Annotated in this window: 67 protein-coding genes (1 of these 67 only partly in view); 22 read left to right on the top strand and 45 right to left on the bottom strand. The window is 37.8% G+C overall.

Annotation, left to right across the window (positions count from 1 at the left end; translation table 11 throughout):
- The 19 genes from LC419_RS00005 to tpx (LC419_RS00095) form a co-directional block, all read right to left on the bottom strand.
- Positions 1-187 (bottom strand): hypothetical protein (locus tag LC419_RS00005; protein ID WP_223605406.1); only part of this gene is annotated, 187 nt, incomplete at its 3' end.
- A gap of 183 nt (positions 188-370) precedes the next feature.
- Complete coding sequence (locus LC419_RS00010; protein WP_223605407.1) at positions 371-829, bottom strand: hypothetical protein; 459 nt, start codon at positions 827-829, stop codon at positions 371-373.
- A 113-nt stretch (positions 830-942) separates the two neighbouring features.
- The gene (locus LC419_RS00015; protein WP_223605408.1) at positions 943-1,386 is read right to left on the bottom strand and encodes an SRPBCC domain-containing protein; all 444 of its coding nucleotides are present in this window, start codon (positions 1,384-1,386) and stop codon (positions 943-945) included.
- A gap of 35 nt (positions 1,387-1,421) precedes the next feature.
- Positions 1,422-1,850: an SRPBCC domain-containing protein gene (locus LC419_RS00020; RefSeq protein ID WP_223605409.1), complete on the bottom strand. Its 429-nt coding sequence runs from the start codon at positions 1,848-1,850 to the stop codon at positions 1,422-1,424.
- A 207-nt stretch (positions 1,851-2,057) separates the two neighbouring features.
- Positions 2,058-2,891 (bottom strand): SDR family oxidoreductase, encoded by an 834-nt coding sequence (locus LC419_RS00025; RefSeq protein ID WP_223605410.1) that lies wholly within the window; start codon positions 2,889-2,891, stop codon positions 2,058-2,060.
- Between the two features lie 109 nt (positions 2,892-3,000).
- The gene (locus LC419_RS00030; RefSeq protein WP_223605411.1) at positions 3,001-3,867 is read right to left on the bottom strand and encodes a VOC family protein; all 867 of its coding nucleotides are present in this window, start codon (positions 3,865-3,867) and stop codon (positions 3,001-3,003) included.
- A gap of 83 nt (positions 3,868-3,950) precedes the next feature.
- Complete coding sequence (locus tag LC419_RS00035; RefSeq protein ID WP_223605412.1) at positions 3,951-4,199, bottom strand: DNA-directed RNA polymerase subunit alpha C-terminal domain-containing protein; 249 nt, start codon at positions 4,197-4,199, stop codon at positions 3,951-3,953.
- 35 nt (positions 4,200-4,234) lie between these two features.
- The gene (locus LC419_RS00040; protein ID WP_223605413.1) at positions 4,235-4,648 is read right to left on the bottom strand and encodes an SRPBCC family protein; all 414 of its coding nucleotides are present in this window, start codon (positions 4,646-4,648) and stop codon (positions 4,235-4,237) included.
- Positions 4,649-4,723: 75 nt separating this feature from the next.
- The gene (locus LC419_RS00045) at positions 4,724-5,155 is read right to left on the bottom strand and encodes a VOC family protein (RefSeq protein ID WP_223605414.1); all 432 of its coding nucleotides are present in this window, start codon (positions 5,153-5,155) and stop codon (positions 4,724-4,726) included.
- A gap of 69 nt (positions 5,156-5,224) precedes the next feature.
- Positions 5,225-6,001, bottom strand: coding sequence for an alpha/beta fold hydrolase (locus tag LC419_RS00050; protein ID WP_223605415.1), 777 nt, complete (start codon positions 5,999-6,001; stop codon positions 5,225-5,227).
- A 3-nt stretch (positions 6,002-6,004) separates the two neighbouring features.
- Positions 6,005-6,529, bottom strand: coding sequence for a DinB family protein (locus LC419_RS00055; RefSeq protein WP_223605416.1), 525 nt, complete (start codon positions 6,527-6,529; stop codon positions 6,005-6,007).
- A gap of 20 nt (positions 6,530-6,549) precedes the next feature.
- Positions 6,550-6,990, bottom strand: a complete 441-nt coding sequence (locus LC419_RS00060) for an SRPBCC domain-containing protein (RefSeq protein ID WP_223605417.1) — start codon at positions 6,988-6,990, stop codon at positions 6,550-6,552.
- A gap of 26 nt (positions 6,991-7,016) precedes the next feature.
- Positions 7,017-7,478, bottom strand: coding sequence for a DinB family protein (locus tag LC419_RS00065; RefSeq protein ID WP_223605418.1), 462 nt, complete (start codon positions 7,476-7,478; stop codon positions 7,017-7,019).
- Between the two features lie 46 nt (positions 7,479-7,524).
- The gene (locus tag LC419_RS00070) at positions 7,525-7,938 is read right to left on the bottom strand and encodes a VOC family protein (protein ID WP_223605419.1); all 414 of its coding nucleotides are present in this window, start codon (positions 7,936-7,938) and stop codon (positions 7,525-7,527) included.
- 78 nt (positions 7,939-8,016) lie between these two features.
- Positions 8,017-8,607, bottom strand: coding sequence for a Crp/Fnr family transcriptional regulator (locus LC419_RS00075; RefSeq protein WP_223605420.1), 591 nt, complete (start codon positions 8,605-8,607; stop codon positions 8,017-8,019).
- Between the two features lie 193 nt (positions 8,608-8,800).
- Positions 8,801-10,012 (bottom strand): DUF763 domain-containing protein, encoded by a 1,212-nt coding sequence (locus tag LC419_RS00080; RefSeq protein WP_223605421.1) that lies wholly within the window; start codon positions 10,010-10,012, stop codon positions 8,801-8,803.
- A gap of 167 nt (positions 10,013-10,179) precedes the next feature.
- Complete coding sequence (locus LC419_RS00085; protein WP_223605422.1) at positions 10,180-10,584, bottom strand: glyoxalase superfamily protein; 405 nt, start codon at positions 10,582-10,584, stop codon at positions 10,180-10,182.
- A 34-nt stretch (positions 10,585-10,618) separates the two neighbouring features.
- Positions 10,619-10,966, bottom strand: coding sequence for a VOC family protein (locus tag LC419_RS00090; protein WP_223605423.1), 348 nt, complete (start codon positions 10,964-10,966; stop codon positions 10,619-10,621).
- 90 nt (positions 10,967-11,056) lie between these two features.
- Positions 11,057-11,554 (bottom strand): thiol peroxidase, encoded by a 498-nt coding sequence (gene tpx / locus LC419_RS00095; RefSeq protein ID WP_223605424.1) that lies wholly within the window; start codon positions 11,552-11,554, stop codon positions 11,057-11,059.
- 330 nt (positions 11,555-11,884) lie between these two features.
- Between tpx (LC419_RS00095) and LC419_RS00100 the strand changes: the two genes are divergently transcribed.
- The 3 genes from LC419_RS00100 to LC419_RS00110 all read left to right on the top strand — a co-directional run bounded on the left by LC419_RS00100 (position 11,885) and on the right by LC419_RS00110 (position 15,776).
- A complete protein-coding gene (locus LC419_RS00100) occupies positions 11,885-12,337 on the top strand; it encodes a T9SS type A sorting domain-containing protein (RefSeq protein ID WP_223605425.1) in 453 nt (150 codons plus the stop codon).
- A gap of 13 nt (positions 12,338-12,350) precedes the next feature.
- Positions 12,351-13,451: a hypothetical protein gene (locus LC419_RS00105; protein ID WP_223605426.1), complete on the top strand. Its 1,101-nt coding sequence runs from the start codon at positions 12,351-12,353 to the stop codon at positions 13,449-13,451.
- A gap of 105 nt (positions 13,452-13,556) precedes the next feature.
- Positions 13,557-15,776, top strand: a complete 2,220-nt coding sequence (locus tag LC419_RS00110; RefSeq protein ID WP_223605427.1) for an NADP-dependent isocitrate dehydrogenase — start codon at positions 13,557-13,559, stop codon at positions 15,774-15,776.
- Between the two features lie 265 nt (positions 15,777-16,041).
- Here the strand turns inward: LC419_RS00110 and LC419_RS00115 are convergent, their stop codons facing one another.
- Positions 16,042-16,374: a helix-turn-helix domain-containing protein gene (locus LC419_RS00115; protein WP_047451583.1), complete on the bottom strand. Its 333-nt coding sequence runs from the start codon at positions 16,372-16,374 to the stop codon at positions 16,042-16,044.
- Between the two features lie 101 nt (positions 16,375-16,475).
- Between LC419_RS00115 and LC419_RS00120 the strand changes: the two genes are divergently transcribed.
- The 7 genes from LC419_RS00120 (at position 16,476) to LC419_RS00150 (ending at position 22,315) form a co-directional block, all read left to right on the top strand.
- Positions 16,476-17,222 carry an SDR family oxidoreductase gene (locus LC419_RS00120; RefSeq protein WP_223605428.1) on the top strand — a complete coding sequence of 249 codons (747 nt, stop codon included), beginning with the start codon at positions 16,476-16,478 and terminating at the stop codon, positions 17,220-17,222.
- A gap of 174 nt (positions 17,223-17,396) precedes the next feature.
- Positions 17,397-18,377: a heme-binding domain-containing protein gene (locus tag LC419_RS00125; protein ID WP_223605429.1), complete on the top strand. Its 981-nt coding sequence runs from the start codon at positions 17,397-17,399 to the stop codon at positions 18,375-18,377.
- Positions 18,377-18,817 (top strand): cytochrome P460 family protein, encoded by a 441-nt coding sequence (locus tag LC419_RS00130; RefSeq protein WP_223605430.1) that lies wholly within the window; start codon positions 18,377-18,379, stop codon positions 18,815-18,817. The genes LC419_RS00125 and LC419_RS00130 overlap by 1 nt, the downstream gene beginning before the upstream one ends.
- A 219-nt stretch (positions 18,818-19,036) precedes the next feature.
- On the top strand, positions 19,037-20,053 hold the full coding sequence (locus tag LC419_RS00135) for a sensor histidine kinase (RefSeq protein WP_223605431.1): 1,017 nt from the start codon (positions 19,037-19,039) through the stop codon (positions 20,051-20,053).
- On the top strand, positions 20,034-20,795 hold the full coding sequence (locus LC419_RS00140) for a LytTR family DNA-binding domain-containing protein (RefSeq protein WP_223605432.1): 762 nt from the start codon (positions 20,034-20,036) through the stop codon (positions 20,793-20,795). The genes LC419_RS00135 and LC419_RS00140 overlap by 20 nt, the downstream gene beginning before the upstream one ends.
- Positions 20,796-20,913: 118 nt before the next feature.
- Positions 20,914-21,690: a thioredoxin family protein gene (locus LC419_RS00145; RefSeq protein WP_223605433.1), complete on the top strand. Its 777-nt coding sequence runs from the start codon at positions 20,914-20,916 to the stop codon at positions 21,688-21,690.
- Between the two features lie 232 nt (positions 21,691-21,922).
- A complete protein-coding gene (locus LC419_RS00150; RefSeq protein WP_223605434.1) occupies positions 21,923-22,315 on the top strand; it encodes a DoxX family protein in 393 nt (130 codons plus the stop codon).
- A 311-nt stretch (positions 22,316-22,626) separates the two neighbouring features.
- Here LC419_RS00150 and LC419_RS00155 read toward each other — a convergent pair whose 3' ends face one another.
- The 4 genes from LC419_RS00155 to LC419_RS00170 all read right to left on the bottom strand — a co-directional run bounded on the left by LC419_RS00155 (position 22,627) and on the right by LC419_RS00170 (position 26,223).
- The gene (locus tag LC419_RS00155; RefSeq protein ID WP_223605435.1) at positions 22,627-23,619 is read right to left on the bottom strand and encodes an MBL fold metallo-hydrolase; all 993 of its coding nucleotides are present in this window, start codon (positions 23,617-23,619) and stop codon (positions 22,627-22,629) included.
- 68 nt (positions 23,620-23,687) lie between these two features.
- A complete protein-coding gene (locus tag LC419_RS00160) occupies positions 23,688-24,689 on the bottom strand; it encodes an aldo/keto reductase (RefSeq protein ID WP_223605436.1) in 1,002 nt (333 codons plus the stop codon).
- Between the two features lie 88 nt (positions 24,690-24,777).
- Positions 24,778-25,683: an AraC family transcriptional regulator gene (locus LC419_RS00165; RefSeq protein WP_223605437.1), complete on the bottom strand. Its 906-nt coding sequence runs from the start codon at positions 25,681-25,683 to the stop codon at positions 24,778-24,780.
- 120 nt (positions 25,684-25,803) lie between these two features.
- Positions 25,804-26,223, bottom strand: a complete 420-nt coding sequence (locus tag LC419_RS00170; RefSeq protein WP_223605438.1) for a hypothetical protein — start codon at positions 26,221-26,223, stop codon at positions 25,804-25,806.
- Between the two features lie 404 nt (positions 26,224-26,627).
- Here LC419_RS00170 and LC419_RS00175 point away from each other — a divergent pair, with 404 nt between their 5' ends.
- Positions 26,628-26,915, top strand: a complete 288-nt coding sequence (locus LC419_RS00175; protein WP_223605439.1) for a GNAT family N-acetyltransferase — start codon at positions 26,628-26,630, stop codon at positions 26,913-26,915.
- 1 nt (position 26,916) lies between these two features.
- On the opposite strand, the gene LC419_RS00180 is transcribed toward LC419_RS00175, so the two are convergent.
- Positions 26,917-28,032, bottom strand: a complete 1,116-nt coding sequence (locus tag LC419_RS00180) for an MBL fold metallo-hydrolase (protein ID WP_223605440.1) — start codon at positions 28,030-28,032, stop codon at positions 26,917-26,919.
- A gap of 122 nt (positions 28,033-28,154) precedes the next feature.
- Here LC419_RS00180 and LC419_RS00185 point away from each other — a divergent pair, with 122 nt between their 5' ends.
- Positions 28,155-29,708: a S41 family peptidase gene (locus LC419_RS00185; protein ID WP_223605441.1), complete on the top strand. Its 1,554-nt coding sequence runs from the start codon at positions 28,155-28,157 to the stop codon at positions 29,706-29,708.
- 45 nt (positions 29,709-29,753) lie between these two features.
- On the opposite strand, the gene LC419_RS00190 is transcribed toward LC419_RS00185, so the two are convergent.
- From LC419_RS00190 to LC419_RS00210, 5 genes are all read right to left on the bottom strand, one after another.
- The gene (locus tag LC419_RS00190) at positions 29,754-30,344 is read right to left on the bottom strand and encodes a hypothetical protein (RefSeq protein ID WP_223605442.1); all 591 of its coding nucleotides are present in this window, start codon (positions 30,342-30,344) and stop codon (positions 29,754-29,756) included.
- A 16-nt stretch (positions 30,345-30,360) separates the two neighbouring features.
- Positions 30,361-30,861, bottom strand: a complete 501-nt coding sequence (locus LC419_RS00195; protein ID WP_223605443.1) for an RNA polymerase sigma factor — start codon at positions 30,859-30,861, stop codon at positions 30,361-30,363.
- Between the two features lie 501 nt (positions 30,862-31,362).
- Positions 31,363-32,178, bottom strand: coding sequence for a hypothetical protein (locus tag LC419_RS00200; protein ID WP_223605444.1), 816 nt, complete (start codon positions 32,176-32,178; stop codon positions 31,363-31,365).
- A gap of 11 nt (positions 32,179-32,189) precedes the next feature.
- Complete coding sequence (locus tag LC419_RS00205; protein ID WP_223605445.1) at positions 32,190-32,699, bottom strand: RNA polymerase sigma factor; 510 nt, start codon at positions 32,697-32,699, stop codon at positions 32,190-32,192.
- A gap of 148 nt (positions 32,700-32,847) precedes the next feature.
- Entirely contained in the window at positions 32,848-34,476 is a 1,629-nt protein-coding gene (locus LC419_RS00210; RefSeq protein WP_223605446.1) for an NADP-dependent glyceraldehyde-3-phosphate dehydrogenase, read from the bottom strand.
- A 176-nt stretch (positions 34,477-34,652) separates the two neighbouring features.
- Between LC419_RS00210 and tpx (LC419_RS00215) the strand changes: the two genes are divergently transcribed.
- The gene (gene tpx, locus LC419_RS00215; protein WP_223605447.1) at positions 34,653-35,225 is read left to right on the top strand and encodes a thiol peroxidase; all 573 of its coding nucleotides are present in this window, start codon (positions 34,653-34,655) and stop codon (positions 35,223-35,225) included.
- 59 nt (positions 35,226-35,284) lie between these two features.
- On the opposite strand, the gene LC419_RS00220 is transcribed toward tpx (LC419_RS00215), so the two are convergent.
- The 10 genes from LC419_RS00220 to LC419_RS00260 form a co-directional block, all read right to left on the bottom strand.
- Positions 35,285-36,001 (bottom strand): hypothetical protein, encoded by a 717-nt coding sequence (locus LC419_RS00220; RefSeq protein WP_223605448.1) that lies wholly within the window; start codon positions 35,999-36,001, stop codon positions 35,285-35,287.
- A 360-nt stretch (positions 36,002-36,361) separates the two neighbouring features.
- The gene (locus tag LC419_RS00225; protein WP_223605449.1) at positions 36,362-36,820 is read right to left on the bottom strand and encodes a hypothetical protein; all 459 of its coding nucleotides are present in this window, start codon (positions 36,818-36,820) and stop codon (positions 36,362-36,364) included.
- 8 nt (positions 36,821-36,828) lie between these two features.
- Entirely contained in the window at positions 36,829-37,746 is a 918-nt protein-coding gene (locus LC419_RS00230; protein WP_223605450.1) for a tetratricopeptide repeat protein, read from the bottom strand.
- A gap of 118 nt (positions 37,747-37,864) precedes the next feature.
- Positions 37,865-37,990: a hypothetical protein gene (locus LC419_RS24095; RefSeq protein WP_262901680.1), complete on the bottom strand. Its 126-nt coding sequence runs from the start codon at positions 37,988-37,990 to the stop codon at positions 37,865-37,867.
- Entirely contained in the window at positions 37,991-38,386 is a 396-nt protein-coding gene (locus tag LC419_RS00235; protein WP_223605451.1) for a hypothetical protein, read from the bottom strand.
- A 31-nt stretch (positions 38,387-38,417) separates the two neighbouring features.
- Positions 38,418-40,403: a urocanate hydratase gene (locus LC419_RS00240; RefSeq protein ID WP_223605452.1), complete on the bottom strand. Its 1,986-nt coding sequence runs from the start codon at positions 40,401-40,403 to the stop codon at positions 38,418-38,420.
- Between the two features lie 190 nt (positions 40,404-40,593).
- The gene (locus tag LC419_RS00245) at positions 40,594-41,031 is read right to left on the bottom strand and encodes an endonuclease domain-containing protein (RefSeq protein WP_223605453.1); all 438 of its coding nucleotides are present in this window, start codon (positions 41,029-41,031) and stop codon (positions 40,594-40,596) included.
- 157 nt (positions 41,032-41,188) lie between these two features.
- A complete protein-coding gene (locus tag LC419_RS00250; RefSeq protein ID WP_223605454.1) occupies positions 41,189-41,479 on the bottom strand; it encodes a hypothetical protein in 291 nt (96 codons plus the stop codon).
- Between the two features lie 86 nt (positions 41,480-41,565).
- Positions 41,566-43,929: an outer membrane beta-barrel protein gene (locus LC419_RS00255; protein ID WP_223605455.1), complete on the bottom strand. Its 2,364-nt coding sequence runs from the start codon at positions 43,927-43,929 to the stop codon at positions 41,566-41,568.
- Positions 43,930-44,023: 94 nt separating this feature from the next.
- Positions 44,024-44,356, bottom strand: coding sequence for a DUF6249 domain-containing protein (locus LC419_RS00260; protein ID WP_223605456.1), 333 nt, complete (start codon positions 44,354-44,356; stop codon positions 44,024-44,026).
- Between the two features lie 107 nt (positions 44,357-44,463).
- Here LC419_RS00260 and LC419_RS00265 point away from each other — a divergent pair, with 107 nt between their 5' ends.
- Positions 44,464-45,009, top strand: coding sequence for an RNA polymerase sigma factor (locus tag LC419_RS00265; protein WP_223605457.1), 546 nt, complete (start codon positions 44,464-44,466; stop codon positions 45,007-45,009).
- Positions 44,996-45,391, top strand: coding sequence for a hypothetical protein (locus tag LC419_RS00270; RefSeq protein ID WP_223605458.1), 396 nt, complete (start codon positions 44,996-44,998; stop codon positions 45,389-45,391). The genes LC419_RS00265 and LC419_RS00270 overlap by 14 nt, the downstream gene beginning before the upstream one ends.
- Before the next feature lie 40 nt (positions 45,392-45,431).
- Here the strand turns inward: LC419_RS00270 and LC419_RS00275 are convergent, their stop codons facing one another.
- The 3 genes from LC419_RS00275 to LC419_RS00285 all read right to left on the bottom strand — a co-directional run bounded on the left by LC419_RS00275 (position 45,432) and on the right by LC419_RS00285 (position 47,661).
- Positions 45,432-46,409 carry a D-glycerate dehydrogenase gene (locus LC419_RS00275; RefSeq protein ID WP_223605459.1) on the bottom strand — a complete coding sequence of 326 codons (978 nt, stop codon included), beginning with the start codon at positions 46,407-46,409 and terminating at the stop codon, positions 45,432-45,434.
- 86 nt (positions 46,410-46,495) lie between these two features.
- Entirely contained in the window at positions 46,496-46,750 is a 255-nt protein-coding gene (locus LC419_RS00280) for a prevent-host-death protein (RefSeq protein WP_223605460.1), read from the bottom strand.
- A 260-nt stretch (positions 46,751-47,010) separates the two neighbouring features.
- Positions 47,011-47,661: a protein-L-isoaspartate(D-aspartate) O-methyltransferase gene (locus LC419_RS00285; RefSeq protein WP_223606725.1), complete on the bottom strand. Its 651-nt coding sequence runs from the start codon at positions 47,659-47,661 to the stop codon at positions 47,011-47,013.
- Between the two features lie 139 nt (positions 47,662-47,800).
- Between LC419_RS00285 and LC419_RS00290 the strand changes: the two genes are divergently transcribed.
- The 7 genes from LC419_RS00290 (at position 47,801) to LC419_RS00320 (ending at position 54,645) form a co-directional block, all read left to right on the top strand.
- A complete protein-coding gene (locus LC419_RS00290) occupies positions 47,801-48,763 on the top strand; it encodes a Gfo/Idh/MocA family protein (protein WP_223605461.1) in 963 nt (320 codons plus the stop codon).
- A gap of 227 nt (positions 48,764-48,990) precedes the next feature.
- Positions 48,991-50,721, top strand: a complete 1,731-nt coding sequence (locus LC419_RS00295) for a cellulase family glycosylhydrolase (protein ID WP_223605462.1) — start codon at positions 48,991-48,993, stop codon at positions 50,719-50,721.
- A 64-nt stretch (positions 50,722-50,785) separates the two neighbouring features.
- Positions 50,786-51,664 carry a CGA/CIA family class A beta-lactamase gene (gene bla-A / locus LC419_RS00300; protein ID WP_223605463.1) on the top strand — a complete coding sequence of 293 codons (879 nt, stop codon included), beginning with the start codon at positions 50,786-50,788 and terminating at the stop codon, positions 51,662-51,664.
- Positions 51,665-51,734: 70 nt separating this feature from the next.
- The gene (locus tag LC419_RS00305; protein WP_223605464.1) at positions 51,735-52,145 is read left to right on the top strand and encodes a hypothetical protein; all 411 of its coding nucleotides are present in this window, start codon (positions 51,735-51,737) and stop codon (positions 52,143-52,145) included.
- A gap of 11 nt (positions 52,146-52,156) precedes the next feature.
- The gene (locus tag LC419_RS00310) at positions 52,157-53,047 is read left to right on the top strand and encodes a 3-hydroxybutyryl-CoA dehydrogenase (RefSeq protein ID WP_223606726.1); all 891 of its coding nucleotides are present in this window, start codon (positions 52,157-52,159) and stop codon (positions 53,045-53,047) included.
- A 4-nt stretch (positions 53,048-53,051) separates the two neighbouring features.
- Positions 53,052-54,368 carry a hypothetical protein gene (locus LC419_RS00315; RefSeq protein WP_223605465.1) on the top strand — a complete coding sequence of 439 codons (1,317 nt, stop codon included), beginning with the start codon at positions 53,052-53,054 and terminating at the stop codon, positions 54,366-54,368.
- A gap of 37 nt (positions 54,369-54,405) precedes the next feature.
- Positions 54,406-54,645: a hypothetical protein gene (locus LC419_RS00320; protein WP_007845674.1), complete on the top strand. Its 240-nt coding sequence runs from the start codon at positions 54,406-54,408 to the stop codon at positions 54,643-54,645.
- Positions 54,646-54,695: 50 nt separating this feature from the next.
- On the opposite strand, the gene LC419_RS00325 is transcribed toward LC419_RS00320, so the two are convergent.
- On the bottom strand, positions 54,696-55,106 hold the full coding sequence (locus tag LC419_RS00325; protein WP_223605466.1) for an META domain-containing protein: 411 nt from the start codon (positions 55,104-55,106) through the stop codon (positions 54,696-54,698).
- A gap of 378 nt (positions 55,107-55,484) precedes the next feature.
- On the bottom strand, positions 55,485-56,448 hold the end of the coding sequence (gene pheT / locus LC419_RS00330; RefSeq protein WP_223605467.1) for a phenylalanine--tRNA ligase subunit beta. The gene runs 1,439 nt beyond the window's last position; 964 of the gene's 2,403 nt are visible here — the last part of the coding sequence; its start codon lies off the right edge, out of view; the stop codon is at positions 55,485-55,487.

Here is a 56,448-nt window from a genome sequence, read left to right on the forward strand (position 1 = left end):
TTGCAAAATAATCTTCTACTTTGTATTTAAAATTCCCTTTATCATAGGAAATCAGCTTGTCAAGGGTCTCTTTGGTAGAGGGAAGCGTAGGGTCGCCCGGCAGTTTAGCCGTTGAAGTTTGTGCATTTATCATCATTGCTGACAGTACGATCTGAGCCGCACCAAAAAATTTTGCATTTAGATTCATAACTTATGTTTTTAAGATTAAACGGTATAAAGTAAGATTTTAAAAATAGTAAATATCTTTGCTTAATATGACGCACTTAATCTCAATATGTTACACAAATCACAATTAATTCATTAAAAAAATATATTTATAGAAAATAATTAAGCATTAAAATGGTATTCATGTTTTTTTTCCTAGTAATCATTAACTTAAATAAATTCCAAAATAGTATGTCCAGGCTATTAAAATAAGCTGCATCGGAATTCGCTCCTTATAAAGATAATTCATACCGGGACCAGTATAGTCTGCTTTGAAAATATTAATGTTTTTCTTTGAAGAATTGATGTTGGCCATAAAAACCAGAACATAAAAAATAATCAGCAGTATTGCAGTCAGTTCACGTACAGATGGGATCATCAATCCTATTCCGGCTGCAATTTCAAGAATTCCTGTGAAATAGACCCAGAACATTTTACCGGGAACCAATTCAGGAATCATCATCGCCATTCCTTTCTGAAATTTAAAGTGGGAAAACCCTGTGAATATAATGAATACAGCCATTCCCAGATTTCCTGAGAATAAAAAATCAGGCTTTCCCTGAAGGGCGAATGTAGCCACCAGAGCGAGAAGAAATGTTCCGAAAAGAATGCTTAATAATTTCATAGGGTTGTTTATTATAACGGATTAGAAAGATACTGCATCTTCTCTTGATATCAATAAAAACCTTATAGATTTCATATATCTATAAGGTTAGTTTTTATTAAAGCAAGTACGGATTATTTATTTTCGGCAAGGTTTTTCACCACTTCCAGGCCTTTTGTAAACCCCATATCCAGATGCTCTTTCCATTCTTTATCTACCTGTACCTCAGCGTGAAGCTTGGTTTTACCTTCCAGATCAATGAGGATATATTTTTCAAAAGCACCGCTCCATTCCATTACTTCTTTGCTGTGTATATCTTCATTCCCTTCTTTGTCTACCATTCCCAGATGTTTAAAAATGATCTGATTGGGTTTATCCAGACTGTCAATAGTGGATACCATCCCTGCGCCTTCAGCATTCACAAAATAAGTTTTTCCTCCAACGGTCCAGTCGGATTTCATGACAGATCCAGGACCAAAAAACTGAGTCCATTCGGTATAGGTTTCAGGAGTCCACAGAACGTCCCATACTTTCTGTGATGGGGCGTTGATAACGATTTCATAAGATAAGGTTTCCATATTTTAAGTTTTTGTAATTTTTATATTGTGTGGTTTTACAGCTGGTTTTCTGAAAGATTTTTCACAATTCCCAAAGCGACCGGGAATTTCTCTTCAAAAAACGTTTTAAACTCTTCAGGAGTCTGAATTTCAATTTTCAAGATGGTGCCCGTTTCAGTTTCTTCCAAAATATAAGCTTCTGTAGCTTCGCCCCAATCCTGAGGTGTTTCTACACCATCATAAATTTCTCCAAGATGCAGGAGCTTCAATTCTTTATGGGAGATATTTTTTTCAACACGGCTGTACATTCCGTTATTATTGGGATCGAAAAACTTCATGATGCTTCCCTCTTCAAATGTTCCCTGATAAAAAGAACCTTCCGTAAAAGCTGTTGTCCACTGTCTGTAGGTAATATCACTCCAGAGTACATCCCATACTCTTTCAGTAGGTGCATCAATCTGGATTTCAAAAAATATTTTTTGCATTGTTTTTTATTTAGGTGTTAGATGTTAATAACGGGGATAGAGCCAGGAATCAAGATGCTAGATATCAGACATCAGATTTCAGATACCAGATGCCAGATGCCAGATGCCAGATGCCAGATGCCAGATGCCAGATGCCAAAAATACTATTACTGATCGTTATAACCTCCAGTTTCTAGCTTCTAATCTCTAGCCTCTAACTTCTGATTCTCACCCTCCAACGAAATCTCCCCCATTGACATGAATCACTTCTCCTGTAATGTAATCCGCGTCTCTGGAGGCGAGAAAAACATATGCCGGAGCGACTTCTGAAGGCTGTCCCGCACGTTTCAGGGGTGTATCTTTTCCAAATGTTGAAAGATCATTGAAAGCTTCTTTTACCAATGGCGTCCATATAGGTCCCGGAGCAACTCCGTTGACTAGTATTTTCTTTTCAGCAAGATTGGTTGACAGCGAGCGTATAAAGGATAAAATAGCTCCTTTGGTTGCCGCATAATCAATCAGATGATCACTTCCCCGATAGGCTGTAACCGATGTCGTACAGATTATCCGGCCTCCTTCTCCCATCAAAGGCAGAAAATTTCTTGTGAAAGAAATCATCGAGATGATATTGGTAGTAAAAGTTACGTTAATCTGCTCATCAGTGATCTTTTCAAGGCTGTTCTTTGAAGTATGGATTCCGGCATTATTGACCAGAATATCCAGATTCTTCCAGTCTTTTTTTATTTTTTCAAAACATCTTGTTCTGAACGTTTTTTTGGTGAGATCCCCTTTAATCAGAATACATTTTTGGCCTTCTTTCTCTACCAGTCTTTTTGTTTCCTTAGCATCCTTGTCGCTTTCTTTATAAATGACTGCGATATCTGCTCCTTCTCTTGCAAAATGAACGGCTACTGCCTGCCCTATTCCGCTGTCTCCACCTGAGATGACCGCCTTTTTCCCTTTAAGTTTCCGGCTGCCCTGATAATCGCTACGGATGATCTCGGGAAAGAGTCCGTCTTTAGGAACTTTTGATTTGGATTGTGACTTGTTCTGTGTTTTCATAAGCAAATCTTTATCTAAACTCCATCAAACAGCAAGCCGAAAACTAAAATCTAAAATAGTAAAACCGCTGAAAAACGAATTTTCGTTTCATCATTCAACCCTTTTATCATTAAGAATTATAAGCTTCTTCCAGGTCTTTTACAACGATTTTCTGCATTTTCATCATCGCCTGAACTACTTTTTGAGCTTTTGACTGATCGGAATCGTTCATGAGTTCAATGAGTCTTTTCGGAACAATCTGCCAGCTCAATCCATATCTGTCTTTCAGCCACCCGCACATACTTTCTCTTCCACCTTCTGAAATAAGCGTATTCCAAAGGTGATCGGTCTCCTTCTGATCATCGGTCATGATAACGATAGAAATTCCTTCATTAAAATCAAATTGATGATCATAAGAATTATCCATGCAGAAAAAGCTGTAGCCGTCGATCGTAAATTGGGCATGCTGTATGTTTTCGGCAGGTTCTGTGATAGGATGCCCTTCTCCTCCGTCACCATATTTCAAGATGTTTCCAATGCTTGAATTCGGAAAAGTTTTGGTATAAAACTCCATGGCTTCTAAGGCTTTTCCATTGTTCTGATGGATAAACATCATGGTTGGAACTATTTTCTGTGATTCCCGTTTATCTCCCAAAAACAGCTGCCATGTTACGCCGTATTTATCCTGTACCCAGCCATATTTTTTGCTCCAGGAATAGGAATCCAGAGCCATAAGAGCCATTCCTCCTTCCATAAGCTGATCCCAGTATTTCTGAACCTCATCTTCCGTTTCGCAGATGATCATAAAGGAAACTGAAGGATTCTTTGTAAAATGAGGACCGCCGTTCAGAAGCATCAGTTTTTGTCCGAACAGATCAATATTCATGACCACGGGAGTATCTGCAGTGATCTTTCCGTCAAACACCTGACAATAGAATTCTGCCGCCTCTTTCGATTCCTCATCAAACCAGAGGCATGGGAAAATATCGTTATTCATCGTATTAAATTTAAGAGTTGAAATATATAGTTTTATCAGCCATTACCAGCTGAAAGAGCCCACAATAACGGAAGTTTCCGGTATTACGGGTATGAGTTTTTGAAAGAAACCTGATGCTCTTTCATATGGTTTTTAAGTTTCTCCATGACATTCTTGCCGAAACCATGAAGCTGCATGATCTCTTCTTCAGAATAGTCCGACAGCTTTTCAAGAGAGTCTATTTTCTCTCTTTCCAAAGACCTTCTCGCCGGTATTGCAATAACGCCGTTCAGGAAATTATTACTTTTAGCAAAATGATTAACAGCGCAAACAGAGCTTAAACATTTTGCCATTATCAAGAGATTGATCATGACTTAAAATGCGTATTTTAATGATTTTCAACATACTTGTGAAAATTATTGAGAATAGCATACCAGCCATCTCGCTGCATTTCCACAGAATTTTGTTTTTCAGGATCGAAAATCTGAATAACCTTTGTGGTATTTTCGTCTATCTTGTCAAACAGGACTTCTACTTTTCTTCCGTCCTCCAGATGGTATTTAATAACCGCATTCGGAATCACCTCATCATAAATTCCTTCAAAATCGAAACCGAAGCTTTTATCTTTCGCCTCCATTCTTGCTTTAATTTTTCCTCCCACTCTTAAATCATTTTCTGCACTTGGACATTCCCAGGTTTCATGGGCAAAATTCCATTTCGTGATGTGTTTCGGTTCGTTAAAATAATTCCAAACCTTTTCTACAGGGGCCAAAATCGTGATATCTATCTTAATAGGATCCATAAATCTACTTTTTAATGTTGAAATAAAAAGGCAGTCCGGGTGAACTGCCCTCCATAAATTGAGTTAAATATAAGACTATTTTGCAGATTGTTCATTATAGTTCACCATCCAATGAACACCATATTTGTCCTGAAAACTTCCGAAATAATCTCCCCAAAACTGGTCTTCAATGGGCATTTCTACATTTCCGCCTTCAGAAAGTCCTTTGAAAAGTCTGTCTGCTTCGTCTTTTGATTCCGGAAAAATTGAAACGTAATTATTATTTCCTACGTTAAGGGTCTGTCCGAAGCTTGGAACAATATCCGAAGCCATCAGAAGATCTTGCCCGATCGGAAGCGCTATGTGCATGACCCTGTTTTTTTCTTCTTCTGATAAATTTTCAGTTCCGGGAGCGTTTCCCATTTTGTGGATTTCGCCAAAGAATTCTCCTCCGAAAACAGATTTGTAAAAATTGAAAGCTTCTTCTGCTTTCCCGTCAAAATTTAGGTATGGATTTAATTTAGCCATGATTTCTTGTTTTTAAATGTTATTATTAATTAATGATTTGTTTTAAACGCTATAAAGCACGAGGTAAGATTAATGGGTTAAAAACTTCACCACCTCGCCTACGGTGAAGTTTATTAAATGATCATCCGTATTTCCTTCGAAATTGGCCATCATGTAGGAACCATGCGTTGCGGGCAGGATCATCAGTTGAGAATCCGGGATCAGTCGCCACATTTCCACCACATGTTCCGGTTTCATAACATCTTGGTCCCCGCTGATGAATAATGCGGGAGCATCTATGGATGTTAAAATGCTCTCATCCCAGTCTTCAAAAGTCTGCATCCTTTTGCTGTCTTTGTCGAACAGGTTTTCCAATTTTGAAAAATCCGGATTCAGATTTAGAAAATTAATTTTAAGAGGTTCCGGCATTGACTCCAGTGTGGCTTCTGCCATACTTTCGAAAAAGCCGTCCATCATTCCGTTTCTTTTATAAAATGCAGAAGCGACAATCAGCTTTTCAACGATTTCAGAGTAAAGATGAGCAACCTGCATCACTGTATTCCCGCCGTTGCTGAAGCCCCAGAAAAAAGCTTTTTCTACATGGATCTCCCTTAAAAGAGCAGCGATATCATGAGCATCTTGTTCAAAGGTTTCAGGAATATCGCGGTGATCAGTCATTCCATGGTTTTGAAGATCTATTCCTATCAACTGGAACTGATTTTCAAGCCTGGAGATCACTTCTTTAAAATCAAACAGAATTGAGGAGCCTCCACCATGAATCAGCACCAGAGGTTTTCCGGAACCGTAGATCTCATAGTACATACGGATCCCGTTGACCTGTTTGTAGCCTTTTTCTTTGGGTTCCATTGATTAGTATTTTATATTCTCATCCACATCATAGGTCATTCCCGGATAGCCAAGGATCTTTCTCATCAGGCCGATCTGTCCGCATAAATAGTCTTCCCGGCCGATGCACATTCCTGCGAAATTGAGTTTGGTTTCACGGATAAAAGGGATATTCATTCCCATCTCAAAAATTTCATCCAGTTCTTCATCTGTCACTTCTAAAAGCTTTTGGAATATCTTTGGCGAAATATCATGGAAATTTTTCTCAAGTTCGTCTAAAGTCGGGTATTTATTACTCTCATCTAGAGCTTTCCCCTGAAAAAAAAGATCACTATACGGATCTTCATCCCTGAGGCCTAAAACCCATCCCAGGCTGTAGCGCATGTTCACAAAGTTTCCTGCCATCCAGACAATATGGTTGGTTTTTCCTTCAATTCTTTTTAATCCGTCTTCTTCCGAAATACCGTCCAAAACATTGAGAAAGCTTTGGGTATGCATTCGGTAGGCCGGAATAATGATTTCCATTTTTTTTGATTTTGGTGTGTCCATTTTCTTGATTTTTAGTTGTTTTAAAAATGATATCTTTCTGCATAAGGAACATGAAGTCCCTCTTCTACAAATTTTCTCAAAATCCTTAAGTAGGTTGCCCAGCAGAATGAGCTTTGACGGAAATGTTCATGGGTATCTTTCCACCCGGTATGGTAAAAACTGATTCTGGTGCCGTTTCCCGTTTCTGTTAAAACAAACCCAACGCTGGTTCCTATCCAGTCCTGGTCACCTTCTGTTATTAAAAATTCAATTTCATTAGGAGGACTGAACTTTGAGACTTTTCCCTGTAAGATGTCTGTTTCAGAAAACTCGAAAGTATATTCCGCATCGGGTTCAGGATTGCCCTGGCAATAATGAGTCCACCATTCATTGAGAAATTCGGGAACGGAAACCATCCGGAATACATTTTCCAGTGTTGCGTCTACTTCCAGATTGTGAAAGATTGAAAAGGAATTTTCCATCATTATTTGTTTTGGAATTTGACGTATTATTTTATCGCTCCTGGTTTTCCCAGGATTCTTCTCAGATAGCCCAATTGTCCGCCGTGATAGAGTTCATGAAGACAGAAAATCGCAATATCATTGATTGTTTCAGGAGCAAAACTTTCCATGCTGATGAGTTTTGCTTCCAGCCTATCCTGAGATTGCTGCAGATAAGATTTCAGCTCCTCAAAGGTGACCAGCTCGTCTTTTCTTTCAAGCGGAATTGCACCTCTCTCATAGCATGAAAATTTTTCACCATCCCAGACTGATTCTTCTCCAAGAACATTTAAGAAGGCATTTCTGATGTAAATTAAATGTCCGAGGATCCAGTTCATACAATTGGCTTCACCATTCGGAAAAATCATGGATTCTTCCTGGGTAATGCCGTCGATATTCATTGAAATTACTTTGTAGTTGCTGAATACCTGCACTTTTACGATTTCAATGTCGTTTGATTGGGTTTCCATAGCTGTACGCTTTATTTTCTGCGGATTTTCCAGATTGTTGGAATTTTTAAAATTCAGTAGGCATTTGAGACATATCAGCAAATGTGATATTCCAGCCGTGTCCGTCCAGGTCCCAGAAAGAGTTCTGATACATCCATCCGTAATCCTGAGGTTCCTCATGTTGTGAAGCTCCATTCTGCAAAGCGGTATTCACCACCTGATCAACTTCTTCACGACTGCTAAGAGCAATGGCGACAAGAACCTGAGTGGTATCTCCTTTCGGAACGGGTCTTTCGGAAAAAGTCATGAAATATTCTTCGGTCAGGAACATGACGTAGATGCTGTCTTCCTTTATCACAACGCACGTCGCTTTGTCATCTGAAAATTGTTCATTGATTTCAAATCCGAGTTGGATCCAGAATGCTTTTGTTTTCTGAACATCTTTTACCGGAAGGTTAACATAAATTTGATTGGCTTTCATAATTGTAATTATTTGGTGTTAAACTATAAACCAAAATTACCAAGCCTTCATGAAAATCAACTTGCCATAGGACAAGATTTAATTTTTCTTTGGATGAGAGACGATTTCCTTACGGATCCGGCTTAAAGAAGTGTCTGTAACGCCCAGATAGGACGCAATCTGCTTAAGCGGAGCAAACTGCACCACCTGTGATTTCTGTTCTAAAAGATTAAGGTAACGTCTGGTGGCAGACAGGGTAAACATTTCTACAGAACGCTGTTTATACGCGAAAAGTTCTTTCGACATCCACGATCTTCCCCATTCTCTGAGGTTAGGTATTTTGTGAAAAAGTTCCTGAAAAGTGTCATAATCAAAACGCCAGCATTCGCAGTCTGTGATACACACAATATTTTCCTGGGAAGGAATTCTCTGGAAAAGCGACAGCACTTCAATAATGATCTCGTTATCGGCAAAAAAATGAGTAGTTACTTCATTTCCGTTAAAATCGTTAACGTAGGAACGCGCCAGGCCTTTTTCAAGAATATAGTATTCATTGGCTGTTTTTCCTTCTTCCAGAATCATATCTCCTTTTTGAAATGAGACTTTTTCGTGGGCCTGAAAAATTTCTTCAAGCTCTTCCTGAAAAAAGAACGGGAAATCATAACAGATTTCTAAGGCTTTGCTGGTCATTGAATTGGTGCTTTTTTAAGGCTTTAAAAATATCATTTTTAATTGAATCCGGAATAAAAAAAATTAAACAGATTAATGAAGTACATAGAAAAAGCTTCATTTAACTGTATTATTACTAATTGTTTTTATTCTTTCTAAATAATTAAACAGATTTCTAATCACCTTCAAATCTTCGAAAAGTTTGTGCTTTACATCAGAATAAAGAAAGCTGGATCGGTTTAGGTTTTTTAGGAGGTTCTGCATCTCCAAAAACCGTTTTCCCTCCGAAACGCCAGGAATTCTGTCTTTCTTCTTCTATCACCTGCTGAATGTCGAAATCGGGAGTAAAGTCTTTTTCTGTGGCAACTACAATTTGATGCAGCTTATTTAAAGTATTCAGCTTGTCGGAGCTTCCAAGTTTGGATTTTTCAATGCCTTTTCTGAGAATGCTGATGCTCTCATCATAGGTTTTAGTCGGAACCGGAAAAGGATGTCCGTCTTTTCCGCCATGAGCAAAGGAAAATCTCGCAGGATCTGCAAATCTTGAAGGCGCTCCATGGATCACTTCACTTACCAATGCGAATGACTGCATTGTTCTCGGTCCTACGCCTTCCAACATGAGAAGATCTTCGAAATTCTGTGGCTGCTGTTCACGGGTTAAGTACAAAAGAGCTCCGAGACGTTTTAAATCAACATCTGAAGCCTGAACATCATGATGCGCGGGAAGGATCAGCCTTGAAAAATCTTTCATGACATCTATGGAATCGGTATGGGAAATATCCAGAATTCCCTTTCTGTTTTCCGAAGCGTCAGCATCGGTAAGATTGAGTATTTTTCCTCTTGAAACACCGTTGATTCCTGTATGAGGCTCTTCTATAAATGATTTGATGTTTCCGGAATGCCAGTGATACCGTCTTGCTGTACCATCCGACTCGTGCATTCCCTGTTGTACCACACTCCAGCTGCCATTATCAGCCAGTATAAAATTGTGCAGATAGAGTTGATACCCATCCTGAATGGCTGTATTGTCCACTTTTGCGGAAAGTTTGCTGGCTCTGACCAGTTCATGACCGTTCAGTCCGGTTTTATCAGCAATCTGAAGGAGTTCTGAAGGTGTTTCTCTTGAAAATTTTCCTTTCCCACCGCAGATATAAAGCCCGAGCGACTGTGAGTTGGGATTAATGGAACGCTTCAAAGCCCCCATAACCGAGGTGGTGATCCCTGAAGAATGCCAGTCCATTCCCATCACCGCTCCAAAACTCTGAAACCAGAAAGGGTCTGCAAGCCTTCGGAGGACCTCATCTTTTCCGTAGTCCATCAGAATCACTTCAATAATGGAAAGTCCGAGTGCGGACATACGCTCATACAGCCATGGCGGTACTTTTCCATAGTGCAGGGGCAGATCGGCGGTTCCTGAACGTTTCATTATACAAAGGTAATTATCGTATTATTAATTTTTGATGATTGGGATCATTTGTTTTGGTTGCAGATAGGTTTTGGCTAAACCCTCAATGCCGATTTTTTCTATAAAAATGGACTAAAGTCCGTTCCTATTGAATTGAATGCTTCAAAGTTCTTTTTTAATTGCAACCATTAATGAATAGAACAGAATTCAAGGTCTTTGTGTTTCTCTTCATCAAATTCTTCATTAAATATAATTTTGTTTCCGAAAGGATCATGGACTGTAAATGAAACTGCTCCATAAAAAGCTTTTTCCAATCCGGGGTAGTTATATTTATATTTTTTACCGATCAGTTCTTTATGGTATTCTGAAACACCTTCGCACCAGATAAACACCTTGCTTCCGGGTGTTCCGTCATCGTGATGTTCGCTTAAATGAAGGATAATATTTCCTTTTTTCACTTCCATATAAACGGGGGTATTTTCCTCGAAATGATGTTCCCACTCGATCTCAAAACCGAGCCAGTCTACGTAAAATTCTATTGTTTTTTTGTAATCAAAAATTCTGAGAATGGGAATCATTTTTTCTGCTTTCATGGCTTATGGCTTATGGCTTATGGCAAAATAATTATTACTGATGGGAAAGTAGATTAATTAAATTTCCGAACGGGTCTTTTACATAAAACCTCCGGACACCCCAATCTTCATCGGTGATTCCGTAAGTAATTTCAAAGCCTGCCTGCTTTATTTTGTCGTACAATTCATCTACGTTGTCTACTTCAATGGAAAGTAACGGAACTTCCGTATCATTTCCGCCCTGAGTGGCAAAGCTTATTTGAACCCTGGCTTCTTCATCGTTTCCAAAGGTTTTGATCCAGCCATGATCCATCAGAATTTCAAGGCCCAGAATTTCATTATAAAACAGATCTGCTTTGGAGAGATCTTCACTCTTTATATTGGCGACAATTCTTTTTATCATTGTTCAACGGATTTAGAAATTATGAATGCCAAAAAAAGCCCTGCTAAATAAAATTTCAACAAGGCTTTTATAAAATTTTATTTTCAGATTTTATTTTAAAGCAGAAAGAGCTGCCTCATAGTTAGGCTCATCTGCAATTTCAGAAACCTGCTCTGTGTATACTACTTTATTATCAGCATCTGTTACGATGACAGCGCGGCTTAAAAGTCCTTTCAATGGAGAATCTGCGATAGTCAGCTGATTATCATCCCCGAAGCTGCTTCTGAAATCTGAAAGCGTTTCTACATTGTCTAATCCTTCTGCCGCACAAAATCTTCCCAGTGCAAAAGGTAGATCCTTAGAAACGTTGATCACCACTGTATTATCAAGGCTTGACGCTTCTTCATTAAATTTTCTTGCAGAAGAAGCACAAGTCGGTGTATCAATACTTGGAAAGATGTTGAATACTTTTTTCTTGCCTTCAAAGCTTTCTAGTGTTTTTACATTTAAACCTGAATCCACCAAAGCAAAATCTTTAATGGTTGTTCCTACTGATGGTAATGTACCTATTGTGTTTACTGCGTTTCCTTTTAATGTAATATTTGACATAAATTAATTTTTAGTTTTTCAAATTTACTCAAAATAGAAAATTTCTGAGGATAAATAAAGGTTAAATAATTCTTAAAGTAAGTTGGAAGTTTGAATCAAGAGCCTGAACTATGATTTCAGATGGTAGAGGGATGCGAGATTCGAACCAGCAAATATCAACCAGCAACTCCCTTTTACTCTCAGAACTCGAACCCCGTAACCCGCCACCACCTCAATCTTAATTCCCTGACCGCGAACAGAGGTTACAGCGAAAATAAAAAGACTTATCCGTCTGAAGTGATTTTTAAGCTAAATTTTTATTTATATTCGCAATCCAAAAAAATAATAGCCATGCGAAAAAAAATTACTTTCCTGCTCTTCGGAGTGCCGGTCTTTGGTTTCGCCCAGTCTGTGATCGGAAACATCAATTCCGGGGCAGTTTCTGATACTGGTTTCATACATTCTGTAGGGGAAATTTATGTAATTCCTTCAGATCCTGACCAGGCTAATTCAGGGACACTGGGAATGTTCTACCAATCCGTATTACAGGTTTTAGGCGTTAAAGAACTTGAAAAAGATAACGTTAAGATTTACCCCAATCCAACTGCTGATTTTGTTCACATCACTCTTAAATCCAATTCAAAAATTGAGGAAGCTGAAGTGTATGACGCCGCAGGAAGACTTGTTTTGAAAGCGAAACTGGACAGCGGAAAGCTTGATCTCCGCAGCCTTCATTCCGGGATGTATATGATCTCTTTTAAAAATCCGGATCTAAAACCTATTAAAATCATCAAAAAACCTTAAAAACTCATCAAACATGAAAAAACTTTACGCTACTATAGGATTATGTATTGCTGCACTGGTAAGTGCACAGGTTCCACAGGCTTTCAGCTACCAGACGATTGCTTTCAATGCTTCGGGAGCTCCCATTGCCAACGGAAATATTTCTTTAAAAGTAAGTATTCTGGAAAATACAGCTACAGGAAATGTTTTATATACTGAAACGCATACCAAAACAACCAATGCAAAAGGATTGGTTAATCTTAATATCGGTCAGGGAACACCTTCTACAGGGACATTTGCCGGAATCAACTGGGGAGCGAGTACTAAATTCGTGAAAGTAGAAATGGATCCTCAGGGAGGTTCAAACTATACCAATGTAGGGGTTAATCAGCTGATGAGTGTTCCTTATGCACAGGTGAGCAAAACGGTTGTTACAGGTGCTGGACAAGGCATTACACTTGTTTCTCCAAACGGAACCAATTATACTTTAAATGTCAATGATTCCGGAACGTTGAATCTGCCGGTAAGTTCGGGTTCAAGCACCCAATTGCCAGCCAATTTATATGTTTATGGAACTTATAATAACTTTAATGCAGCTTCTGCAGATCTTTTGAGAACCAATGTCACTAAAATAGGCTACAAATATCTGCCTGCCAATTCACAGATCAAATTCATTGCCGCTCAAAACGCGAGCGCTCAAAATTACGGATCTGACAGTCAGGGCAATCTGGTCATCAATGGAACTGCCTTTAATATTTCTTCCAACGGGTTCTATAAGATTGAAGTAACCAATAATCCCGGAAATCCTATAAAAACGTTCAATTTCAGTCCGGATGTTTCACTCAATACTTATGGATCTACACAGTCTCCGTTCACTTATACTCCCGCAACAAATAAATTCTCATTCAATATAACAGGAGCTACTTCTACAAACTTTACAGGATTTAAAATTAATCTTTCGCCGGGAGGAGCTACTAACAGCGAAGTATTGGGAGATAACCTGAATGATGGAAACTTTGACATCGGCGGATCATGGATTATGCTTCCCAACCTTACCAACACACCAAAAAGTTTCAAAATCGAATTCAATGTCAATTTTGATGCTACCGGAAGTTATACAATCACACCCATATAAATTTAAAGAGGCTCAGGCCTCTTTTTTTATGCAAAATACCGTTATAAAACAATCATATTTAGTAAATTTGTGATTCTTAAAAGTCAAATAATAAATAACAGTATAATGTCAGACAAATCAAAAATCTATTACACATTAACGGATGAGGCTCCGATGCTGGCTACACACTCATTTTTACCGATTGTGAAAGCTTTTACAAAATCAGCAAATATTGAAATCGCAGTTCCGGATATTTCTTTAGCCGGAAGAATCTTGGCGAACTTTCCTGAATTTTTGAAAGATGACCAGAGGATCGGTGATGCATTGGCTGAACTAGGTCAATTGGCGACTCAACCTGATGCCAACATTATCAAGTTACCGAATATTTCAGCTTCTGCTCCACAGTTGGATGAAGCTATCGCTGAATTACAGTCTAAAGGTTTCGCAGTTCCTAATTATCCTGCTGAGCCTAAAAATGACGAAGAAAAAGCAATCAAAGCTAAATATGCCAAAGTTTTAGGAAGTGCTGTAAACCCTGTGTTAAGAGAAGGAAATTCTGACAGACGTGCTCCAAAAGCGGTTAAAAACTATGCAAAAGCCAACCCTCACAGAATGGGTAACTGGGCTTCTGACAGCAATACAGACGTTGCTCACATGGAAAAAGGAGATTTCTACGGAACTGAAACTTCAACTACGGTAGAAAACGCTGCCAAATTTAAAATTATATTCAAAGGAAATGACGGTGCTGAAACGCTGTTAAAAGATTTCGCAGGTCTTCAAGCCGGAGAAGTAATTGATTCTTCTGTCATGAATTTAAACTCACTGAAAGCATTTGTTCAGCAGGCTATAGATGAGGCTAAAAACAGAAACGTACTTCTTTCTGCTCACCTTAAAGCTACGATGATGAAAATCTCCGACCCTATTATTTTCGGGGCTATCGTAGAAACGTTCTTTAAAGAGGTATTCGCAAAATACGCTGAGACGTTCAAGTCTTTAGATGTGAATCCAAATAACGGTCTTGCCGATCTTTTTGAAAAAATCAAAGGAAACGCTCAGGAAGCTGATATCAAAGCTGATATTGAAGCTGCTTTAGCTAACGGACCAAGAGTCGCTATGGTAAATTCTGACAAAGGAATTACCAATTTCCACGTTCCTTCTGACATCATCGTTGATGCATCTATGGCTGCATTGGTAAGAGGTGGCGGTAAAATGTGGAACAAAGAAGGAAACGAAGAAGATACGGTTTGTATCATTCCAGACCGTTCTTATGCAGGTTTCTATCAGTCGGTAATTGATGATATGAAAGCTCATGGAAAACTGGATCCTACCACAATGGGTTCTGTTCCAAACGTAGGTTTAATGGCTCAAAAAGCTGAAGAATATGGTTCTCACGACAAAACGTTCCAAGCATCTGCTGACGGAACGATTGAAGTTCAGAACGAAGCTGGAAACATCCTTCTTTCTCAAAAAGTAGAAACAGGTGATATTTTCAGAATGTGTCAGACTAAAGATGCTCCTATCCAGGACTGGGTGAAACTGGCTGTAAACAGATCAAGACTTTCTGATACGCCTGCGATCTTCTGGTTAGATAAAGGAAGAGCACACGACAGAGAGATCATCAAAAAAGTAGAAAAATATCTTAAGGATCACGATACAACAGGTCTTGACATCAGAATTCTTGATGTAAAAGATGCAATGACTGAAACCCTGAAGAGAGCAAGAGAAGGAAAAGATACGATCTCTGTTTCAGGAAATGTATTGAGAGACTATTTAACTGACCTTTTCCCTATCCTTGAACTGGGTACTTCTGCAAAAATGCTTTCTATCGTTCCATTGATGAACGGAGGTGGTTTATTCGAAACAGGTGCCGGAGGTTCTGCTCCAAAACACGTTGAGCAGTTCTTAGAAGAAGGGTATTTAAGATGGGATTCTCTGGGTGAATTCTTAGCACTTCAGGCTTCTTTAGAGCACTTGGCTCAGACGCAGGGAAATACTAAATCTCAGGTTCTGGCAGATACTTTGGATGAAGCTAATGCAAAATTCTTAGCTACTGATAAATCTCCTGCAAGAAAAGTAGGTCAGATCGACAACAGAGGTTCTCACTTCTATTTAGCGATGTACTGGGCAGAAGCTTTGGCTAACCAGACTGCAGATGCTGAATTAGCCGCTCATTTCGCTCCGGTTGCAGCAGCACTACAGGAAAGTGAAGAAGTAATCAACGCAGAATTAATAAGTGCTCAAGGTAAGCCGCAAAACATTGACGGTTATTACAAAACGGATACATACAAAACGTATGCAGCCATGAGACCAAGCACTGTTTTAAATGAAATCATTGACGGAATTTAATTTCCAGTTTTGATATAAATGAAAGCTCCTTTTTTAGGGGCTTTTTTTGTTTTAAGGTGAGGTTGAGGATAATAAGGATAAGACTAAGGTTATTATACCGTTGAATTAGGTTTTGGCTAAAGCCTATTGACTTTTTTATTAATGAAAACGGGCTAAAGCCATTCCCTATTGAATCTTCACAACAATATATGTAGCGGCGCCCCTAATCCCTAATCCCTAATCCCTAATCCCTAATCCCTAATCCCTATCATCTGCCACCTCACACCTACCCCTCTACAATAACCCTCCTGTGCGCCCTTCCCCAATTGATCATTTCAGCAATGATATTTCCAAAAGTCCGGCAGTATTCTGTTGGTTCATATTCAATTAAAACAGGTGTTTCAGGATAAACATTCCTTTTCAGCAGTTTATTAAGCTCCATGTCTTTAAGTTCTTTTGAAAGCATTCTAGTAGTGATTCCCGGAATGCTTCTTTCAATTTCACGGAAACGTCTGTTCCCGTTACAGATTGAATTGATTACAGGAATTCGCCACTTCCCTCCAATAAAATAAAGGGTATCCTGCAGGGCACGTAATTCTTCGGTCTGATCTCTTTCCATTTTGCAAAGTTAAATGATATCATTCATGATACTGGTATACTCTGTGATACTGATTACAAAAGTATACCAAATTCAAATAACTTTGTCAAAAATTTTAAGAAATGAAAAAATTCAATAACAAATTGGCATTAATCACCGGTGGAAATAGCGGAATCGGATATGCAACAGCAGAGGAACTCATTGCAGAAGGCGCTCAAGTCATCATTACAGGTAGAAGAAAAGAAGCTGTTGAAAAGGCCGCTCAGGAGCTCGGTGCGATTCCTTTTACAGCGGATCAGTCGAATCTTACTGATATTAACCTGTTAAAAGAAGAAGTTGAAATGAAATTTGGAACCATTGATATTCTGTTTATCAATGCCGGCATTACAGGAAGTCTCACTTCCATTGAAAAAATGAGTACCGAAAACTTTGACGAGGTAATGAACATTAATTTCCGGGGTGCTTATTTTACATTGAGCAAATTAATCCCGCTTCTTAATGAAGGCTCATCAGTTGTCGTTTTATCATCAATTGTCGCAGGAACCTATAAGCCAAACAGTTCAGTCTACCAGGCAAGCAAAGCCGCCTTAAACTCTATTGCTAAAACCGCCGCCGCAGAATTGGCTCCAAGAAAAATCAGAGTCAATATGATAAGCCCCGGTCCGACAAAAACTGAAATAATGAATAAAGCCGGCCTTGATGAAGATACTTTAAAAGGTATCAATGAATATCTGATCAGCGAAATTCCTTTAAAGAAAATGGGCACTGCTGAAGACGTGGCCAAACTTGTAACCTATCTTTCCGACCCTGTCGTTTCAAGCTTTATCACAGGCACTGAAATTATTATGGACGGAGGAATGGTCTTGTAACTAAAGAATGAACCAAAGGCCGGAAATGAATGAAGACTCAAACCAATTCCGGCGTCCTTGATTTTTAACCTAAAAAAAATCCATTCTCACCTTTCAATTTGTCCGGTTCACCTCATTTCAAATTTCAGAACCTTACCGAAGCTTCTACTTTTGACCCATAAAAAATGATATAATATGGACTCAGTAAAGAAAAAAAGAACAGTAAAGCCCATAGCCATTATATTTTTGGCAGTTATGGCCATCTTTGCCGTTTTACAGCTTTTCAACAAGCCTCTGGAAGGAAAACCTGTTGCAAAAAAAATCGAGGCTCCCCGTGAGGTTCTTGCGATTCTGGAAAACTCTTGTTTTAATTGTCACTCCAATGAACAGAAACTGAGTTGGTATGACAAAATAGCCCCTGTATCTTGGGCCGTCAATAAGGACATAAATAGAGCTAAAGAAGTATTAAACTTTTCGGAATGGAATTATTCCGCCGGGGAACATCAGGGAAAATTATATGCTATTTTAAATATGATGCAAAGCGGGAAAATGCCGCTTCATGAGTATACACTGCTTCATCCGTCAGCTAAAATCACGGAAAAAGATATTGAAACCATTAGAAAGTACACTCTTTCATTATCAGGTCTCACTTCCACAAAACAGGAAAAAGATCCGCACCAGAGTATTGGAACCCATCATAACTCCACTCCAGCGAAATTCCCAGTTTCTCCCAATGGAGTACAATATACAGATGCGTTTAAAAACTGGAAGGTCATCAGTATGAGTACGCTTTTCGATCATTCTATCAGGGTTATTTATGGAAATGATATTGCAGTAAAAGCCATTGAAACAGAAAATTTTCATCCTTGGCCGGATGGGAGCATCATTGTAAAATCTGTTTGGAAACAGGAAAATTTCGCAGACGGAGAAGTGAGAGCCGGCGAATTTGTTAATGCTCAGTTTATGGTCAAAGATGCTCATAAATACACCGATACGGAAGGTTGGGGATTTGCTAAATTTTCAGGAACTGACCTTCATCCAACGGGAAAAACAGCCTCATTCGCGAAAGAATCCTGTATCGCCTGTCACCGCCAGCTAGCCGAAAAAACGGGCTACTTATTTGATGTTCCCATGAAAGTGAATACCGAAAGATTAATTAAAAACCTTGAGAAATAATGAAAAAAATACTATTCATCACCCTGTCTATCTGTGCATTATTTACTGCCTGTAAAATCGATGAGCCGGATAAAGATTTAAAACGAATTGTTTTCGATCCCGGAGATTTGAAGTTCATTGCCACTTCATTAAATACAAAAAAGGAAACCTCATCCGCACTATACGGAAACCCGGAAGCTTTAGCCTCTTTATCAGATGAAAATAATCAATTAAAAAATGGTTCTGTGATCAAATTAGTCACCTGGAAGTACCATGATAATCCGCAATACATCGGAGGAACTATTACCGGTGAACTACTGAGTGTGGAAACCGTTCAGGCCGATAATAGCGGAAACATATCCTACAAAATGCAAAGCACTTCCGGAACTGGAAACATTCAGCCTGACAAAGAAGAACGAATACGGTATATCATGACTTACAAACCGGTTACAAGACCTTAAAAAATACTCTGAAGCTGAATATCCGGCTTCGGAGTGTTTTTATGTGAATGGGTAATTTTTTAATTGTCAATTTTGCTAAAGCAAGTCAATCGTTAATTTCCACAGCAAAAATTCAAAAGCGAAGCGAATTGACTATTCACGATTCACCATAACTATTCACCCCACTCTTCTTTTTACAAATAAAAAAACCTAATTTCACTTCTCAAAATCCCTGTTCTCATGCAACAGCAAAAAGTAAAAATTTCATCGGCCATCATCTGGATAAGCTCCCTCTTTCTGGGTATTTTATCTTCCGTTCCTCAGTTAGCTTCCCATGAATTCAACTGGAAAGAAGCCGCTGTAAATTCGGCAATAACGGCGGCATTTTCCGTGATCATGTGGTACCTCAATATTTATCTTTTAAACCGTAGTGCAGGAAAACGCAGACAGGATATTTCGTATTCCAGATTATTAACGGTCTTAGCATTCGGAATGGTCATTATGTTTGGACTGGCCTGGATCCAGCAGCTTATTTTATCGCATATCAATTTCGGTCCGGTGATGCTGATGGTAGAAGTAAGGGGAATTCTGATTAATTTAGTCTGTTATATGTTTCTGACTTTGCTTCAGAATAATTATGCAGGACAACAGATACAGCTGGAGCTTGAAAAAGTAAAAAGCGATAATCTGGGTGCCCAATATGAATTATTAAAACAACAGGTCAATCCCCATTTTCTGTTCAACAGCCTGAATACCTTAAAATCAATGGCAGAAACCAACGATTCGGAAACGGTGGACTTTGTTATCAAACTTTCTGACTTTTACAGATTCACGTTGGAAAGCAGAAAATTAGACCTTATTTCAGTCCGGGAAGAAATGAACATCATTGAAGCATATCTTTTTCTCCAGAAAGCGCGTTTTGGTGAAGGAATTACATTTACCAACGAACTTAAGCAGGAAGATCTTAAAACACTCATTCCTCCTTTTACGATGCAACTTCTGGTAGAAAACTGCATCAAGCACAATATTGTATCACAAAGCAAGCCGCTGCACATCAGGATCTACAGTTCGGAGGACAGAATCATTATTGAGAATCCGATCCAGCGAAAAATCGCGACAGAAGACTCCCTTGGCGTTGGCCTGGATAACATTAAAATGCGTTTCAGACATCTGCTGGAACAGGATATCGAAATTCATTCAGACGAAAAAATTTTTCAAATAAAACTACCCTTGATCCATGAATATCATCATCATTGAAGACGAATTTAGAGCGGCAAAGTCCCTTCAGAATCTTATTTTAGATTTAAAACCGGAATCTAAAATTCTTGGCGTTTATGACAGTATTGAAGCCAGTGTTGAAGCTTTATCAAAAGACATCAGGCCGGATCTTATTTTTATGGATATCCAGCTCTCAGACGGTCTTTCATTTGAGATCTTAAAAGCAGTGGATATAACCTGCCCTATCATTTTCTGTACTGCTTTCGATCAATATATGCTGGATGCATTCAAAAGCAAGGGAGTGGATTATGTGCTGAAACCTTTTTCCCGTGATGATATTTCGGAAGCTCTGAAAAAAGTTGACGAACTCAGGAAATTCTTCCAAAAGAATGAACTTCCCGATATTGAATCGCTGCTGCAGAAGATTAGCCAGCCTTCAGGGAAAACAAGTTTTCTTGTTTTTAAAAATCAAAAGTACACCACCATTGCCACCGAAAGTGTTGCCTATTTTTATATCCATAATGAAATAACGCATCTTGTCACTTTTGAAAAGGAGCAGTTTCAGCTTTCTCAACCCCTTGGACAGGTTGCAGAGCAGGTTTCCGGGAAAAAATTTTTCAGAATCAATCGACAGTATCTTGTCAATTTCAAAGCGATAAAGGAAATGGAGCATTACTTTCAGCGTAAAATTTTGGTTAAACTGATCATTGAAACGCCTGAAAAACTGCTTATCAATAAAGAGAAAACCCACAGTTTCTTCAGCTGGCTGGAGAACCGGTAACCTCTCAAATCTTAGACCTGAATATTTTCCGGGTTCGCCTTTCAATTTGTCCGGCTGACCCTTTTTTATATTCTTTCGCGCTTACTGAGCAACTACTTTTGAATCAAAATTAAAAGAAATGATTCTTAAAAACCTCTTAACCGTAAGCGCTTTTACGGTCTTCATGTTCGCAGCTTCTGCATTCATACAGAAAGACGAAATTAAAACAACCTCTAAAGACACAGCACCTGACAACAATGGCTTTGCAGTTTTGGAACTTTTTACTTCAGAAGGCTGTTCAAGCTGTCCTCCCGCAGATGACCTGATGGGACAGATCCAGAAAGAATACAAAGACCAACCGGTTTACATCCTTTCTTATCATGTAGACTACTGGAACCGTCTCGGGTGGAAAGACAGGTTCAGCAGTGCTGAAAATTCACAACGGCAACAAGCGTACAGCCGGCTTCTCAAATCACAAACTTACACACCACAATTGGTTGTGAATGGAAAAAATGAGTTTGTAGGTTCTGACCGAAACGCCATAGAAAACGCGATTCAAAAGGTTATTCCTGATTCTAAAAATACTTCTATAAACCTTTCCGCAGCTGTCTCACAAAAAGCAATCACCGTTAGTTTTAAAACAACTCAAGCTGATTCTCAAAGTAAATTAATGATTAATCTGGTTGAAAAGAAATCATCCACTCAGGTGAATGGCGGAGAAAATGAAGGGCATCGGCTGCTGCACTGGCAGATTGTGCATAAGCAAGAACATATCTCACTGAAAGATCATCCGGAAGGAACTTTGAATTTTACACTTCCAGAAAACTTCTCTCCGGATAACTGGGAAATCATTGGATTTATTCAGAATCCTAAAAACGGAATTATTTCTGGAGCATCCAAGGCTATCATTCAGTAAAATAGGTTAAAAATCATCATCCAACGAGTATAAACAATTGTTGGAGAATCACAAAGGCGCTAAGCTTTATCTAATTGAAAAATATTTTAAGGCGCTAGAAAATTAAAAATTTTCAGCAGGGAATAGATAATGAAAACGTCTTACAGCATACAGTTTCTCCTAAATTTGGCGCCTTTTCGATAACTAAGAAAAAATCATTCAAACAACAACAAAACTTAAAATAATAAAAACAATGAAAACAAAAACAACAAAAATCATCTACTGGTCAGGCATTATTTTCATGTCATTATGGTTCGGTGCCAGCGGTTTCTTTGAACTGACCAAAAATCCAGTGGTATGGGACATTACCCAACAACTTGGCTATCCGCCCCATTTCATCTACATTCTTGGTGTTTTTAAATTATCCGGAATCCTAGTACTTCTTATTCCCAATCGTTTATTAAGGCTTAAAGAATGGGTATTTGCAGGAATGTTTTTTGATATCATCTTTGCCTTCTTTTCAAAAATTGCCGTACTTGGTTTTGCAGCAACAACAGATGCTATTATCGCTTTTACGGTACTTTCTGTAACGTACATCATGTTCAGAAAACTGTATACACATGAACTGATATTTGGAGAAGCTTAGCAGGAATTTCACCTCTAAACGGATCAATTGATAAGTTAGAAATTCAGAATTGCACACTTCTTCTGTTTTTTAGTAAGGAAGAAAAAGCTAAAATTTGTCAAGCATTCAACTTATCAATGATCATTTAAGAGTTATAGAAAAAAATTTATGTTCCCCCAATCAGATGACTGTATGCCTTATTCATTTTCTACTTTACGTTGCTTTGGTTGGGGAATTTTTCAATCAATAAATCCTCCCGGAAATGAGAGGATTTTATTTTTAAATGATATCGTAGAAAACTTAAGTTAAGCTTATTGATACTCCTTGTTCCGTTAATTCATGAAACTCTCCGGAATCCATTCATAGGCTGTATCTTTTTTCCTTGTAAAGCCGAGTCCCGGCCATGGAAGATGATAGGCAAATGCTTTGGTCTTTGTTTCCGCCAGCTGCTGAAGAAGTTTCTTACGGGAGTCCGTAGCGATATCCAAATCGGTATCTCCTGAAAATCCCCATTCGGGATGTGGGAAAAGAATGACATCAGAATGGATCAGATCTGCCATATAGATCAGTCTTTCATTTCCTGAAGAAATCGTCATGATGGTAAGTCCCGGCGTATGTCCCGGAGCAAGCTGAAAATTGAAATGATCATATAATGGCTTTTTAAAGTCATAAAACTTCAGTTTTGGACGAATCGTTTTCAGGATATTCTGAAGAGGAGGAATCACTTGGTTAAGAAATTCCGGTTCGTTTTTTAAAAAGCTGTTTTTAAAATCTTTAAGGGAAGCCTGAAGCCAAAAATCATGCTCGATCTTTGAAATATATAAATCTGCATTCGGGAAAACCAGATTATTCTGCTTGTCCACCACTCCACCGATGTGATCCGGGTGAGCATGGGAAATAAAAACATCGGTAATATCTTTAGGTGAAAATCCTGCTTTCTGAAGACTTTTCAAAAGGAAACCTGTTCTTTCATCCGCAAAAATCCCCATTCCGGCATCCAGTAAAATCAGTCGGTTCTTTGTTTTAACGAGCAGCAGGTTCATCGCCATGTCGACATAATCATCGGGACGGAAATGATCTCTGAGAAGTTTTTTTAATTGAGGAACATCTGCCCGAGGAGAAAATGTATCAACGTTTTTTTCGTGAATGTATCCGTCGGTAAGAATATACAGATCCAGTTCTCCAAGTTTAATCTTTTTAAATGCTGAAAGATCATCCTCCGAATGGGGTAAAACCTGCTGTGTTCCGGCAAAAACATCAGAAAAAGGGACAAAACTTAATGCTCCTGCGAGGAGTCCGTTTCTTAAAAGTTCTCTTCTGTTCATAATTGAATAGGTGATTATTAATATTCCGGATTGCTGAAAAGTCATCAGGAATCCGGAAATATTATATTTTAGTTATTGACTAATTTCATAGAACCTTCTGTATACCTTTCACCAACGTTAGGATATTTTTTAAGAAGTGAATCAATCGTTTCCAGATCAGACTTTGAAAGATCGATATTCACCGCAGCAATATTTTCTTCCAGATATTTGATGCGTTTAGTTCCCGGAATCGGAATGATATCTTCTCCCTGATTCAGCACCCATGCTAAGGCAAGCTGGGTTCCTTTTACTCCTTTAGATTCGGCAAATTCATTGATTTCTCTTGCCAGATTTCTGTTGTTCTCAAGATATTCTTCCTGATAACGCGGAAGGGTCTTTCTGAAATCTTCATCACCGAAATTCTGTACTTCATTGATATTTGCGAAAAGGCCTCTAGCCAGTGGAGAATAAGGAACCAACGTAATTCCAAGCTCTCTGATCGTCGGAAGTATATCATTTTCTACATCTTTCGTCAGGATGGAATATTCTGACTGTAAAGCTGTAATCGGATGAATTTTATTCGCTTTTCTGATGGATTCCGCAGAAGCTTCTGATAATCCCAGGTATTTTACTTTTCCTTCTTTAACCAGTTCTGCCATCGCTTCAACTGTTTCTTCTACCGGAATATTCGGGTCTACCCTGTGCGCATAATACAGGTCAATGGTATCGATTTTCAGTCTCTGAAGGCTTAAATCAACAGCCTGTCTGATCCATTCGGGTGAGCCGTCAAAATACGTTCCGGGAGCTCCGCTGTGACTTGGTTTTCCGTCTTTAAATCTGAATCCGAATTTGGTCGCGATAAAGACCTTGTCTCTGTTGGGAACCAGAACTTTTGAAATTAACTTTTCATTTTCTCCGGCGGCGTACATGTCTGCCGTATCCCAGAAATTTACACCTAAGTCCAGTGCCTTGTGAAGCGTACTGATACTTTCCTGTTCATCTGCCGGGCCATAGGCAAAGCTCATTCCCATACATCCTAAACCTACTGCAGATAACTGCTCTCCTGTGTTTCCTAATTTTCTGAATTTCATAATGGGTTGTGATTTTAAATTGATAAGACAAAATTAGAATAAGAATAAGCCCTACACTCTATAGAATTCAAACCAAGAATTATAAAATTCAAACAACTTCCGTTCTGATGGCGTTGGGAGCCATTCCGGTCTGTTTTTTAAAGAAATTGGTAAAGTAAGCCGGTTCTTCAAATCCTAATCCGTAGGCAATCTCAGAAATGTTCCAATCAGTATGTTTCAGCAGTGCCGTGGCTTCCTGAACAATCCTTGAAGCGATCTGTTGGCTCGTAGTCTTTCCTGTCATTTCTTTCACAGAACGGTTTAACGAATTTACGTGAATGGAAAGGCTCTGCGCATAATCATTGGGGGTCTTCAGTTTCAGAAATGCTTCAGGGCTGTCAATGGGAAACTGCCTTTCCAACAGTTCCATAAATAATGAAGCAACACGCTGGGATGCGTTCTGATAGGGCTCAAAGTTATCAGCAGGATGCATTTTCATGGTTTCATGAATCATAAGATGAAGACAGGCACGAAGCATATCATACTTATGCATGTATTCGGATTCGATCTCTTTCATCATTTTGATAAAAAGATCCGAAATGGTTTTCTGCTGCTCTTCATCCACAAAAAACATGGGAGTTCCGCCAATTTTAAACAGCTGAGAATCCTGGAGATTTCCCAGACGTGTTCCGTTTTGTAAAAACTGGTCTGTAAAGAGGCAAAACCATCCTGTCTGATCCTCGTCATCCGCTTCCCACGAGTATGGAACTACAGGATTTGAGAACAAAAGTGCCGGACGGTCTACATAGATCCATTTGTCTGCATAATGAAGCTTTCCTTTTCCGATAATGAGTGATATTTTGTAATAATCCCTTCTGCTGTAAGGGGTTATCAGTGAACAACTTTCGCGTGTAAACACGTTAAAATGCCCTATCCCGGGAGTTCTGACAGCTTCCAGTCTTTCCACAGATGCATTCCGTAAATAAAATCCCTGTATTGTTTCTTTAGATTCCATACCACTAAGTTATAAAATTCAAACAAATAAAAAACAGGATTGATACAGATGATCGATATAATAAAAAATGGCCGGCAAAACGCCAGCCATCCAAGATTGTATGTATAGTTAATCCCTGATCTAGTGATGATGTCCGTTTTTCTTCTCCATTTTGTACACTTTGTTCTTTTTGGCCTTGCTTTTCTTGTAGTTATTTTTGTTTCGGTTGTAAACGGCTACAGGATTCTGACCTTTGTAATAATTCTTTTTGAACTTGGTATATTTTTCCCTTCCTAGTATTCTTTCAATTTCATAATACCGGTCTTCTCTCCATCTGTCCGGCTGGCTTACATAGGCCCTGTTCCAGGAATCATAATCGCGGTATCTGTCATTTAAGGCATTCAGCTGATTGGTCTGAGTCACAGAAAGCAGAAGATCTGCTGCCACATTCTGCCAGTTGATATCTGTAATACTTCTTCTGTAATCGATATAATAATCTGACTGTGCATAGCTGAGGCTGAAAGTTCCTGCAAGCATTAATGCTATCATTATTTTTTTCATCTTTAGTCCTATTTTTGGTTAAGTGCTTTAACATAGTCAATTAAAATGCCAAGTTCACAATGTATCTTCCCAATCTTTGTTAAAAACCACAAAAACAGGTTCAATTATTACTTAAAATACATAGTAAAAGACTCAATCATAAGCGATAAGAGGTCTACAAACAGATAAAAATTCCATACATCATAATACTCAAAAAACTCTATAACTCTCGAACCCTCTGACTCTTTCATTCTCCTAAAATTTCGTTAAGTTTCCCGAAAACTCATGTTTTATATTATTTTAATTTGTAATTTTAAGAGTGAGAAGTATGCATACGTAAGGTTTGTAATGTCGAGGGACTGTTAGATTGCTTTATCCATTCAATAAAGCAAGTCATTTTTTAACTAATCAAATTTTTAATGATTATGGAAAATATAAAGTTTGAGATATCTCCTTATCAGGATGAACTGCAACTATTACTGGACGGAGAAAAGGCCGGATATATGTCAATAAAAATTGATGGAAGGCTGCTGATCGTTTATTACACAAAAATCATTGAAGAACGTGAAGGCCATGGATACGCCAAAATGCTTCTGGACGAACTGGTTCGTTACTCTGAAGAAAAAGATCTTCTGGTAGATCCGGAATGTGATTTTGTGCGCCAGCAGTTTGAAAATCATCCTACCCGGTACAAAGATATCTGGCATGCCTGAATCAGTCTTCCCACCAGTTGCTGAACTGATAGTGAGTATGATTCATATCCACTACTTCCCCGATCATTGGGGTAAGGATATTGAGTCCTTTTTCTTTTCCTAAACCTGTCACTTTCTGGAGCGGCTCATTCCATGGATGAAGAGCCAGCGCAAATTTTGATGAGTGGACAGGAATACTATGTTTGGCTTTAAGATCAATGGCTGCCTGGATCACGTCTTCAGGCAGCGCGTGGATATACCGCCATGCTTCATCATACTGTCCGTTTTCAAGAACAGCATAATCAAAAGGTCCGAATTGTTCACCAATCATTTTGAAATGAGAATCGTAGCCGCTGTCACCACCTAAAAATATTTTTTTCGTAGGAGTTTCAAGAACATAGGAAGTCCACAGGGTATTGTTCTGTTTTATTTTTCGCCCGGAAAAATGTCTCGCCGGTGTAAAAGTAATTTTCAGATTATTTTTTAAAAGAACTGCTGTACCCCACTCTTCTTCGATCAGGTTTTCTTCTGCATAGCCCCATCTTTCAAGGTGTGCACCAGCTCCCAGTGGTACAATAGCCTTTTCGGTTCTGTCTCTTATCGATTTCACAGTCGGATAATCCAAATGGTCGAAATGATCATGTGTGATGATCAGATAATCCAGATCAGGAATATCTTCCGGTTTAAACAAATCAGAACCTTTAAATGCTTTGTTAAAATATTTGAATGGTGAACCGTACAGGCTCAGCACAGGATCTACCAGAAAAGACACACCATCAGTCTGCAGATAATAGGATGAATGGCCCAGCCAGATGAAGACATCCTGATCTTTCCGGATTCTTTTCAAATCTGTATGAATGGCGGGAATATTTTTGAGAGGCTTGAGCAACGGATCTTTTTTGCCCAAAATAAAATCGTAAGTAACCTTTATGGGACTGTACCCTTCAGTAATGGAAGGCGTATGACTGATGTTACGGAACTGTCTGTTTTTGTAGAGTTTTGACTGTCTTATACGTTCCAGTCTTTTTCCTTTGGGAGCTGCTCCGAAATCGGGCCTATTCATCACCAAAAGATAAATGGTCACTAAAAGAATGACTGTAAAAATCAGGTATAGCATCTGCATCGAAATAAGCGTCAAAGGTATTGACTTTTGGTCTCACTTGGAAAACTCAACGGTTTTTTAACTTAATTTATAAAGCTTTCTGAATAATTTATTATTTATTTAAATTAAAATAATCTCAAACTTTTTAACTTAGCAGATTGAAAAAAATTCAAAATACGTTGAAAAATTATTCGATCATACTGCTGGCTGCAGCACTCTCTTCATGTACGTCTATCAGAAGGCACAACGAACAGAGGGCGACCTGCGTGGGCCCTGATGAGCTTAAGGAGGATGTAGATTACGCCTACCTAAAACTTCAACAGATGCACCCCCAGCTTTACTGGTACATTTCCAAGCCGGAACTTGACCGTAAATTTGACAGTCTTAAAGGGACCATCGACGAGCCTTTGACTCCGCTTCAGTTTTATTTTAAACTGCAGCCTGTGATCGCTGATATCCGTGAAGGACACCTTGCCCTGAGAATTCCGAGGAAAAAATTCACCAAAAGACAAATTAAATCTCTGGAACATAAAAAAGGAATGTTCAGCCGTTTTGAATATTATATAAAAGATGATCATTTGTTTATTATTCAAAATAAAGATTCAATTGAAAATATAAAACCCGGAACTGAGATTCTGACCATCAATAAAGTTCCTGCCTCCAATTATGTAAAAAAATACCGTGAACTGATCAGCAGTGACGGCTACAATACTACGTTTCAGTCTTACTTTCTGAAGGATGTATTTTTTAATTTTTATACTGCAGAAAACGGATTCAAGGACACTGCAACGATAGAAACGCTTTATAACGGCGAAAAACTGACTTATACGCTTCACCGTGAATCCAAATCTAAAAACGATCTGGACAAAGACAAGGAGCAGGAAAAAAGAACGCCTGAAAAAAAAGTTAATGATTATGTAGCGTCCAGTGATTCTTACAACCGGAATTTTAAATTCCTGGATAAAGACAGCACGACTGCCTATATTAAAGTAAAGAGTTTTTCAAGAGATTATTCCGATAAGTTTTACAAGGAAACATTTGCGAAAATAAAAAATGCAGGGTCAAAATACCTTATTATAGATGTCCGCAATAACTATGGCGGGTCTCTGCATGAGATTAATAATCTGTATTCTTATCTGGCTCCGGAACCGTATGTCCTAATAAAACCATCACAGCTTACCTCAAGGATTACTCCTTTAAAAACAAATTATTTCAGAAAAAGTACACCTTTTCAATATGCTTTTAAGAGTCTGGCGTACCCGACTTATGTTTTTGCACAGACCTTCAGTACTTATAAAAAGGACGGAAAGGTATATTACAAAATGAAAGCTGACAAGCCAACAAAACCCAATAAAGATGCATTCCAGGGGAAGGTTTTTGTCCTGATCAACGGAGGAAGTTTTTCAGCTTCTTCTATCATTACGGCAAAGCTGAAATACGATAAACGCGCGGTCCTCGTGGGTGAAGAAACCGGCGGTGCCAATGACGGAACTGTGGCGGGTTTCTATTCTTACCAGAAACTCCCGCATTCAAAGATCAATCTTCCTATCGGTTTACTGCTGGTACAGCCTAATATTGATTTTCTGAATACCAAAAAAGGCGTCGTTCCGGATATTACAATTACCGAAAGCATGCAGGATATTATTGATAAAAAAGATCCGCAGCTGGATTGGGTAAAAAATGAAATTGCAAAGGAAAAAGAGCTTCAATAGCTTTATGAATAGTTTCGGCGGGCTGAAAGCCTGCCGAAACTATTTTTATCTTTTTAATTCTTTCATAAGATCTTCGATATGTACGATATATCGTCCGTAATACCGGTTGAACCAGAACTGTCCCATCAAATAGAGCACAAAAAGCCCTACCGTCACTGAGCTGATCAGGATTACGGCAATTTTTATTTCGCTCATGGGTTCAGGCCACGGAATAAATTCTATCACGATAATCATTTCGCAGACGATAAACGGCACAAAGCTCAGATAGTACGACAGATAATATTGCTTATTGAGATTGACCTGCATGACCAGATCTTTTAACGAATCATAGGTTTTAAGCATTGGATTACTGATATCGCTGTAAAGTCTGAAAAATTTACTGAAAAAGAAAATGGTCACCATCAGCATTGACGCTATAAGAACCGTAATGTAAAACTGTAATTTAAAGGGTTGGCAGAATGCACACACGATAAATGAGAACGTAAAGATCGCAATGATGGACCAGAATTCCATGCGCATATTTTTTCGCATTTTTTCCAGCGGAAGATTGATCTTATTTCTCTGCTCAATACTTATTTCAGGTGTTTCTTCTGAAACATCTTCATTCCATGCATTTTTTAATTCATCTATATTCATTGGTACTGATTTAAAGTTATGGTTGATTTGAGTTTAAGATATCTTTCAGTTTATTTTTGGCCCGGTTCATCCTTACTCTGGCATTACCTTCGGAGATTCCCATCTGTTCTGCAATTTCCTTTCCTGAAAAGTCTTCCAGATAATAAAAGATAAAAGCTTTATCAATGGAATTCAGCTCACGGATCGCTTCATACATCTGAACCAGTTTTTCTTCCTTTCCGTAATCGTATTCATCCTGAATCACTTTATAGCCTGCAAAATCCTCATTAGAGATAAAACTTCTTCTTTTCTCGGATTTCAGAAAAATAATAGCGGTGTTGAGGGCAATTCTGTACAGCCAGGTAGAAAATTCGCTTTGTCCCTTGAAGCTCGGATACGCTTTCCATAGCTGACAGGTGATTTCCTGGAAAAGATCATCACGGTCATCTTTTTCAGACATATACATTTTAGAAATCTTGAAAATGATTCCTTTATGCTTTTCTATTTTGTCTAAAAATTCCTGCTCTAATGAGTTCATATTTTCGGGCTCTATAGAGTTAGTTTTAATTGTAAAAAAATGTTACAGATATTTTTGAAAAGATAAAAAAAACCCAACAGAAAATTTCCTGCAGGGCCCATTGTGTGTTTTTTTGTTTTACTCCAATCCGTGTTTCAGAAAAACACAGTCTTTGTACGAAATAATTTTAATCTATAAACCGACTCATGAACGGCTTATATTTTAAATTGAACAGTCAGTTAAAAATTTGAACAGTAACAGTCCGAATTTGGACACTAACATTTTATGTTTCTAATAGTTAGTAGAAAAAAAGTGAAAATGTTACACTATTTGGGGAAAAATTTTCATCAAAAATTCACAATATATTTTTAAAACTTCCAGTAAGCTTTGTGAACTCCTTGATACTGCCCATTTATGATAATTATGATTTTTATTGATGCTGCAAAAAAAATCCCGGCAGAAAAAATTCTTCGGGATTGTTTCTTTATTTTTAAATGTATGATCATTCTTTTTCCTGAAAAATCAATTCAGTCTGTCCAGGGCATTCTGGAGGGTATGAATATCAATAAAGTGGAGCTTTACGCCAATAATAATAAAAATCAGAAGAACCAGTGTCAGGAATATGATGATAAAAATATACACCGAAACAAACCATATCACTGTATTCAAAATATTTCCCTGAAGTCCGAACTTATTCATGAAAAATCTTTGAGAACGCTCAAACCATGAATTTTTTCTTGCTTTCTTCGGCTCTATTTCAAGGCCGTTCAGTTCATCTACCAAACGTACAACGTCTTGTATATACCGTCCGTACATATAATAAATCCAATATTTGATCACAAACCACACCAGCATCAGGGTAATCAGGAAACTGATCCCGAAAATGGCTAGATTATATTTCGCCTCAAAATGAAAGTTGATCTTGATAAGAGATAGCAGAAAAGCCAGTGGAATGTAGGAAATGTAATAGGAAATGTAGATTTCTTTCGATATTAAAAGTTGTGTTTTAAGGTTAAACAGATCATAATTTGTATTGATACTGCTATTACAAAGCATTTTGTAAAGCTTTAGAAAACGGGAATAAAAATAAATGATGGAAGCAAGCGTAAGGGCGACGACGAATGCCGATATAATAACAATATTCGAATCTCCGGAAGCAAATGGAAATCCCATCAAAAGCATAGGCAAGGTGACGACCATCAGCCAGAATTCTGTTTGCATATTGATTTTGAGCATCCGCATCGGCGAATGAATTTCACGCTGCTTCTCCAGAGAGATCTCAGGCAAATCCTGCCTGGTGTCTTTATCCCAAAGTTCTTTAAAATTTTCTAACTCCATTTGTTTTTACTTTAAATCTTGTCGCTTTCTTGTTTTTCGATGATTTGCTTCAGTTTTGTTTTTGCCCGATTCATTTTTACACGGGCATTCACTTCAGTGATCCCCAGCTGGCGGGCGATCTCTTTACCCGGAAAATCTTCCAAAAAGAAAAAAATAAGCGCTTTGTCTATAGGACTGAGTTGATGAATAGCCTCATACATCAGCTTCATATTTCTATCATCTGCATCATTATAGGATTCATGTGGAACAACAAGATCTTCTATCCCCTGATTTTGTATAAAACTACGTTTTTTTTCACTACGCAAAAATACAATCGCTGTGTTAAGCGCAGTCCGGTAGAGCCATGTAGAGAAGTCACTTCTCCTCTGGAAATCGCCGTATGATTTCCAGGCCTGATAAATGATCTCCTGATAAAGATCATTCTGATCATCCCGATCGTCCATATACATTTTAGAGATCTTGAAAATGACACCTTTGTGCTTTTCTATTTTCTCTAAAAATTCTTTTTCCATTAAAGACATGCTCAAACTCTACTCGTACAGCAGTATTTTTGATAAAAATACTACAATTTTAACATAAAAACTAAAAAGTCCACGTCTCAAAGTACAAAATCCTCAAAAAATAAAGAAATTTAATGAGGATTATTATTTTATGTTAAGTAGAATATACCTAGAAAAGATAGTCGGTGCTTAAAAAATTAGAGTCATGATCTCTAACGATCGTATTTAATAATTTCTTGTTGGAATCTGTCAGTTTCGCAGCCACCAGAGACCGGATGGAAAATGAACGGAGCGCATCAAAGACAGAAAGTGTTCCTTCCGCACTGTCTTTCCTTCCTGTAAACGGAAAAACGTCCGGCCCGCGTTGTGCCTGACAATTGATATTCACACGGCTCACCAGATTCACAAAAGGGTCTATCAGCCTGGAAACTTCCTGAGGATCTTCGCTGAAAATACTTACCTGCATTCCATGGGATGCATTGACCTGATAATCGATGGGTTCTTCGATGTCTTCAAAAGGAACTACCGGAATCACCGGACCGAACTGCTCTTCATGATAGAGTTTCATATCACTGTTTACCGGATAAACCACTGCAGGAAAGACAAAAGACTCTTCCGTAAACCCTCCGTTTTCATTTAAAACTTTTGCACCTTTAGCTAAAGCATCTTCAATACATTCTTTGAGATACAGTGGTTTATTCACTTCGGGAAGCGGCGTCACTTTCACATCTTTTTCCCACGGAAGTCCCGGTTTTAAAGCAGAAACAGCTACACTTAACTTCCGGGTGAATTCTTCGGCAATTTCTTTCTGAACAAAGATCAGTTTTAATGCTGTACATCGCTGCCCGTTGAATGACAGTGCTCCCAGGATACATTCGCTCACCGCTACATTCAGATCGGCATTTTTAGTTACAATCGCTGCATTTTTGGCATCAAGGCTCAGGATAGCTCGTAAACGATTCACTTTAGGATGCAGTTTCTTCAGTCCGTTAGCTACTTTACTGGATCCGATAAATGCCAGAACATTTATTTTTCCGCTTTCCATAATGGGAGTAATAATCTCAGAGCCTTTTCCGTAAAGCGTGTTTACAGTTCCTTTCGGGAAAGCCTCTTTAAAAGCTTTCAGTAATGGATAATGGGCAAGAACACCGTGCTTTGGAAGCTTGAACAAAATCGTATTTCCCATGATCAATGCGGGAATCAGTGTGGTAAAGATCTCATTTAAAGGATAATTAAACGGTCCCATACTTAAAACAACGCCCAGCGGAGCTCTTCTGATCTGTGCAATAGTTCCTTCTGCTTCCTGAAAACGGGATGATTCTCTGTCAAGATCTTTCAGCGCATCAATGGTCTGGTTGATATAATCTACAGTCCTGTCGAATTCTTTGGTAGAATCTGCCAGAGTTTTCCCGATCTCCCACATTAACAATTTAATGACCAGATCACGCTGCTCTATCATCAGATAAACAAATTTCTGCATACACTGAATACGTCCTTCTACAGACATGGTAGGCCATTCTCCGAGACCGTTATCATAGGCTTTAACAGATGCTTCAAGCACTTCCATTGCTTCTTTCGGACTGATATTCGGAATACTTCCCAGCAATTTTCTCTCGAGACCGTTTTCCGTAGGAATACAGACTGGCGAATAGATATTCTGAGTCTCCCCTTCCCATTCCACCAGCTCTCCATTGAGGAGATACACTTTCTGATGAATTTCCTCTACTTTAAATTCTTCCGGAATTTCGATTTCGCTTTTAAAAATATCCTTAAATAACGGCTTATTGACTGAATCCATAAATTTTTATTTTTTGATAATTGAGTGTCATTCTAAAATTATACAGAATAAAGGTAGCCGTTAAAATTGGTTTTAAAAATAACCACTTGATAGATTTGTTCTATTTGGCGGGTGTTTGAATTAAAATTAATGTCGGGTACTGAAAAAATGAATAATTTTACTAAAAATAAAATTTCATGTTTTCAAAATTAGCTTTCAGCACCTTATTGTTTTTCTCAGCATTTATTTTCGCTCAAAATAGCAAAACAGCGAATACTGTTCTGATGGGAGGAAAACCGGTACATACGTATGCGAAACTTCCGGCCTTGAATAAAGCAGCCCCAAAGTTTACGCTTACAGACGTTACGATGAAGGATCAGACACTTGATTCTTACAAGGGAAAATTTATGATTCTTAATATTTTCCCCAGTGTAGATACCGGAGTTTGCTCGGCTTCCGTACATCATTTCAATGAAGATGCAGCGAGTATTCCCAATACCGTTGTTCTTTGTATTTCTAAAGATCTGCCTTTTGCCCAAAAAAGATTTTGTGGTGCAGAAGGAATTAAGAATGTGGTGATGCTTTCAGATTTCCGTTCAGATTTCGGAAAAACGTATGGCGTAGAGATTACAGATTCTATGATGAAAGGTCTTTTAAGCAGAGCCGTAGTGGTGATCGATCCTTCAGGGAAAATCATTTATGAAGAGCAGGTTGCTGATATTTCACAGGAACCAAATTATGAAGCAGCGATTGCAGCTGTGAAAAAATAATTTCTCGCTTTTGGAATAATTTAAAACAGGCTTCGGCGATCTTCGATCGCCGAAGCCTGTTATTTTTTCAGTTTTCCTTCCTTTTTTGTGGTGATGACAATGACACCGTTTTCGGCTTTTATCCCATCGAAAACAGTCGTGTCTTTTTCAATATTAATTGTTTTTATCATTTCAGGATCAATGGTATTGAGCTCTTCCAAACTGCTTACCTTCCCATTGATTATGTATAAAGGTTTTTTGTTAATCTTAGGAGTTGATGAGGCTTCGCCAATCCGTATTCTGCGATGAACCGAATTATCTATTAGTTCGGTAGAAACGACCTTACCAATTGTACTACCAGATTGTATTACAATTTCATTCAGTTGATTATTGACTAAAAGATTTCCCGGTATTACTGTCGTTGAGCCAAGCAACATTTTTTGTTTTTGGGGGAAGATCACAACGTCTTTGATTTCGTCTGCTTTTAAAGTATCGTGTATTTCATTTTGCTGGGCATGTACCGAAACAAAACCTCCTGTTGTCAGCATAAAACCGACTGCAAACTTCGTAAATAATGAATTGATAAAAGAATAGTTCAGATCTCTGTTAAGCTGTGATGAATTAAAATTCCCACAAATGTCTTCTGAAGAATGGGAAAAAACCTCTATAATTTCCTGATCAGAAGCCACGGTGAAATCCCGGACAGTTTTGGAACAAACGGAACAGAACCTTCCTTTCTCTTCGGGTGTCATAGCTTCCCAGTTTTCATGACATGGTTTGGGTATGGTGATTTTCATAGTCTCTTTTATATAGAGATGTGGGAATGATGGGAAAGGTTGGAAAGGTTATGTTGAAATAATCATAAAGTTGGATGATCGCTAAGACGCAAATTCTATGACAAAAACATGTTTTAAGGCGCAAAGATTTTATCTCCGATACAATTGATCACACCGTCATTGCGAGGAGCGCAGCGACGAAGCAATCTCACTCTCATCTTGCCGAAATATTCGATTTTCTTGCACATTAAATAATCATGTAGCTTAAAAACCTTGCGCCTTTGCAATGGTCCAACAAAAAGAAATATAGAAGAATCTGTCTCACAACCAATTTGTGAGACGGATTTTTCTATATGTAAAAAGTTTAAAGCAAATTATTATCTAATCCCCATCGCCACCAATAGAACTAAACTCCTGCGTAGAATAATGTAAGAAAAATAACACCAGTAAGTCATCAACAGATTCATCAACCTCAACGTGATAAGTAGGATGTTTAATTTTCTTTTTATCTTCGGGTATTACTTCTATTAAGAGTTTTCTTTTTTCAAATAACTGATTTGTTTTACTCAATTTGAAATTATAAATCCTAACATCGGCTCCGGACTTAATGATTCTTTCTTTTCCCAAATCTGTAAAATAAATGACGCCTTTGGAATTAAAAAGTTCTGCATCGTTCTTTAGAAAACCTACATTTTTGATATCATAGCTTCTGGAATTGCAAATGATATAATAACCAGAAGAAAAGAACTTATTGAGTTTTACAATCCTGCCCATCTCTTTTTGATCTTCTGAAACTAAGACAAGTTGTTTGTTATTAATTTGCGTTGTATATCTTTTCAATGTAAATTCTATTTAAGCATCGGGAATATCTTTTTTCTGAAAATGAAAACGATCATCGCAGAGAAAAGCAATGAAAATACAGACAGACCCATTTTGAGCATCTCTTCCGTGGATTCATCAACTGGACTGTATCGGGCTTCTTTATTGCTTGTCATTGATGATAAAGACATCATCCTTTGTTGTATGATAGAATCTTTAAAACCATAATCCTTTGCCTCTTCATAATCTCTTAAAGCTTCATCTTTAAATTTCATTAAAAAAGCGACATTTCCCAGATCAAACAGTAGCTGAGCAACAATTTTGTCTTCAGGCTTTACAAAAGATATCCGTTCATTTAACTGATAAAAAAGAGATTTGCGAAGTTTATACAATTCTTCTTTGGTTAAATCCGTTTCAGGGTATTTTTTGCTTCCGAAATCAGTTTGAATCAAGGATTGTGAGGTATACGCTTCACCACCTTTAATTTTTGCTTTCAGAATATTGGCATGAATCCACTCGGAACTGAAATGAGATTCGGGTTTAATTTCAATAGACTTTTCAATCCATTTTAAGGCCTCCACATTATTACCCATCAGTTCGTATGCCGTTCCCATATTGGAAGCTGTAGAGTATCTTCCAGGATCATTAGATTCAATTCTTTTGTATAGTTCTACGGCTTCCTGATATCTTTTAAGAATGATCAGAATATAGCCTTTATCCGACAAATAATCCAGATCTTTTGTTCTTTGGTACTCTTTTTCCAATCCTGCTAAAGTTTTTTCCAAGGTTTCAGGGTTGTTAAAACTGTGACCTCTGGGGGAAAAACCCTGAAAATCCGTATAAATATTAGTTCCGTCTTTGAGGTCTCTGGTCTCTCCGTTTAAGCAGGCCAAGGCCGGAATTGAAAATAAAGAGCAGAACATGACACTTAAAAAAAACTTTCTCATAGGCAGTTATCTGAAATTTTATTGAAAATATTTGTAATTCGTTATCGTGCTAAAAATAAAAAAACTTTGCTATATAAAATACAGCAAAGTTGTTTATTATAATCTAATTTATGTTTAATTAAAACAAATTCTCATCCACAAAATTCGGCAGCGTCACCTTCAAATTCGGTTCTGCTTCCATCGCTCTTTTAATAGCGAAAACAGCGCCTTCATTTCTGGCCCAGCTTCGTACAGTATTTTTCACTTATTTTAAATTAGTAGTTTTCGTTTTCAAACTACTTTGTAACATTAGCTTAAAAATATCTATTAAAAGAAAAATGAGAATTAAATTTTCCAAGAAATTTATATAATCAAACTGTACAATCCCCCAGTCCATTAAAGAATCTTTTCCTAAAGAAGATTTTTTCAGATAAAAATATTTTGGAAAACCAGAAGTTTCAATAAGCCAATCATTTGATTTTGAAGATTCACAATACGACAACCCCAATAACGTAATGACAAAAGCTGATACAATCACTTTCCAATCAAACAAAACTTTCCAATTTTGCTTTTTAAATCTTAAAATGATAAGATTTAATGCAACAAAAGTTGTAAATAAAAGTAGAAAGTACATACTTGTAAATTGATTGTGAATATCCATTTTCAAATTAATTCATTCTCAAATTCTCAAATTAAAAAAGACTCTCATCCACAAAATTCGGCAACGTCACCTTCAAATTAGGCTCAGCTTCCATCGCTCTTTTAATCGCGAAAACAGCACCTTCATTTCTTGCCCAGCTTCTTCTGGAAATTCCGTTGTTGACGTCCCAGAAAAGCATAGATTTCAGTCTTCTGTCTGCCTCTGCACTTCCGTCCAGCAGCATTCCGAAACCTCCGTTGATCACTTCGCCCCAGCCTACTCCGCCACCGTTATGGATAGATACCCACGTAGCACCACGGAAACTGTCGCCGATTACGTTGTGAATCGCCATATCTGCGGTAAACCTTGAACCATCATAGATATTGGAAGTCTCTCTGTAAGGCGAATCTGTCCCGGAAACATCGTGATGATCTCTTCCCAAAACAACAGGCCCAATTTCCCCGTTTTTAATGGCATTATTGAAAGCTTCAGCGATCTTCATTCTTCCTTCTGCATCTGCATAAAGTATTCTCGCCTGAGAACCTACAACCAGTTTATTTTCCTGAGCGCCTTTGATCCACTGGATATTGTCTTTCATCTGCTGCTGAATCTCTTCCGGAGAATTTTTCACCATCTCTTCCAGTACAGCACATGCAATATTGTCGGTTTTCTGCAGATCTTCCGGTTTTCCACTTGCACATACCCAACGGAAAGGCCCGAAACCATAATCGAAGCACATAGGTCCCATAATATCCTGAACATAACTAGGATATTTAAATTCTCTTCCTAAAGTCGGATTTTCAGCCATTACATCAGCTCCGGCTCTTGAAGCTTCCAGTAAAAAGGCATTTCCGTAGTCAAAGAAATAGGTTCCTTTCTGTGTATGTTTATTGATGGCTGCAGCATGTCTTCTTAAGGTTTCCTGAACTTTTTCTTTAAATAATTCAGGTTCTTCGGCCATCATTCTGTTTGATTCCTCAAAACTCTGTCCGGCAGGATAATAACCACCCGCCCAAGGATTGTGAAGCGATGTCTGGTCAGATCCGATATCTATTGTTAAGTTTTTCTCATCAAATTTCTCCCAAACCTCAACAATATTTCCAAGATAAGCCAGAGAAACAGTTTCTTTGTTTTCCTGAGCTTTCAGGATTCTTTCTACCAATTCATCCAGGTTTTCGTGAATTTCGTTCACCCATTTCTGATCGTGACGGATCTTGGTGATCTTAGGATTCACTTCAGCACATACCGTGATACAGCCTGCGATATTTCCTGCTTTTGGCTGTGCACCGCTCATTCCTCCCAATCCGGAAGTTACAAAAAGGCCTCCTTTCGGTTCTTTTTTGATTTTTCTGAAAGCATTCAGAACAGTGATCGTAGTTCCATGAACAATTCCCTGCGGACCAATGTACATATAACTTCCCGCTGTCATCTGCCCATATTGAGTAACGCCTAAGGCATTGAATTTCTCCCAATCATCCGGCTTGGAATAATTAGGAATCATCATTCCGTTGGTTACCACTACTCTGGGTGCATCTTTATGCGATGGGAAAAGACCCATCGGGTGACCTGAATACATGGTTAAAGTCTGCTCATCCGTCATTTCAGACAGATACTTCATGGTCAGAAGATATTGTGCCCAGTTTGAAAATACAGCTCCGTTTCCTCCGTACGTAATCAGTTCGTGAGGATGCTGTGCCACTGCATAATCCAGATTATTCTGGATCATCAGCATAATGGCTTTTGCCTGCTCAGATTTTCCGGGATAATCCGCAATTGATCTTGCCTTCATTTCATAATCCGGACGGAAACGATACATATAAATTCTCCCGTATTTTTCCAGTTCTTCTCTGAATTCGGGTAAAAGCTCCGCATGAAACTGAGGTTCGAAATAACGTAAAGCATTCTTCAGAGCAAGCTTTTTCTCTTCCTCTCCTAAAATTTCTTTACGCTTCGGTGCATGATTGATATTGGTTTCGTATGGTTTAGGTTGTGGCAGCTGATTCGGGATCCCCTGCTGTATCTGTTCTTGAAATGTCATATTGCTATTTAGTTCAATGTTTAGAATTCTAACTTTTTGAAGTTTTAAAGATATTCAAATTAGAAAATATAGGCAAGGGTATTTGATGATGTGTTGATGGGGTGATTCGATGATGGGATAATGTGATGATTGGTTGTGGTTGAGATGGCGGGTAAAGATTCCCCTCCTCCGGAGGGGTGGATTGCAAAATTTATAAAATTTTGGAAGACGGGGTGGTCCCAAAATACTGAATAATAAAACATTCCAGATCTTTCATCACTACATATATATTATTCCTTACGTCAAAATCAGTAGTCCTGAAAACCAAAAGTCCCAAAGACTCAAGATATTCCTGTCTGATTCCATCGTAAACTTGTTTTTCATCATGGCTGGAACCATCAATTTCAACAATTAGCCCTAAAGTTTTTACATAGAAGTCAACAATATAATTCCCGATGATTCGTTGTCTGTCAAAATCAATGTGGTGAAATGCTCCCGCCCTCACCTTTTTCCAGAAAATAACCTCACTTAAAATACGTGCTTTCCGTTTTTCTTTTAGCAATACTGTTAAATGGGGATTAAAGGGTAGATTTTCTACAAAATTCCTTTGAATGGGAATACCTTGAATATGGGTAAGGATTTCTTTCATTGTTTATGTTTTTTTAACCACCCCGTCTTCTCCTTTCAGTCAAATCCACTCCTCCAAAAGAGGGGAATGATATTCGTCAGAGAACAAGTGGTTTTCAAAAATAAAAAAAAACCTCACTGAAAATCAGTAAGGCAATTGTATTTTATATATCCGAAATTTAAGTTAAAACGTCATCATTTTCTTCTTCGTGATCGTCCGCATTATCACTGCGGCTCCAGTAATTGTTTTCTTCATCTTCGGATCCTATTTCTTCCATATCATCGTCATCTTCAGTTCCCGGAATATCAAGTCCTTTATCTAGTTTATCATTGTCCTCTTCATTCAGGATTGGGTTTCCGTCGCCGTCCAGCGGAATATGTTTTTCTTTATTGAATATATCTTCACTGGGATTGTAATCCATCTCTTCGAGTTTTCTGTTCTGTTCGTTTGTATTGTCTTCTGGTATCATAATATCAGTATTTAGTGTGAATGGTATAGATCAAAAACGGTTCCAACCTTTCTTTTTACGGTCAGTGATTTACAAAAACATAACAACTAATTGGCGAGATCGGTATTGTTTATTTTGCGTTGGGGAGTTTTAATTTCATCTTTGAGCCTTCCGAATTTATATGTAACATTGAAACCGAAAGACCTGTAATAGTCTCTGATATCATTATTCTGCCCGAATGTACCACCAAAAGTTTCTGTAACCGCTTTTCTATAAGTATTAAACGGATTATTTATAAAGGCTGAAAAGGAAAGTTTATGGGCAAGAATACTTTTACTGACACTGAAAAACGAACCGGTAAAAGCATTGGTGGTACTTTGTAAACCTGCAGGCATTTTGCTGTTGATCTCCAGATTTGAACTGATGGTCCAGCTATTTTCAAAACTATAATTAGCAGACAGATAGATGTAGTACGTCAACAGATTATTTTCAACAGGTATATCATTCACTTTTCCATTGATAAAAAATAAGGCGGAATTTCCATTAATGCTCAGATTCAGCTTTTTTGTCACCGGATAACTGAAATAATAATCAAGTCCCAGTCTGCTTGCGTTACCCGAATTTTCAAAAGTCGTTTTTGTAATATTGGTCATGGGATTATAGGTTGAAACTTTCAGATCAATTTTATTGGAAAAGGAATAGGAAAGTCCAACGTTCAGATTTACTTTTTTATTGTAGGAATAACTGGTCATAATATCGTTGTTCACTACAGATTTTAAGTAGGGATTTCCACTGATTTCAAAATAGGGATTTGATTGATTAACAAATGGATTCAGACGAATAATTCCGGGTCTTTTGATCCTCTGGGAAAAGCCAACACTGATGCTGTGATGCTCTTTCCAGGTTTTCCCTATTGAAATATTCGGGATAAAATTGAAATAGTTCTGATCAACTTTGGCATTGGTGGAGATAAAACTCACATCCGTTGCAGTACTTTCTGCTCTTACACCTGTCTGGAAATTCCAGTTTAATAAAGAGAATTTCGCAGAAACATAAGCACCATATATATTTTGTCTGTTGAGGAATTCATCCGAATTATTGACATTTTCCGGAACGGATGTATAATCACTGCTGTTTTTCCTGAGTATGGCTTTCACTCCTGTTTCGAGCGCTATTTTCTTTATATTTTTCACAAAATCGATTTGAAAAGTATGTTCACTGTTCCGGTTAGCGTTATGCTGATCAATTCTGTCTGATACATGAAGGATCCGGTTCTGAATATCTGAAATAGCCATTATATCGTAGTCATAACTATTGAATTTATAGGACAGGGTTAAAAATTGGCTTTTATCATGCTTAAACCCAATCTGATAATTAGCAGAAGTTTCAAAACCTTTCCCTTTGCTGTCAGAATGGTTACTGGAATTATTATTTTCCGAAAGGGCATTCTGCTGATAAAAGTAAGAATCCAGAATATCCTGAGACTTGCTGTTGGAGAGGTTTGAACCCAATTGTAGGTTGAGCAATTGTAAACTGTCTATTTCATAACTTATATTCGCATTAAAATATCCGCCAATACCTTTGTTTGAAGTGGTTCCATCCTGTTGAAGCCTGCTGGAAACCGTATTCTGATGATTGTGATAGTCTATTTCAGGATTTTTTCTAAAAAAACCGCCCCCATAAGCAGAAATACCCAGTTTTTTATGTTTTGTATTCAAAGAGAATCCCAGATTCTGTTCCTGTTTGGGAAATCTCGTTCCAAAATTAACGGAAGCATTATATCCGTCATTCATTTTTTTTGTGGTAATGATATTGATGACTCCTGAAACTCCTTCTGCATCATATTTTGATGAAGGATTGGTAATAATCTCAATATCCTGAATGGTGCCGGCAGCAATACTTTTCAGTACTTCCTTTGCATTGGTATTGAGAAGCTGTGTTTCTTTACCATTGATGAGTATTTTAAAATTGGTATTTCCTTTGAAAAGTATATTTTCATTGGCATCTACAGACAGATAAGGTAATTTTCTCATCATTTCGATCACATTTTTTGACCGGCTTTCGGGATCAGACTGAACATCGTAAACCAGCCCGTCTATTTTATTTCTGATTAGTGGCTTTTTGGCGTTGATCACTACTTCTTCTATGGAGTTTTCACAGTTGAGAAATAAAGTTCCAAGATCTGTCTGACTGGCATTAATTCTCACTCTTTTAGATCCGAATTCCGAGCTTACAACCAGAAGTTGCAGATTCGTGATATCTTCTTTAACAGGGATTAAAAACGATCCGTCTTCTTTTGAAATTTCTGTCTGAATAATATGCTGGTCCTGATCAATAATTTTTAAAGAAGCAAAAGAAACGGCCTTACCTGACACAGAATCCTTTATGTTCCCTGACCATATTTTCTGGGCGCATAAACTTCCTGCAAATAGCAAAAAAATCAAAACTGAAAATACATATATACGTTTCATAATAGGTTGGATTAAGGGCATAAAAATCCCAGGAGCAAAGTTTTTTGCCCTTAATATGGTACAGGATTTTTATGGATGAGTTAAAGAGAGAAGATTATTTCTTTTGATTTTTCATCACGAAATAATAAGTAAGAAAACCGAGTGCAACAAAGACGGTCAGCACTCCATAAGGAAGCGGTGTATTTTCATTATGTGGAAGAAATTCAAGAACAATTAGTCCTGCTCCACCGAATAACAGGATAATTCCCCATTTCAGCATTTCAGAATTAAATCCGGTAAGATTGTTAAGGATTAAATACATGCGCTCATCTATATTTTCCTTATTCAGGATCTTCTTTTTCAGGTTGTAATTGGTGATCACGACAATAATTACAGCTATGGTAATTAGCAAAGCAATCATGACTATAAAGGGTGCCAAATGTTTCATAACAATTTAGATTTAACCAATAGACAAAATACGATAGCAAAAGGTTACAAAAATTGCAATACATTAGAAATTTGTAACCTGAACGTAAAAAGATTGTCTAATGTAATATGTTTGATGAAGAAAAAACCATTAATGATATTCTGAAGGGAAACCTTGGCGCTTTTCAGCATATTGTAAAGCAGTATCAGAATTTGGTCTATTCTATTTTGAACAGGTTATTGAGTAATGATGAAGATATAGAAGATGTAGGCCAGGAAGTTTTTATAAAGGTGTATGGTCATTTGAAAAATTTTAAAAGAGAATCTAAACTTTCCACCTGGATCGCTAAAATCACCTACAATATTGCCGTTAATTATCTGAAGAAAAATTCAAAATATCAGTTCAATATCATTGATGATGATTCAGACTTCAGATTTTCTTCCGAAACTCCGGAAACAAAACTGATAGGGAAAGAATTCGATCTCTACATCAACAGGCTGATTAGTGAACTGCCTTTACCCTACAGAACGGTAATCACATTGTATCACATGGATGATTTCAGTATTCAGGAAATTCAAAATATTACAAAATTTCCTGAAGGAACTATAAAAGGCTATTTATTCAGAGCAAGAAAATTATTAAAACAAAAACTTGAAAAAGATGGATACCCATAAAGATAAAATAATTCAGAAGATCATTGATGATCAGAAAGATTTCCAGGAACTATCCGGGAATGATCTCAACCTCTACGGGATGATTTACCAATCATTGGAGCAGAAGCCTGATGCAGGATTTCCACTAGGGTTTTCTGGTACAATCATCAGAAAAATTGAAATGAAAAAACAACGTCAATTCAATCTGAAATTATATGCCTTGTTTTCAGTATTGCTTGTCATGTGCCTTGGTTTCCTCTTTACTTTTTTTAGTAGAGATCAGTTGTCAGTAATGATTTCGACAGTAATCGAACACAAATACATGATTCTGTTTTTTGTGTTCATAGTCACATCAATTCAGCTAGCAAGCCATTTTTTCACCATAAAAAAATTGGAAAGATAATTCTCCCCAATTTTATTACTCATTACTCATTACTTATGTTTTATCCTGTATACACCTCAGGATTGGCACAATAAGGTATTTTCTCGCCTTTAGAAAAAGCAATGATATTGTCAGCAGCTATTATTGCCATTCCGGTCCTCGCCTCGATGGTGGCAGAACCGATATGCGGCAGTACACAGACACTCGAAAGTTCTAAAAGCGGGCTTTCTTTGGACATCGGCTCAGGATTGGTAACATCTAAACCTGCTCCCCAGATCTGTTTTGAAATCAATGCTTCGTACAGATCTTTTTCATTCTGGAAACCGCCTCTAGCTGTATTAATGAAAATCGCATTGTCTTTCATTTTCGCAAAAACCTGTTCATTGAAAAGATCTTTCTGCTCAGGAGTGAAATTGGCATGAATACTGAGAACGTCGGATTGTTCAATCAGTTCTTCGAAAGAAACATAGGTGGCATCGAGCTCTTTTTCTGCTTCTTCATTCTGATGGCGGTTGTGATAAATAATATCCATATCAAAGGCCTTTTGGGACTTTTTAGCCATTTCAAATCCGATTCTTCCCAATCCTAATATTCCCAAAGTTTTTCCGTACAACTCCTGCCCTAAAGCATGCAACGGATCAAAGTCGCCCCAGTTGCCATCTTTTACTTTCTGAAAGTTATAACTTGCTCGCCTCGCCACCGACTGCATCAACAGAAAAGCGACATCAGAAGTAGCTTTACTGAGTACATCCGGTGTATTTCCCACAGGAATATTTCTACGGTTCGCTTCGTTAATATCAACATGATCGAAACCTACGGAATATAAAGCAATCGTTTTTACGTTGGGACATTGACTGAAAAAATCTCTGTCGTATTTAAATTCTCCGCCCACGCTTAAAATAGCATCGTGGTTCCGGCAATAGATCAGCCATTCGTCATGAGACAGATTTTCATGTTCCGGAATAAAAACTTCCAGTCCGGCTTCTTTCAGCATCTTGATTCCTGTTTCAGGAATTCTTCTGTTTACAAATACTTTCATTATTTATTTCGATTTAGTTTTCGGGTATTCCCACAAAAAACCTCACTCCTGTTATAAGTGAGGTTCTTTAACTTCTGTATTAAAAATTACTGATGTTGATCTTTATTTTTGTCCCAGGCTTCTGAAGCCATCTCGTGAATTTCTTCCCAAACATCTTTTGCAGATTTCTGTGCATGAGCCATAAATCCCTGTTTGGTCGCTTCCTGATTCTTTGTTTTCATATCATTCATATAATCCTTCACCTGCTGCCCATAGCTTTCTACATGATATCCGGGATTATTATGCAGGTTTTTCTGAATATTGCTAAAGTCATGTGATGCTTTAAATCTATTCGTATCCATAATAATACAATTTAAGTGATTAGGTAGTGTACTGAATTCAATTACTATTCCGAACCGGTCTTAAAGTTTATTAAAATGTTAGATTTTTTTAAACCATTAAAGGCACAAAAGATTTTATAACACTTTAATTTATCTGAAGTTTAAATTCATACTGCAAAAAAGTACACTCAACTTTTTATGAAAATAATTGATTTTCTACTTAGTTGCTCTAAAGTGTTAAATGAATTAAAAATTTTGAAACCTTTGTGGCTAAAATATCATTAATGATTTGTATCTCCCAACATAGGAACAAATTTGTAAGCCCCAAATTCTTCTTTTTCAAACTGAGTGGGAGCCGTTTTTGTAAACCTGTACAGGATCTGCTCATCAGTAGGACCTAATGGAATGACCATTTTTCCACCCATATTCAGCTGTTTAAGTAATTCTGTCGGCAACACTGATGCACCACAGGTCACAATGATCTTGTCAAAAGGAGCAAACGTAGGAAGTCCGGCAAAACCATCCCCGAAACTTTGAAATTTCGGACTTAAATGCAGCTCACGGAACTTCTTTTTTGAAAAATCAAAAAGATCTTTCTGCCTTTCTACCGTATAAACCAAGGCTTTCATTGCTAACAAAACTGCGGTCTGGTATCCACATCCGGTTCCGATCTCCAGCACTTTTTCTCCTGGCTTCACCTGCAACAGTTCAGACTGCTCAGCGACGGTTGAAGGATGAGAAATAGTCTGGTGTGATAAAATGGGAAATGCGCGGTCTTCGTAGGCGAAATCCTCAAAAATGCTCTCGATAAAAAGGTGTCTCGGAACCTGACTCATTGCCGAAAGTACATTCTCATCCGATATCCCGATCTTATGTCTTAAATATTCAACTAAGATTTTTCTTTTTCCTTTATGTACAAACGAATCATGCATCATTGGTAAGATAGTAGTTATTAGGTTGCGTGTAGTAGTTTCTACAAAAGTAAAAAAACTATCAATACTTATCAACCTAAATGCAACAAGGTATTTCCTAATACCTAAAATTCTTATCTTTACCAAAATAAAAAAATCTATGTTAAAAGCAGGTTTGGTAGGTGCCGGACATCTGGGAAAGATCCATTTAAGACTTCTTAACCAGTCAGATAAGTACGAGCTGGTAGGTTTCCACGATAAAGATATTGAAAACGGAAAAAAGATAGAAGCTGAATTCGGATATAAATATTTTGAAAATTTTGATGAACTTCTTGGGCAGATCGATATGCTGGATATTGTGACGCCTACTGTATATCATTATGATTATGCTCTAAAAGCGATTGAGAAAAAGCTTCATTTTTTCATTGAAAAACCAGTGACCCAAACCCTTGAGCAGGCTGAAGAAATCCTTCATAAATGTCAGGAAAATGGCATCAAAGCACAGGTAGGACATGTTGAAAGATACAACCCCGCATTTATTGCTACAAAGGAATATATCAATAATCCGATGTTTATTGAAATCCACAGGCTGGCAGAATTCAACCCGAGAGGAACGGATGTTTCTGTTGTTTTGGATTTAATGATTCACGATCTGGATATTTTATTGAGTATGGCGAAATCCAAGGTTAAAAATATTCATGCCAGTGGTGTTTGTGTAGTAAGCAAAACTCCTGATATCGCGAATGCAAGAATAGAGTTTGAAAATGGGTGTGTAGCGAATCTTACTACTTCCAGAATTTCAATGAAAGCCATGAGAAAAAGCCGTTTCTTCCAGAAAGATGCGTACATCTCTGTAGATTTCCTGGAGAAAAAAGCGGAAGTGATCAGAATGAAAGATGCTCCTGAAAACCCTACTCCTTTTGATATGATCATTGAAAATGCAGATGGAGAAAAGAACCAGATTCTGTTTGAATACCCTGACATTCAGCCTAATAATGCTATTCTTGATGAATTAAATTCTTTTGCAGATGCAATCACCGACGGTAAAAATGTAGAAGTTTCTCTTGAAGACGGAACCGAAGCTTTAAAAGTTGCCCTTGAAATTGTAAAACTGATTTCTTAAAAAGATCTCAATATAACTTCATAAAAGGCTGTCATGGTATACATGACAGCCTGTTTTATTTTAACCCTACCATTTGGCATAGGTTGTTTTTATTTTTACAATTCATTGAAAATAATCTGTTTTTGTTACATTATATTAATCTTTGTTCTGGATTTTTTAAATATATTTGTCTTTCTTAAAATAATTATTCTATAATCCTCTCCTATAAATTAAATATATAATTCCATATGAAAAGAGCCATCCTATTATCCACCCTATTATTGTCTCAATTTGGGACATCCCAATTATTAAAAACCGACGGACAGAAAATAATAAATGACAAAGGTGAAAATATTCAGCTGCGGGGTCTGGGTCTCGGCGGATGGATGCTTCAGGAAGGTTATATGCTGAAAACGGCTGATTTTGCCGGTCCACAATACAAGATCAAGGAAAAGATTTCTGAATTAATTGGTGAAGACGGAATGAAGGAATTCTATAAAGCTTATCTTAAAAACGGCATTACCAGACAGGATATCGATTTTCTGGCTAAAGCCGGTTTCAATTCCATAAGGCTGCCGATGCATTATGATCTGTATACGCTTCCTATTGAAAAAGAGTCCGTAAAAGGACAAAATACCTGGCTGGAAGAAGGTTTTAAAATGACAGATGATTTGCTGAAATGGTGTGCTGCCAATAAAATATATCTGATTCTGGATCTTCATGCAGCTCCGGGAGGACAGGGAAATGATGTCAATATTTCAGATAATGATAAAACAAAGCCGTCACTTTGGGAAAATACGGACAACCAGAAAAAAACAATCGCATTATGGAAAAAGCTTGCCGAAAGATATAAAGATGAGCCCTGGATCGGAGGCTACGACCTGATCAATGAACCGAATATTAATTTCACAGGAAAAAATCCGAACGGTACCGATGAAATGTCCAATGCCCCACTCTGGAAACTTCAGAAAGAAATTACAGCAGCCATCCGTGAAACAGATAAAAAGCACCTCATATTCATTGAAGGAAACGGATGGGGAAATAACTACAACGGATTGATTCCTCTTTGGGACAGCAATATAGCGTTCAGCTTCCATAAATACTGGAATTATAACAATGATGAGACCATCCAGTCTATCCTTGAACTCAGAAAAAAACATAATATTCCAATCTGGTTTGGAGAAACCGGAGAAAATTCAAATGTGTGGTTTACGGAGCTGATCCAGCTTCTGGACAAACATAATATAGGCTATGCATTCTGGCCTATGAAAAAGATCGATAATATTGCAGGAATCACCAACGTCAAGATCACTCCTGACTATGAAAAACTTCTGAATTATTGGAAAAACGGAGGTGAAAAACCGTCTAAAGATTTTGCCACGAAAGCATTGATGCAGATTGCAGAAAATTATAAATTCAGCAATGTTGAAATCAAAAATGATGTTATTGATGCTATGTTCAGACAGGTAACCGACGACACGACAAAACCGTTCAAAAACCATCAGGTTCCGGGAAGAATATTTGCATCCGAGTATGATTTGGGAAGAATGGGTTCGGCTTATCTGGATCATGATTTTGTCAATCTTTGGGTAAGTGATCCTAAGAAAAGATCTGAATGGAATTCCGGACAGCAAATGAGAAATGACGGTGTAGACATTTATCTCTGTCATGATGCTATTACCAATCAATATTATGTGGGAAAAACGGAAACGGGAGAATGGCTTCAGTATACCGTTACTGTAAAATCCGAGAAAAATTATACGTTCAATATCCGATATTCAGGCAGCAATGATACCAATATTAAGCTTGAAGATGCGTCAGGAAAACAACTGGCCAATGTTTCACTGTCGTCTACCGGTGGAGAAGAAAACTGGAAAACAGTATCCGTTAAAAATGTCCCGCTGAAGAAAGGAACAAACAAAATCAGGCTTCGATTTGAAGGCAACGGTTCGAATCTTAATTATTTTGAAATACAATAATAATTATCTTAAATTGCAGATCCCTTTTAGCGTCTAAAAGGGATCTTCTTTTAAGCTGTATACTATGAAAAAAATAGGACTTTTCTTTCTTCTGATCTCGGTACTTGCAACGGCTCAGAAATCTGTTTTGGAGCAAAAAATAAATGCCATTACAGAAGGAAAAAAAGCAACCGTTGGAGTTTCAGTTCTTGGGTTCGAAAATAATTTTAAATATAGCAAAAACGGGGATCAACCACTTCCGACTTTAAGTGTATTCAAATTTCATATTGCCTGTACAGTACTGGATCTTGTCGATCGGGGAAAGCTGTCTCTGAATCAGAAACTTTTCTTCAAAAAGGAAGATATGCTCGAAAACACCTGGTCGCCAATTCGTGAGAAATATCCAGATGCCAATATTTCACTGTCTTTGGGTGAAGTACTTGATTACACCGTTGCATTAAGTGATAATAATGGCTGTGACGTCTTACTTAAACTTATCGGAGGCACACAGACTGTTCAGAAGTTCATGGATTCGAAAGGAGTAAAAGGATTTCAGATCAAACACAACGAAGCTGAGATGCATAAAAGCGGGAAGGCTTTGTATGAGAATTACAGTACACCCCGGTCTGCCATACAGGTTCTGAAAAAATTCTATGACGGAAAACTTCTTACCAAAAAATCAACAGATTATCTCATGAAGATTATGATCGGAACCAAAACCGGTACGAATAAAATTGTTGAACAGCTTCCCAAAAATACTCCGGTAGCCCACAAAACCGGTTCTTCGGGGAAAAATGACAACGGACTTACCATCGCAGAAAATGACATGGGAATTATCACTCTTCCGAACGGAAATCATTACGCAATTGCCATATTTGTAAACGATTCCATGGAAACAGATGCCGTGAACTGTAAAATGGTTTCAGATATTTCCAAAGCGGTCTGGGATGATTTTAATAAGTAAAATATTAAGCTTATTTTTAAAGCTGAAAAACCGGTAGAATTTCATTTCTTCAATCCGGAAAACCATCGATATGAAAAAAATTGTATTAACAACATTTTTGTTCTGTTCTGCCTTCTTTTTTTCACAAAAGAGTATGAGCTATGTACGCGTAAGCTATGGCAGCATCTGCTGTGGAACACCCTCCACAAAGCCAGTGACAGATTATCTGAAAAAGTTTGAGAAAAGCAATAAGCTAAAGGCCTTTGAAGTCTTAAAACAGGGCGGATTGGGGAGAGAAGGTGAATTTAATTTATATATAGGAACGGATAAGTTGGGTAAAAAACAGAAAACAGCTTTTGCCAAAGGCCTTCAGTCCGTTATTACTTCACAAAACAAAATCAGAAAACAGGACAGTGACGGTAGCGTTCATTTTGATCCGGCGGTGACTGTTTATAAATCTGACCTGACGGACATTAAAAATTTAACTATCTATAAAAAATAAAAGAAAAAATGATCAAAAACATTGTAGTTATTGGAGCTGGAACCATGGGGAACGGTATTGCGCATACTTTTGCACAAAGCGGATTCAAAGTCAATCTGGTAGACGTATCTCAGGATGCACTGGACAGAGGACTGAAAACAATTACAACGAACCTTGACAGAATCATTGCAAAGGGAAACCTTACAGAAGAGCAAAAAGCTGAAACATTAGGAAATATCAGCACTTTTACACAACTTCAGGATGCTGCGGGAAGTGCAGACCTTATCGTAGAAGCGGCTACTGAAAATCAGGATCTGAAACTGAAGATCTTCGGACAAATGGATGAACTGGCACCTGCCAACTGTATCCTGGCGACCAATACGTCTTCTATTTCCATCACAAAGATCGCTGCGGCTACCAAGAGAGCTGATAAAGTGATCGGGATGCATTTTATGAATCCGGTTCCTATCATGAAACTGGTAGAAATCATCAAAGGATATTCTACATCTAAAGAGACTTTCGATGCGATTTACGATATGAGTAAGACCTTAGGGAAAGTTCCTGTAGAAGTGAACGATTATCCCGGTTTCGTAGCGAACAGAATTCTTATGCCAATGATCAACGAATCTATTGAAACGCTTTACAACGGAGTGGCTGGCGTAGAAGAAATCGATACGGTAATGAAGCTTGGAATGGCACATCCGATGGGACCTCTTCAACTGGCAGATTTTATAGGTCTTGACATCTGTCTTGCGATTCTTAATGTAATGTATGACGGTTTCAAAAATCCTAAGTATGCTCCTAACCCGCTTCTTGTGAACATGGTAATGGCAGGAAAACTGGGGGTAAAGTCCGGTGAAGGTTTCTACGATTATTCAGAAAGCAAAAAAGCTGAAAAAGTTTCAAAAATGTTTTTGAAATAACTGAATGAAATTAAAGGAAAGAAATATTCAGATAGCAATGGTCATCGTTACAGTAATGATGACCATTCTTCGTTTTATGCTGAATGAAAAAGGAAGAATAAATCCCGATTCCATACGGTTTATGAGATTTGCGCATGTTCTCCCGACCATTGACAATACCACCACCCCGATGGGCTATCCCGTTGGCATCAGGCTGTTTACTTTTCTGGGGTTCGATGAGTTCTGGGGAAGTAAAGCACTCGGCATTGCAGCTTATCTTTTTATTGTTTATTTCTGCTGGAAAAAAGATTTTTATAAACGCGAAGCCATTGCTGTAGGCGGATTGTTCAGCTTTGTTTCACTATTTGCATACACGATGAGTGAAGCCCTTATTCTTCCTCTTGTCTTTTTATTTCTGTACACTGCCTCGCAGATCATTACAGGAAAACTTGAAAAAGGAAAGGCTGTTTTTTATCTTTCCCTATCGTTAATTGCTCTTTATAATATCAGATACAGCGCGTTATTCTTTATCGGAGGAACCGGTCTTTACGGGTTGTTGTTTTTGAGAAGAAAATATTCATCCGTATTTATTGTTTCCGGTATCATAGGACTCCTGTTTGTTGGGGCTTATAAGCTTTTATTTATTGATTATTTTAATGAAAATTATGTGCAGCAGGCTTTATCCGTTGGCATACACCCTACTTCTCAACTGCTGACAGAATTGATGCAGGGATTAGCCACTTCATTGAATCCATTCATTCATATTGCAGATCCCCGCGGCGGATTTATCAATTATGGGATTTATGGCATTGGTGCGCTGAATATTCTCCTGATGATTTACCTCTTTGTAAGAAATAAACTGTCTGACACTGAGTGGTTCTTTACGATCATCAGTATTTCGGGTATTGTATGCTCTTATTTTGTCCAGTATTTTTATTCTGTAAATCCTATTGATTACAGAATTTTAGGGCCTTTTACCATTCCGGTATGGGTGATTTATTTTAACCGTCTGTTCAGGATTTTCAACTTTAAAACGTATGCGATTACCGCATTGAGCTTGTTGTCCGGGCTGGCTTTCACCTGGCTGTCAAAAGGAAACTATCTTGAAAACAGAAAAGCGGTGTCCGATTTTTTAAAAAGTGAGAAACTGGACAAAGTTCCCATACAGTTTTATGTTTTAAAAGAAGAGAGTCTGGAAAAAATACAGGTGGCAGAACTTTTAAGTACGGTAAATTCAGATATTACCCTTACGTTCAAGCCTGAAGATACGCTCCGCAGAACCACACTCACAAGGTATAAAGTTTTGCAAAAAATTAAAATCGACAAGAACAAATATCAATAATTTTATTATCTTTGATTAAAGTTAAAATATTTAAAAAATGAAATTACCAAAGTTTTTATTAGCAGACAATTCGGAATTTCCTGAAGATTTATTCGTAGTTCACACAGAATATCCAAGATTCATCTTAAACGTTGAGGAAGAAGAAGTTGAGTGGCTAGATGATTTGGAAGGTGACGATGAAGAAACTATGGCAGACGAGGCTACAAAAGTAGTAGAGGCTGCGTTCAAATGGTGTGATGAAGAGTTGGCTAAGTACGACGAAGAAGAGGAAGAATAATAACGACCTAAACATAAAAAAAGGAACTCAGATTGAGTTCCTTTTTTATTTTATTCAGCTTTGTTGAATTTCAACAGCAGAAGATTGTCTTTATAAAGCTCCAGTGTAGTTCCGGAAATTACATATTTGTTGGCCTTCCCTACCATATCCATAAAGTTTTGCTCAACACTCATATTGTTACACATCATTTTGGTAGATCCCATCTGTCCTGCAGAGAAATCACCGGTAGAAGGATCTATTTTAGCTGTTCCGAAATAGTTGTTGCATCCCCCGTTTCCATTGATCTTTTCCCCTTCGATATTCAGGGTAGGAACCTTACCTTTCACGTTATCTGCCAACGTCCATTTTGTATTTGCCAATGCAGGCTGAGCCTTTCCTACTTTAGATGCAGAAGCGCTGGACATGGTACCGCACGACGCCAGAATAGCAGTCGCACCTATACTTAAAAAAAGATTTTTCATTTTTTTCTTTTTGAATTACTCAAATTTAAGGAAATTATATTATTTAAACGGGATGCAGGGGATTTTATTACTTTTTAAGACTTCTATTTTAGAATTAATTTTAAACAGCAACGCGGCTAAAATTATCACTATAACTTAGCGCATGTTCGTTATTTTTTGGCTAAAGCCATTCATATTATGATTATTTTAAAACAGGCTAAAGTCCGCTACTATTGAACAGTTTATAGGATATTACTTTTATTCTCTCGCATATCCAGCCAATTGGGGAAATTTTTATTAACCATTCTAAATATCTGCCTGATCTGTTTAATCTGCGCGAAAAAGGACACAAAAAAAACGGGCTTAAGCCCGTTTTAATAATATATTTTTTAATCTAAATTAAGATCTTAATTCTGCGTTGTATTCTTTCTGGAAAGCTTTGATCAGAGAATCCATAACTTCAGAGATTTCTTTCTCTTCCAGTGTTTTCTCTTCATTCAGAAGCTCAAAGCTCATGGCATAAGACTTTTTCCCTTCAGGAAGGTTTTTCCCTTCATAAACGTCGAATAAATTGATGCTTTTGATGAAAGAAGATTTATTCTTTTTAGCAGTCTGATACAGATCCTGATAGTTTACATTTTTATCGATCAGCAGGGCAAGGTCTCTTCTGATCTTATTGAATTTAGGAATATCCTTAAATTTAAGTTCATTTTTGGAACGTAATTCCTGTGCCAGTTCAAGCTCGATTTCTGCGTAGAAACATTCCTGATCGATATCAAAGTCTTTCAGCAATACAGGAGATACTTTTCCGATTCTTACTAACGTTTTTCCGTCTGCTTCATACGCTAATGAATCTGAGAATCTTTCGTCGTTCAAAGCTACTTCTTTATAAGTGACAGCCAGTTTTTCCAATAAAACTTTTACATACGCCTTAAGGTTGTAGAAGCTTACTGCAGATTTAGGCTGCAACCAGTTTTCTGCTACATCTCTTCCTGTAACAAGAATCGCCAGCTGCTTTCTTTCCTCGTATTTATCTTTTTTATGGTAAATTTTTCCGAATTCGAAGAACTTGATATCCTGATTCTTTCTGTTGATGTTGTACACCGCATTTTGAAGAAGACCTTCCAGTAAAGATTTTCTCATGAATGCAAGGTCACCACTTAACGGGTTCAGTAATTTTACAGCATCGGTTTCATCTTTTACAGATGTCAGTGAGTTGTTCATCACTTCATTGAATCCAATACTTTGTAAAGTTCTTGCCCAGTTGTTTTCCAGCTCGTCCTGATCGTTGGCGCTCAATTTTACCGGTGTAAATGAAATCTTCTGCGGAGCATCGATCTTGTTATATCCGTAAATTCTTAAG

It is taken from the genome of Chryseobacterium sp. OSA05B, assembly GCF_019970065.1.
GTDB lineage: Bacteria > Bacteroidota > Bacteroidia > Flavobacteriales > Weeksellaceae > Chryseobacterium.

Excerpts from the sequence above, each read along its gene's own strand:
- LC419_RS00045 (WP_223605414.1), bottom strand. The coding sequence starts at position 5,155 with ATGGCTAAATTAAATCCATACCTAAATTTTGACGGGAAAGCAGAAGAA.
- LC419_RS00125 (WP_223605429.1), top strand. The coding sequence starts at position 17,397 with ATGGACTCAGTAAAGAAAAAAAGAACAGTAAAGCCCATAGCCATTATA.
- LC419_RS00290 (WP_223605461.1), top strand. The coding sequence starts at position 47,801 with ATGTTAAAAGCAGGTTTGGTAGGTGCCGGACATCTGGGAAAGATCCAT.
- LC419_RS00175 (WP_223605439.1), top strand. The coding sequence starts at position 26,628 with ATGGAAAATATAAAGTTTGAGATATCTCCTTATCAGGATGAACTGCAA.
- LC419_RS00135 (WP_223605431.1), top strand. The coding sequence starts at position 19,037 with ATGCAACAGCAAAAAGTAAAAATTTCATCGGCCATCATCTGGATAAGC.
- LC419_RS00080 (WP_223605421.1), bottom strand. The coding sequence starts at position 10,012 with ATGAAACGTTCAGGAACCGCCGATCTGCCCCTGCACTATGGAAAAGTA.
- LC419_RS00200 (WP_223605444.1), bottom strand. The coding sequence starts at position 32,178 with ATGGAGTTAGAAAATTTTAAAGAACTTTGGGATAAAGACACCAGGCAG.
- LC419_RS00150 (WP_223605434.1), top strand. The coding sequence starts at position 21,923 with ATGAAAACAAAAACAACAAAAATCATCTACTGGTCAGGCATTATTTTC.
- LC419_RS00170 (WP_223605438.1), bottom strand. The coding sequence starts at position 26,223 with ATGAAAAAAATAATGATAGCATTAATGCTTGCAGGAACTTTCAGCCTC.
- LC419_RS00250 (WP_223605454.1), bottom strand. The coding sequence starts at position 41,479 with ATGATACCAGAAGACAATACAAACGAACAGAACAGAAAACTCGAAGAG.
- LC419_RS00050 (WP_223605415.1), bottom strand. The coding sequence starts at position 6,001 with ATGGAACCCAAAGAAAAAGGCTACAAACAGGTCAACGGGATCCGTATG.
- LC419_RS00325 (WP_223605466.1), bottom strand. The coding sequence starts at position 55,106 with ATGAAAAATCTTTTTTTAAGTATAGGTGCGACTGCTATTCTGGCGTCG.
- LC419_RS00040 (WP_223605413.1), bottom strand. The coding sequence starts at position 4,648 with ATGGATCCTATTAAGATAGATATCACGATTTTGGCCCCTGTAGAAAAG.
- LC419_RS00285 (WP_223606725.1), bottom strand. The coding sequence starts at position 47,661 with ATGCATGATTCGTTTGTACATAAAGGAAAAAGAAAAATCTTAGTTGAA.
- LC419_RS00230 (WP_223605450.1), bottom strand. The coding sequence starts at position 37,746 with ATGAGAAAGTTTTTTTTAAGTGTCATGTTCTGCTCTTTATTTTCAATT.
- LC419_RS00190 (WP_223605442.1), bottom strand. The coding sequence starts at position 30,344 with ATGAATATAGATGAATTAAAAAATGCATGGAATGAAGATGTTTCAGAA.
- LC419_RS00240 (WP_223605452.1), bottom strand. The coding sequence starts at position 40,403 with ATGACATTTCAAGAACAGATACAGCAGGGGATCCCGAATCAGCTGCCA.
- LC419_RS00165 (WP_223605437.1), bottom strand. The coding sequence starts at position 25,683 with ATGGAATCTAAAGAAACAATACAGGGATTTTATTTACGGAATGCATCT.
- LC419_RS00115 (WP_047451583.1), bottom strand. The coding sequence starts at position 16,374 with ATGGAAAGAGATCAGACCGAAGAATTACGTGCCCTGCAGGATACCCTT.
- LC419_RS00205 (WP_223605445.1), bottom strand. The coding sequence starts at position 32,699 with ATGTCTTTAATGGAAAAAGAATTTTTAGAGAAAATAGAAAAGCACAAA.
- LC419_RS00320 (WP_007845674.1), top strand. The coding sequence starts at position 54,406 with ATGAAATTACCAAAGTTTTTATTAGCAGACAATTCGGAATTTCCTGAA.
- LC419_RS00245 (WP_223605453.1), bottom strand. The coding sequence starts at position 41,031 with ATGAAAGAAATCCTTACCCATATTCAAGGTATTCCCATTCAAAGGAAT.
- LC419_RS00055 (WP_223605416.1), bottom strand. The coding sequence starts at position 6,529 with ATGGACACACCAAAATCAAAAAAAATGGAAATCATTATTCCGGCCTAC.
- LC419_RS00035 (WP_223605412.1), bottom strand. The coding sequence starts at position 4,199 with ATGGCAAAATGTTTAAGCTCTGTTTGCGCTGTTAATCATTTTGCTAAA.
- LC419_RS00255 (WP_223605455.1), bottom strand. The coding sequence starts at position 43,929 with ATGAAACGTATATATGTATTTTCAGTTTTGATTTTTTTGCTATTTGCA.
- LC419_RS00235 (WP_223605451.1), bottom strand. The coding sequence starts at position 38,386 with ATGGATATTCACAATCAATTTACAAGTATGTACTTTCTACTTTTATTT.
- LC419_RS00085 (WP_223605422.1), bottom strand. The coding sequence starts at position 10,584 with ATGAAAGCAGAAAAAATGATTCCCATTCTCAGAATTTTTGATTACAAA.
- LC419_RS00010 (WP_223605407.1), bottom strand. The coding sequence starts at position 829 with ATGAAATTATTAAGCATTCTTTTCGGAACATTTCTTCTCGCTCTGGTG.
- LC419_RS00270 (WP_223605458.1), top strand. The coding sequence starts at position 44,996 with ATGGATACCCATAAAGATAAAATAATTCAGAAGATCATTGATGATCAG.
- LC419_RS00060 (WP_223605417.1), bottom strand. The coding sequence starts at position 6,990 with ATGGAAAATTCCTTTTCAATCTTTCACAATCTGGAAGTAGACGCAACA.
- bla-A (WP_223605463.1), top strand. The coding sequence starts at position 50,786 with ATGAAAAAAATAGGACTTTTCTTTCTTCTGATCTCGGTACTTGCAACG.
- tpx (WP_223605447.1), top strand. The coding sequence starts at position 34,653 with ATGTTTTCAAAATTAGCTTTCAGCACCTTATTGTTTTTCTCAGCATTT.
- LC419_RS00030 (WP_223605411.1), bottom strand. The coding sequence starts at position 3,867 with ATGAATAACGATATTTTCCCATGCCTCTGGTTTGATGAGGAATCGAAA.
- tpx (WP_223605424.1), bottom strand. The coding sequence starts at position 11,554 with ATGTCAAATATTACATTAAAAGGAAACGCAGTAAACACAATAGGTACA.
- LC419_RS00160 (WP_223605436.1), bottom strand. The coding sequence starts at position 24,689 with ATGAAATTCAGAAAATTAGGAAACACAGGAGAGCAGTTATCTGCAGTA.
- LC419_RS00210 (WP_223605446.1), bottom strand. The coding sequence starts at position 34,476 with ATGGATTCAGTCAATAAGCCGTTATTTAAGGATATTTTTAAAAGCGAA.
- LC419_RS00145 (WP_223605433.1), top strand. The coding sequence starts at position 20,914 with ATGATTCTTAAAAACCTCTTAACCGTAAGCGCTTTTACGGTCTTCATG.
- LC419_RS00260 (WP_223605456.1), bottom strand. The coding sequence starts at position 44,356 with ATGAAACATTTGGCACCCTTTATAGTCATGATTGCTTTGCTAATTACC.
- LC419_RS00315 (WP_223605465.1), top strand. The coding sequence starts at position 53,052 with ATGAAATTAAAGGAAAGAAATATTCAGATAGCAATGGTCATCGTTACA.
- LC419_RS00220 (WP_223605448.1), bottom strand. The coding sequence starts at position 36,001 with ATGAAAATCACCATACCCAAACCATGTCATGAAAACTGGGAAGCTATG.
- LC419_RS00275 (WP_223605459.1), bottom strand. The coding sequence starts at position 46,409 with ATGAAAGTATTTGTAAACAGAAGAATTCCTGAAACAGGAATCAAGATG.
- LC419_RS00305 (WP_223605464.1), top strand. The coding sequence starts at position 51,735 with ATGAAAAAAATTGTATTAACAACATTTTTGTTCTGTTCTGCCTTCTTT.
- LC419_RS00070 (WP_223605419.1), bottom strand. The coding sequence starts at position 7,938 with ATGAAAGCCAATCAAATTTATGTTAACCTTCCGGTAAAAGATGTTCAG.
- LC419_RS00015 (WP_223605408.1), bottom strand. The coding sequence starts at position 1,386 with ATGGAAACCTTATCTTATGAAATCGTTATCAACGCCCCATCACAGAAA.
- LC419_RS00140 (WP_223605432.1), top strand. The coding sequence starts at position 20,034 with ATGAATATCATCATCATTGAAGACGAATTTAGAGCGGCAAAGTCCCTT.
- LC419_RS00100 (WP_223605425.1), top strand. The coding sequence starts at position 11,885 with ATGCGAAAAAAAATTACTTTCCTGCTCTTCGGAGTGCCGGTCTTTGGT.
- LC419_RS00130 (WP_223605430.1), top strand. The coding sequence starts at position 18,377 with ATGAAAAAAATACTATTCATCACCCTGTCTATCTGTGCATTATTTACT.
- LC419_RS00265 (WP_223605457.1), top strand. The coding sequence starts at position 44,464 with ATGTTTGATGAAGAAAAAACCATTAATGATATTCTGAAGGGAAACCTT.
- LC419_RS00195 (WP_223605443.1), bottom strand. The coding sequence starts at position 30,861 with ATGAACTCATTAGAGCAGGAATTTTTAGACAAAATAGAAAAGCATAAA.
- LC419_RS00295 (WP_223605462.1), top strand. The coding sequence starts at position 48,991 with ATGAAAAGAGCCATCCTATTATCCACCCTATTATTGTCTCAATTTGGG.
- LC419_RS00110 (WP_223605427.1), top strand. The coding sequence starts at position 13,557 with ATGTCAGACAAATCAAAAATCTATTACACATTAACGGATGAGGCTCCG.
- LC419_RS00280 (WP_223605460.1), bottom strand. The coding sequence starts at position 46,750 with ATGGATACGAATAGATTTAAAGCATCACATGACTTTAGCAATATTCAG.
- LC419_RS00025 (WP_223605410.1), bottom strand. The coding sequence starts at position 2,891 with ATGAAAACACAGAACAAGTCACAATCCAAATCAAAAGTTCCTAAAGAC.
- LC419_RS00065 (WP_223605418.1), bottom strand. The coding sequence starts at position 7,478 with ATGGAAACCCAATCAAACGACATTGAAATCGTAAAAGTGCAGGTATTC.
- LC419_RS00090 (WP_223605423.1), bottom strand. The coding sequence starts at position 10,966 with ATGATAAAAAGAATTGTCGCCAATATAAAGAGTGAAGATCTCTCCAAA.
- LC419_RS00120 (WP_223605428.1), top strand. The coding sequence starts at position 16,476 with ATGAAAAAATTCAATAACAAATTGGCATTAATCACCGGTGGAAATAGC.
- LC419_RS00075 (WP_223605420.1), bottom strand. The coding sequence starts at position 8,607 with ATGACCAGCAAAGCCTTAGAAATCTGTTATGATTTCCCGTTCTTTTTT.
- LC419_RS00155 (WP_223605435.1), bottom strand. The coding sequence starts at position 23,619 with ATGAACAGAAGAGAACTTTTAAGAAACGGACTCCTCGCAGGAGCATTA.
- LC419_RS00105 (WP_223605426.1), top strand. The coding sequence starts at position 12,351 with ATGAAAAAACTTTACGCTACTATAGGATTATGTATTGCTGCACTGGTA.
- LC419_RS00020 (WP_223605409.1), bottom strand. The coding sequence starts at position 1,850 with ATGCAAAAAATATTTTTTGAAATCCAGATTGATGCACCTACTGAAAGA.